The sequence below is a fragment of the Methylophaga frappieri genome, from assembly GCF_000260965.1.
GTDB lineage: Bacteria > Pseudomonadota > Gammaproteobacteria > Nitrosococcales > Methylophagaceae > Methylophaga > Methylophaga frappieri.
Genome location: NC_017856.1, coordinates 1 through 57671, shown reverse-complemented (window position 1 = coordinate 57671; position 57671 = coordinate 1). Strand labels below are relative to the sequence as shown.

Here is a 57671-nt window from a genome sequence, read left to right as displayed (position 1 = left end):
GATCGGGTAGTCTGGCTCGCCGCGCATGATGCGTTGACAGGTTTACCGAGCATTGAAAAGTTTCAGGAACAATTGAACGATAACCTGCTTTACGCCAAGCGTCATGATAAGCACCATAGCTTGTTTTATGTGCATATTGACTTCCCGGCCTATCAAAAACGCGATAGTAGCCTTAGTGCCGAAATTTGCGATGAAATACGCCAAAAAGTCGCCAATAAAATTCAGTCCATGGCCCAGCAGCCAGAACTTGTTACTCGTCTTAATGAACAGGATTTCGTTTTACTTCAGCTTGATACAACAGATGCAAGCCGTCAGCAATTTACTGACAAACTATTGGGTTCATTGACTACTTTGGCATTAAAAACCCCCGCCAAACAATTACCAATTTATGTTTATGCCGGTGTAATTGATCTGCCATACGAGCAAGCAGATAGCAGCGAATTACTGGCTTTCGCAGAATTAGCAGCTTTCAGGGCTAAGCACCAATCCAGTCAGGCTAGTCTTGCGCATGTATTTGAGGTCAGCGAGCAGACCGCTGCCGATTTAGCAGGCCGGATTTATTGGAAAAAACGGATTCAGCATGCACTCGACAATCGTCAGTTTTTAATTCATTTTCAACCGATTCTCGACTTATCCAATAAAAACATAGCAGGTTATGAAAGCTACCTAAGACTTTTGGATGAAGAGACTGGAAAAGCCTTACCTGCAGGTAAGTTTATTGAGGTTGCAGAAAAACAAGGCCAAGCTGAAAAAATTGATCACTTTGTTTTGCAGGAGGTCTGTCGCAAACTTACGGACCCTCAAAACAAACGACCCGTTAGAATCATGACGGTGAATTTATCCGAAGTGACGCTAAACCCAAACCGGCTACTACCCGTTATTAAAAAGTTAGTGAATCACTATCCGGCTGTAGCAGGGCGATTGATACTGGAAATTAATGAAGATGTTGCCTTACGAAATGTCTCTGCATTAAAGCTATTAATGACGGCCATTAAACCGTTAGGTATTCGCTTTGCTATTGATGACTTTGGCTTTGATGGCACCGTGTCACGCTATGGTTTTTCATCCTTTTCGTTGTTAGCAACGCTGCCGATTGATTTTGTCAAAATCAGTGGCCAGTTTATTCGTACGCTCAATGACAACACGCATGACCAGTTGTTTATTAAAACGTTGGTCGAAGAAACCTCAGCGCACAATGTGAAAACTATCGCTGGCTGCGTTGAAAGTGAGGAAACGATGTCGCTACTGACTGATTTTGGCGTGATGTTTGCGCAAGGCTACTTGATTGGTCATCCGAGCGCTCAATTTGATACGTCAGACTGATTGTTCCGTTTTGGACCGCTCCCAGAGCGCATCCATTTCCAGTAATGACGCGTTTTCAACGGACTTACCTTGATGAGTCAATTGCTGTTCGATAAAGGAAAACCGGCGATAAAACTTCTGGTTCGTTTGCTGTAAGGCTTGTTGCGGATCAACGTTAAGGTGGCGTGCCAAATTGGTAATAGCAAATAATAAATCCCCTAACTCCGCTTGAATTTTGTCTGGTGCTGCTGCGTTAATTTCAGAGAGAAGCTCTTCAGCCTCTTCCTGGATCTTATCCAAAACACCACGGGGATCAGACCAGTCAAAACCGACTTTTGACGCCAGTGTTTGCAGCGCAACCGCATAACTTAATGCCGGCATCGTACTATCAGCATCATCTAATAACGATTTACCGGCGCTCATCATTAACTACGAGTAAATTGAATTATCCGCCGCCGATCCCGTTTGCTTGGCCGACCTTTTTGTTCTCGAAAGCCCAAAGGTTCACTTTTCAGTTGTTCCTTGAGTAAGGCACGCTTGGCGATGCTGTCTTCTGTTTCGCGGTACAAAGATTGTGCTTCTACTGCTGGACGACGCTGCTTGTTCAAGTCGGTAACATCTAGCTCATAAGTATATGGTGGCTTGGAAATCGTCAGACTGTCGCCCACATGCACGTTTTTGCCTGGCTTTGCGCGTTGACCATTGACGTGAACCTTACCACCATTGATTGCCGTCACAGCAATCGCTCGCGTTTTGAAGAATCGGGCAGCCCAAAGCCACTTATCAAGGCGTTGGGCGCTGTTGGCATCACTCATTATGTGTTCATTTACCTTTATCGGCTAAGCTTTTCCCTGTAACTGCAACAAGATGGATTCATTCTCCAATGTCGAAGTATCCTGCGTGATCTGTTCGCCTTTGGCAATGGTGCGCAACAGGCGACGCATAATTTTGCCGGAGCGAGTTTTTGGCAGATTATCGGCATAACGAATATCGTCCGGTTTAGCGATAGGCCCAATCTGATCGGCTACCCAAGCACGTAGTTCTGCTGTCATCGCTTCATCAACGCCACCATCAGGGCGATTACCTTTTAACACGACGTAGGCAAATACCGACTCACCTTTTATATCGTGCGGTTTGCCGACAACCGCTGCCTCGGCGACCGATTGATGCGCAACCAGCGCAGACTCGATTTCCATTGTGCCTAATCGATGACCTGAGACATTAAGCACATCATCAATACGCCCCATTATCCAAAAATAACCGTCTTCATCACGGCGGGCGCTGTCACCAGCCAGATAATATTTGCCGTCAAAATAGGGCCAGTAGGTATCTTTATAACGTTGATCATCTCCCCAGATCGTTTGAATCATGGATGGCCACGGTTTACGAATAACTAAAAATCCGCCTTGATTTGCCTGGGTAATTTCTTCGCCATTTTCGTTGACAACAGCGGCATCAATCCCAGGCAGTGCTTTAGTGCATGAGCCGGGCTTGGTGACGGTGACACCGGGTACAGGTGCTATCATGTGCGCGCCCGTTTCCGTTTGCCACCAAGTATCGACGATAGGGCAACGCGATTGCCCAATGACTTCGTGATACCACATCCAGGCCTCCGGATTGATGGGTTCACCGACAGTGCCCAGCAAGCGTAACCGGGACAAATCATAACTTTTCGGAATTGCATCCCCCGCTTTCATTAAAGCCCGAATAGCGGTCGGCGCAGTATAAAAAATCGTGACACCATGACGTGCGCAAACATCCCAGAATCGACCAGCATCCGGAACCGTCGGGACACCTTCATAGATAACCATCGTTGAGCCGGTAGCCAATGGCCCATAAGCAACATAGGTATGGCCGGTTATCCAGCCGACATCGGCAGTACACCAAAATACGTCGGCTGACTGAATATCAAACACCCAGCGCATCGTTGTAATTGCATTAAGCAGGTAGCCTGCTGAGGCGTGCTGTATGCCTTTTGGCTTGCCCGTAGAACCTGATGTATATAAAAGGAACAAGGGATCAGAAGCCTGCATTGCTTGGGCAGGGCAGTGTTCTGGCTGATTCTTTTCAGCATCATGCCACCAGATGTCCCGATCCGCTTGCATCGTAATATCGTTGCCGCAACGCCGAAACACAATAACGGTCTCAACGCTGTCACAGCCTTCAGCAAGAGCCTGATCAGCGGTCTCTTTCAATGTAATGATTTTACCGCCACGATGACCGCCATCAGCAGTAATGACCATTTTTGCTGAGGTATCTTCAATACGATCTTTCAAAGCAGAAGCAGAAAATCCACCAAAAACCACTGAATGAATCGCACCAATGCGTGCACAAGCCTGCATGGCCACCACTGCCTCAGTAATCATGGGCATATAGATAATGACGCGATCACCTTTGCTGACACCTTGATTTTTTAACGCATTGGCAAAAATGCAGACCTTTTGATATAGCTCACGATAGCTGATGTGTTCAACATCGCCAGGCTCACCCTCGAAAATAATAGCGGTTTTATCGGCATTGGTTTCAAGCTGACGATCAAGACAATTGTAAGAAACATTTAATTCGCCATTTTCGAACCAGCGATAAAATGGCGCATTGTCACTGTCGAGCACTTGATCAAACGGCTTGAACCAATCAATTTCCTGTCTGGCCATATCTCCCCAGAAACCTTCATGATCGGCAGCGGCCTTATCATAAAGTTGATCCAGTGTCTGCGCTTGCATACGCGTAGAGCGGGTGAATGCATCACTTGGTGGAAAGCGACGGTTTTCAAGTAAGGTGGATTCTATATTGTCCTGAGCCATCAGTATTACCTTATCGATGATTAAGCGGGACAGTCCCTGTGGGCTGTGCTGAGCAAAAAGACACGTCTGCCATTAAACTGGCAGACGTATTCAGCTTACTGGTTTATCAGAAAAAACCAAGAGGGCTGGTGCTGTAACTGACCAGCAGATTTTTTGTTTGCTGATAATGCTCAAGTACCATTTTATGCGTTTCACGGCCAACACCAGATTTTTTGTAGCCACCAAATGCCGCATGGGCAGGATAGGCATGGTAGCAATTTGTCCAGACTCGGCCAGCCTGAATACCACGCCCCATACGATAAGCCAGATTCATATCACGCGTCCAAACACCAGCACCAAGTCCAAACTCAGTATCATTGGCAATCTCCAGTGCTTCGGCTTCGGTTTTAAACGTCGTCACAGACACAACCGGACCGAAAATTTCTTCTTGGAAAATGCGCATTTTATTATGGCCTTTCATCAGCGTTGGCTCGATATAAAAACCTTTGTCGAATTCGGCGCCAACCTGTTGAATTCCTCCTCCCATCAATAACTGTGCGCCCTCGTTTTTGCCAATATCGACATAGCTCAGGATTTTTTCAAACTGCTCCTGTGAGGCTTGTGCCCCCACTTGGGTTTCTGTATCAAGTGGATTACCCCGCTTGATTTGCTGTGCACGTTTCATCACTACCGCAATAAAGTCATCATAGATGCTCTCTTGGATAACCGCACGAGAAGGGCAGGTGCAAACCTCACCTTGATTAAAGAAAGCCAGTGTCATACCTTCGGCACACTTGCTTATGTAATCTTCTTCCTGCTGCATAATATCTTCGAAAAAGACATTTGGCGACTTACCGCCCAACTCAACCGTGGAGGGGATAATGTTGTCTGCGGCGTATTTCATGATCATCGAACCTACCGGCGTTGAACCAGTAAAGGCAATTTTGGCAATTCGCGTGCTGGTTGCCAGTGCCTGGCCGGCTTCACGGCCAAATCCATTAACGATATTCAAAACACCCGGCGGTAGTATGTCTGCGATGACTTCCATGACTTTTAAAATTGAAACCGGCGTCTGCTCTGCTGGTTTCAAGACGATGCAGTTACCAGCTGCGAGGGCCGGTGCTAACTTCCACGCAGCCATGAGTATCGGAAAGTTCCAAGGTATGATCTGACCAACAACCCCTAACGGCTCATGAAAGTGATAGGCGACGGTACTGTCATCAATTTCACCCATCGTCCCTTCCTGAGCACGAATGCAGCCAGCAAAGTAGCGAAAATGGTCCGCTGCCAAGGGAATATCAGCATTGAGTGTTTCTCGAACCGCTTTACCGTTATCCCATGTCTCGGCAACCGCCAGCATTTCAAGATTTGCTTCGATGCGATCGGCAATTTGTAATAAAATTCGGCTGCGATCAGCGACGGAAGTGCGTCCCCAGCCATCTTTGGCCTTGTGCGCAGCATCTAGCGCTAACTCAACATCTTCTGCACTGGACTGAGGTATTTCACAGATAACTTCACCGGTTACCGGTGTAATGTTTTCAAAATACTGGCCTTTGACCGGTGCAACCCAGTCACCACCAATAAAGTTTTCGTAGCGGTGTTTGAAAGTGACGACCGCGTTGTCTGTTCCAGGTTTTGCATAAATCATAATATTTCTCTCTATAGTGTTTTATGAGGGTGCTTGTTGTTATCTCTATCAGCATAAATGGCAAGATGAAATATGCGCTTGAATAATATTCTCAATTACTTGACTTAGAGTCCAGCAACAACGCAGAATCGATAACCTCTTAATGGCGATAGAAACATTCTATGTCTAGCGATAAAGTGCCATTTATCGGCCAACGACGCGATAGCCGGACCTTATTGGTTGAAAACAAGTTGACGTTTGCCGGCCCTGAAACCGAGCTAAGTATTTATGATACTTATCGGGATGCGGTCGGTGTTGGGCTTGATGCCGAGCAATTACTTTATTGCGGGATGGTTAGTGGCAAAAAACTGATGCATGATACGTACCACCGTGAAGGTGAGTGGTTTCTGCCCCATGAATCCTACGTCATGCCACCTGGTGAATATGTCGAAATAGACTTTCCCGACGCCAGTGAGTTAATGCCCACCACCTGTCTGACTATCGAAATTTCGCGTGAAAGAATCGAGTCTATCGCTGAAAAAATGCGGACTTTTGGCACATTGGCTGATCCGGAGCATGACTGGGCTTACCAGCCGCGAATTATTCATACGCACCATACACAAGCAACGCAACATTTACTGGAGCGGTTAGTGGCGTTGTTTGTGCAAGGAGAGCCAGATAAAGAAATCATGGTGGATTTGGGCATCTCTGAGCTGGTCACCCGACTCCTCCGGGAACAGGGGCGCGAAGTGTTACTCAGCTATTGCCATAAGCATCCCGATGCCAGCGGTATCACTGCCGTTATCGGTTATCTGCAACAAGATCTCAGTCAGGCGATGGATATTGATGAGTTATGTCGTAAAGCCTGCATGAGTCGTAGCCGGTTATACGTCGAATTTAAAAAACAATTAGGCTGTACTCCCGGTGAATTTCAGCAACAAATGCGCATGAAGTCAGCCGCCGCAGCCATTTCAAATGGCAAGAGTGTCACCGATGCTTGTTATAGTTCCGGCTTCAATGATTTGAGCCATTTTAGCCGTCGTTTCAGTGCATTCTATGGATGCTCACCCACTGCTTACCGTAAACAAAAAGTCATTACCGGGCAGAATTCCTGACCAATCTCAGCAACATCTACCAACGCTTCCTGTCATACTGAATGCTGAGGCAGTTATTCACTGCTGCCAGTTGATTAACTTTGGAGTGACATGCGTTTTTGGTTTTTTTCTCGTTTTTTCTCATCACTTTCAGTCTACATGCTGAGGATGCTGGTTTTCCAATATCTGTTGAAATTCAAGGTGTTAACGATACGATCAAAAAAAGCCTGCAAAATGGTTTGAGTATTTTTCAGCAGCGAGACAGTCAGCGGTTGACCGAGCGGCGATTACAACGGTTACATCAACAAGCCCAGGCAGAGATCCAACAAACCCTTCGCTACTATGGCTATTACAATCCAGAGATTGCTGCCAGTCTGGTGCAGGCACCAGCAACTGGCCAATGGCAGGCAAGTTATCAAATTACACCAGGCGATCCGGTGACAATCACACAACTTGATCTTGCTGTTATCGGCGCGGGTGAGCAGGATGTTGCCTTTCAGAAATTACTGGCGGATTTTCCATTAAAGCTAAATAAACGGTTTCGACATGGTCAATACGAATCCGCCAAGAAGTCGTTATTACGAGTTGCCGCTGAACGCGGCTTCTTTGATGGGGAATTACAGTGCAATAAAGTTGAAGTTAATACTGAAAAAAATACGGCAAGTATTTGTTTAAAATACAAATCAGGTGACCGATATCAGTTCGGCGAAATTCATTATCCTAAAACAGTTGTGTCGACGGATCTCCTGCGACGATTAACGCCATTTGCGTCTGGCGATGCTTACCGTGGCGAACAGTTACTGGCTTTACGTAACAACTTGAATAATAGCGGTTATTTTAACAGTAGCCATGCCAGAGCATTGATAGAACAGCGCCAAAATGGCCGTGTTCCGATAGAGATTACGGTCGAGCCGGACAAAAAACATCGTTACAGTGCCGGTATCGGCTATGGCACAGATACCGGCATTCGAACTGGGCTGGGTTGGCAAAATCGTTATGTTAACGACCGCGGTCATCGTTTATCTACTGATCTCAAGTTGTCTCAAATAGCGAATCGCATTACCGCTGATTATCAGATGCCTTTTTGGAGCGAAACCATTAATCAGGTAGGGATTAATACCGAATATTTACAGCAGGAAACGGATACCAGCGAGAGTCGGAGCTATACACTCGGCACGTATTATCAGCGGCAACGCTGGGGCTGGGACGAAACGGGCAGCCTCAAGCTGTTACAAGAAGACTTTGATATATCGGATGAGTCAGAGTCGGCTTTGTTGTTGATCCCCGGTATATCGCTTGCTAGGACTTGGGCTGATAATTCACTCTATACTCGTCAGGGAGGGCAGCTCAGCGTGTCTCTTAGCGGGGCTTCTGAATCGTTGCTTTCTGATATCAGTTTTATGCAGCTTGTACTCAGAGGAAAATATATAACCGGCCTGACTGAAAACAGCCGTTTGATTACCCGGGCACAAGTTGGTGCAACAACGGTCAGTGACTTTTCCCAATTACCCAGTTCCTTGCGTTTCTTTGCCGGTGGCGACAATAGTATTCGAGGGTTTGGTTATCAGGAATTAGGGCCACGGGATGACTTGGATGAAGTGATCGGAGGGCGCTATTTAGCGGTAGGCAGCGTAGAATACGAAAATATGTTCTGGAACGATTGGGGCGCTGCTGTTTTCACAGACTTTGGTAATGCATTTAATGAGTGGTCTGATCCAATCGAATACAGCGTTGGCGTTGGTGTTCGCTGGCGCTCACCGGTTGGGCTGATTCGGGTTGATATTGCACAGGGCATTTCTGATGACGACAAACCTTTTGGCTTTCATATCGTAATCGGGCCTGACTTATGAGACGACGTCATATTGCTGGCAGCCTGTCGATTTTATTGTTAATCATGATTGCCATTTCAGGATGGTTAGTCACGACGCAGTCAGGCTTGCAATTTGTGGTGCAATCAGCGGAAAAAATGATTCCGGATCTGAGTATAGGCGCTGCAAACGGGAGACTTATTTCTCGATTCACGCTTGAGGACTTCGCCTATCAGCCCGAAAACGGGACACAAATAAAAGTTAAGCGTCTAAACGCACGTTGGCAGGCTTCATTATTTTTATTGGGTCGCCTGAACATAACGCAACTGCATATTGATGAAGTAGATGTCCTGCTACAGGAGACGTCAACATCAGCGCCACCGTCAGATTCTGAGCTCTTTGAGCTGACGTTACCTTTTAGTATCTATCTGCGCTCATTAAGAATTAATAAGCTGTTTGTACAACACCAAACCGGATCGGATGCACAACTTATTTTTGATCGCTTAGATACGAGCTTAAGAATTAATCAAAACAGACTGAGTGTATCCGCATTAAACTTAACGCGACCAGAAGGTGCTTTCACCCTGGTTGGTGACGTTTTATTAACAAAGCCGTATCCCTTAAACCTCAATTACGAACTACAGGTCATCCATGAAGATTATGGTCCGTTAAGCCTTACCGCCACCATTAACGGTGACATTGAAGAAATAACTATCCGCCAACAACTCGGTGAGCCATTCGCTTCCGAACAAATCCTGACATTAAGTCATTTATTACATCAACCAGAATGGCGATTGTTTGTTGAGGGTGAAGCGTGGAATATAGGTAAATTATTGCCTGAACAGTCTGGGAAATTCGAGCACTTCAGGGTAAGAGGCGAGGGGACATCTACTCGTGCAGAATTAAAAATTGAGTCAGACGTTACAGGAATTCATGAGCAATTACCGCTCATTTTGGTTCACGCCAATATAAATAGTGATAATTTAAAGAACTGGCTCATTGATAGCCAACTTACCTTTCCATCTAAAGGTAAGATAAATCTAAGTGGCAATATCAAGACAAACGAGCAGCTTCCAACACCAGAATTTGCTCTGACTGGACGTTGGCAGTCACTTCAGTGGCCGTTAGAGACAGAAAAAGTGCCTTCAATTAGTGACTCGAATGGTCAGATTGTATTGACAGGCAATACGGAGGTTTATCACGTTAAACTTAACACGACAGCCACTTTATATGATGAGCCATTAAAAATTAATAGCGATATCACAGGCTCATTATCCGATGCCACTATTGAGCTATTGAAGGTTAACTATGGTAATGGTGAATTTCGTTCGAAAGGCCAAGTTAGCTGGCAAGATAAGCTTCAATTTGCGATCGATGCGGATTGGCAAGATTTGTTTTTGCCACAAAAATTAACTGCAGGGCAGCAAATAAAGCTTGTGCAAGGATCGCTTCAAGCTCAAGGTGATACCACACACCTATCAAGTGTGTTAAATGCGGATACTGAAATTGATAAAACGCCCGTTACGATTGCACTCCGAGCCAATAGTCCCGAGTTGCAGCAAGCAGAGATAAGTTTGAACTTAGGCATACCGGGTGGGGCGCTTTCTTACGACGGTAATATTGGTTGGGTAGACAATATTAGCGCGACCGGCGTGGTTAACTTGAAAGACTTTGATCCGAGTCTTTATGCAGCCAGCTTTCCAGGCCGAATTAGTGGTCACACTCAAATTCAGGCTGAGCAAACCGCTGACAAACAAGTTTATGTTCAAGTTAATGATTTAGCCGTAGACGGTGTGCTTCGAGAGAGGCCATTTCAGCTTAAAGGACAGGCAGAAATGCTCAACGATCGGGTTAGTGTTTCAGATCTGCTTTTAAACACGGGGCAATCGTCGTTGACGGTAGACGGTCGTCTCTTACCTGATGCCGCAGCCACCTGGAATATACAAGCAACGGATTTGCAAGACTTTTTACCGGAAGCATCCGGGCAGTTAAATGGTGAAGGGCAGGTCTCAGGCACACTTGCAACGTTGCGTCTTGAGGCGCAGTTATCAGGCGCTGAAATTCGCTATGCCGATAAACTTCGTCTTGAACAACTAAGTGCGCAAGCAAACGTTGATATTAATGGCCAACAAAACAGTCAATTAGCGTTGACCGCAAAAAACTTAACTGTCAACGGTAATCAGCTGGAAAACGTTACGTTAGACCTTGACGGCACACGGCAACAACATCAATTACAAGCCGAAATCATTGCCAATGAAGCATCGCTCGATTTCTTACTTCAAGGCGCGTTGTCAGAAAAAAATGCGTGGCAAGGTCAGCTGAATGCCTTAACGCTCAGGTCAGAGTCTTACGAAAATTGGCAATTAACCCAGCCAGCGCCATTACAGATTTCGGAGACAACACAACGCGTTGCACCAATGTGTCTGACCAGTAATAATGCAGAAATCTGTTTGCAGGGTGAAAACCAGCGTGATAATGGCTGGCAGGCTCAGCTGGCGCTTGAGTCGCTACCCGTTAATCTTTTTCAGATTTTTTATCAAGACTATCTTCAACTTGATGGTCAATTAAATGGGCAATTGTCTCTGTCTGCCACGCCCGACAATACGGTGACCGGCAATGGGCAGATTGACTTGCAAAATGGACAATTCCAGCTGGTAGGTGAGGGCCTGACCCAACCGCAGCCAATCGGCATTGAAACGTTGAATCTCAACTATGAAGCGGATAATAGTCAGACACGTGCTGGTTTAACATTGGCAGTCGATATTGGCGGGGTCTCGCCTTTAACCGCACGCCTGCAAGCGCCACCAGTTAAAGCTTTGCTGGCGAGCCCGATGAACAGTCCAATCGTTGCGCAACTCGTTACTGAAATTCCGGATTTATCCGCATTTCAGCTTGACCATCCTGCTGTCGATGATCTGCAAGGCAAGCTGAAAATTGATAGTGATATTGCCGGCACCCTCAGGCAGCCCGAAATTGATGCAGCGATTACTTTAAGAGACGGACAAGTCGCGTTGAGTGCGCTGGGCATTCAGTTACAAGCCTTAAACGCTGATATCACGGGTAACCCAGTGCAAGGTTTATCGTTGTTAGCTCAAGGGCAATCTGGTGAAGGACAATTCGAATTGGCTGGCGCGTTTGAAATGCCTGACAGTGGTTGGACATTGGAAAGCACCATTCAGGGCGAACAAATACTGTTGATGGATATGCCAGAGGCCTACATTGTTGCCTCGCCTGACTTAAGCCTGTCAATGCGTGCTGACCACGCTAAAATTGCCGGCACATTGACTTTACCTGAAGCCGAGCTGGCACCCATGGAATTCAACTCAGCGGTGACGCCGAGTAAAGACGTCGTGATTGTTAATGCGCCACCAGTAGAGTCAACACCTTTAGAAACCGATGTTGATATCAGATTGGTTCTCGGTGATGCGGTAAGTATTCGTGCGGCAGGATTTCGGGGCGATTTGTACGGCGATTTGCAGATATCAGGGCAAGCCGGCGGTTTGTTGCTGGCCGACGGCCAGATTACGCTAGATAATGGTAGTTACATTGCTTATGGCAAGGAATTAACGGTTGATAATGGTCAGATCCGGTTTTCTGGTGGGGCAATAGATAACCCGGACCTTGATGTCAAAGCCGTACGCAAGATGACTGATGTCACCGCAGGTATTCATTTGACTGGCCCGGTGAGTAATCCACAAGCAACTTTATTTTCCTCACCGTCGATGTCTCAAGATGATGTGCTGTCCTATATTTTAATTGGCAGACCACTTGAACAAGCCACATCAGGTGATGGAGCAATGTTGGCTTCTGCAGCAACCAGTTTAGGTATTCAAAATGGCAATGCCTTGAGTGATCAGATTGCCGGCACATTTGGTCTGGATACCGTTTCGTTTAGTGGTGAAAGCCCAGAAACTGCTGCCGTTCAGATTGGTAAATATCTGTCACCACGCTTATATGTGGGGTATGGCATTGGCGTGCTGGAGCCAGTGAGTACGGTTCAGATGCGTTATGAGTTAAGTAAAATATGGACGTTGCAAGCAGAGTCTGGTACCGAAAGTGGCGTTGACTTACTCTATATTTTTGAACGATAAATAAAAAAGCCCCAGCAAAGTGGGGCTTTTTTAGGTATGAGGTTATGCTTAAAAATTAAACGCGATTTTTCTCGCGAATTTCATCCAATGTCTTACAGTCAATACAAAGGGTTGCGGTTGGTCTTGCTTCAAGACGACGAATACCAATTTCAGTACCGCAAGATTCACAAAAACCATAATCGCCTTTGTCTAAATCAATTAATGATTCTTCAATTTTCTTAATTAGTTTACGTTCACGATCCCGCGTTCGAAGTTCAAGCGTGAACTCTTCTTCTTGTGTAGCCCGATCATTGGGATCCGGAAAATTAGCCGCTTCGTCCTGCATGTGATGAACGGTGCGGTCAACTTCTTCTTTAAGCTGAGTCCGCCATTTTTCAAGAATTGACCGGAAATGGCTCGACATTTCAGCGCTCATGTACGCTTCGCCATCCTTTGGCTGGTAGGGTGAGAAGTTAACGTCGCTCTGACTTGCATCCATCTCTAAAAACCTCATACTTTCTAAAAACAAGGGCGCATCTATAGCAGATGGCTCAGGGTTGTGCAAAACAATCGATCTATTTTAGCCTAAAACTGGCTAGGAAAAACAGTAAATGAACACTTTAAATGCCGTGATTTTAGATATAGACGGGGTGCTTGAGGAAGTGAAGCATGAAAGTCATCGTCTGGCCTTTAATCGCGCATTTTACGACAATGGTCTCGAATGGTTCTGGGACAAAGCACTTTATCAGAATTTGCTGTCGATAAAAGACGAACGACAACGGCTGGCTTATTATCTGAATAATTTTCACCTTCAATGTGCAGCTGAAGGCGTCCCAGACGCCATTGTCGACCGGTTGTATGCTGATAAGCTGGCGCATTATGCTTCCTTGGTTAAACAAGGCGCTTTACCCAGCCGACCGGGGCTGATACGTTTTTTGCAAGGTATGGCGCAGTCAGCGTTGCCGGTTATCTTTGTCACAGAACGAACACGGAGTGAAATAAACCTGTTGATCCAACAACTGCTGGGCCGTGAGACAACCAACAAGATGGTGCATTGCGAAGAGCTTGATAACGCAGATATTGCCACGAATGTTTACCAGCGCTGTCTTGGCCGTCTAGAATTAACGCCTCAAGACGGCTTACTGATTTCTGACTCAATAAGCCGGTTACCAAACGCTTTATCGATCAAACTGCCCGTGATTGCCTTGATAAATGAGACAACACAGGATGCCGCGTATGCTGGTGCACTGAGTGTCATTGATCACTTTGGAGAGCCAGCGTTACCCTGCCAGGCCGTATCGGGAACACCGATTTCAGCGCCCATTATTTCTTTGGATACCCTAAAGGAGCTACATGGCAAAGCCATCGCCGGTTAGTCGCCGAGCCGCCAACATCGAATCATTTCATGTGATGGATATTCTCGCCCGAAGCAAAGCCATGGAGGCGCAAGGTAAAACTGTTATGCACATGGAAATTGGCGAACCCGATTTTTCGACACCGCAGCCTATTATTGAGGCGGGAATGCGTGCCTTGCAGAATCAGCAAACATTCTACACTCCAGCGCTTGGCTTGCCTGCACTGCGAGAAGCCATCTCGGGGTGGTACCAGACGTACTACGGATTATCTATCTCTGCTAATCGAATTGTCGTCACCCCTGGCGCGTCCGGCGCTCTGTTATTAGTATTGGGCGCCTTATTAGATCAGAACAAGAAAGTGCTGATGACTGACCCCGGTTACCCTTGTAATCGGCATTTTGCGACTTTTTTGTCGAGCAAAGCCAAGCCCGTACCAGTTGATGCAAAAACCAATTTTCAATTAACCGCAAGGCATATTGCGGACTATTGGGACAGTGAAACCCAAGTGGCATTAGTTGCGTCACCGGCAAATCCAACCGGAACCGTTTTATTAGAAACGGATCTTAAAAATCTTGTGACAGCAGTCAGAGCACGTGCTGGCATGCTTGTCGTGGATGAGATTTATCATGGTTTAACTTATGATGGAATTCGGCTGCCAACCGTGTTGGCCGTTGATAATGATGCAATTGTCATTAACAGTTTTTCCAAGTTTTTTGGCATGACTGGCTGGCGACTTGGCTGGGCAGTTGTCCCTGCGGATATGGAACCAGTCATGGATAGGCTCGCACAAAACCTGTTTTTGGCCGCGCCCACCATTTCTCAGCATGCTGCACTGGCGGCATTTACTGATGAAACAATGGAGATTCTGGAACAACGCAGAGCCCAGTTTGAACAACGCCGAAACTGGTTGTTACCTGCATTACGTGAACTGGGCTTTCATTTTCCGGTAACACCAAAAGGGGCTTTTTATTTGTATGCTGACTGCCGAGAGTTACTTACCTCAACCTGTCCTGACAGCCAGTCACTGTGTCGACTGTTTCTTGACTCGGCAGGGGTTGCCGTAACGCCTGGGTACGATTTTGGTCAACATCAGCAACAAAATCATGTTCGGTTTGCTTATACCACTTCCGAACGGTATCTGACACAAGCGATTGAACGCTTATCCAAGGTGTTAGGCAAACCAGCTTGATAGAAAACGTCATCCTGCTATTGAAAAACCAGTACGTTGCTACAACATCCAACGTTTACTGATGCAATTACACACGCCTCTAAATGAAAAGGACCCCCATGGAGAATAAAATGTTAACAACCAGTGCCAAGGCACTTGAAGTCAATCTTGATGATGTGCGCTATGGTTCGTTTGCTGAAATTGGCGCGGGACAAGAGGTTGTTCGATGGTTTTTTCGTGTTGGCGGCGCCGCAGGCACCATTGCAAAAAGTATTTCTGCCTACGATATGAAAGTCAGTGATGACATCTATGGTAAAGCACCTCGCTACGTTTGTCGTGAACGGTTAGAGGCCATGCTGGCATTGGAGTACGACCTGAATCTGGAACGGTTGAGCGAACAGCGTGGCGACCGAACCGCTTTCTTTGCCTTTGCTGATACGGTCTCAGCGCGTAACTATCATGGCACCAATGAGTGTCATGGCTGGTTAGGTATTCGTTTTCAAACAACGCCACAGGCCGCGCCGAGTGAAATTATCATCCATGTCCGCATGCTCGATAATGAAAACGCGCTGCAACAGGAAGCCTTGGGTATCATTGGTGTCAATCTCATCTATGGGGCATTTCACCTCAGCCACAGCCCGGACTGTCTGGTGAAATCATTGCTCGACAACTTATCAACGGACCGTATTGAGGTGGATATGGTCGAATTGAAAGGGGATGCCTTTATTCATGTCGATAACCGGGTGATCAGTTTGCGTCTGGTTCAACTTGGTTTGAGTGATGCCGCGATGTTCTCGGCCGATGGCAAGGTACTACAACCGTCAGAACATCTCAGAAAAAAGAATGTTCTGGTGGAACGCGGCCGTTTTCGCCCCGTAACCCATGTCAATATTGATATGCTCAATGCTGCGAGAAAACGGTTTGAAGCAGAAGATCAGGAAGCCGCTGGTGAAACTATTTCCATCATGGAAATTACCATGCACAACCTGACCAGCAAAGATGATCAAATCGATCTTGAAGACTTTATTAGCCGCGCCGATGTGCTCCGAGAAACCGGGCAGACCGTGATGATTTCAGATTATCCGGAATATCATCGTCTGGCGACCTATTTATCGCGATACACTGACAGACGTATTGGGCTTATCATGGGCGCGCACAGTCTGGTTGAATTATTTAATCAAAAATATTACGCGGCACTTAATGGCGGTATTCTGGAAGGCTTTGGTCGGTTATTCAAGAACAACGTCAAACTCTATATTTATCCGTATAAAGATGCCGAAACAGACACGTTGTACAAGATTGATAACCTGAATGTCAGCATCAAACAAAAACACTTGTTTGATTATCTCAAGCAATGTGGTGTTATTGAGCAAATTGAGGCTTCCAATGAAGACTATCTGCATATTTTTTCACCCGATGTGCTGAATATGATCATGACCAATCAATCGGGCTGGGAAGCACTGGTTCCCGATATTGTTGCAGAGAAGATCAAAGCGCAAAAGTTATTCGGGTATCCCGGCTAATTACGCATTTTCTAGCTTTTATGATGAGTCAAAATAACGCAGACAGTGACGAAATCCTTTGTGATTGCAGTGGCACGACACGTGGAAAAATTCTGAGTTTGGTAGCGCAAGGAATAGTCGATACCGATACGATTTCCCGGAAAACAGGTTGTATTTCTGGTTGCGGATCTTGTGAGTGGGATATCGAAATATTGCTCGACGAGGCCATTGAAAACCTTAACCGGCAGGTTTAGCCGGTAGGGTTTTTAATTTTTCAACATAAAGCTGAGTTGCCCCTGCCGTTGCTGCAGAAATAACTAAAAAATTCACTACCGGGATCATGGTCGCCCCCAATGTGGCCATGCCAAAGCCTAAAGCCAGTCCGCGTTTACGGCGCAGTAAAGCGCGCTGTGCTGGAAAGCCCATCGCATGATTCCCGAGGGGATAGTCATGGTAATCCAGGGCCAGAGTCCAACTGGAAAAGCCCAACCATAGCAGTGGGGCGATCAGGTTCAAGCCCGGAATCCACGAAAAAATCAGTAGCGGAATCATCCACTTCAACAGGTAGCCCAGCTTGCGAATTTCATTCCAGATCATACGTGGCGCATCGGCAATCAATTGCGTCATTGTTTGCGATGGGGGTGCCTGATTAGTCAGTTTTTTTTCGACCGCCTCGGCCAATAGCCCATTGAACGGGGCCGCGATAATATTGGCTAGAATAGTAAACGTGAATACCACCAATATCAGAATTAATAGCGCGAACAGTGGCCACAAAACCCACATCATAATGTTAGCCAACCATTCTGGCAGCCAGGTTGGCAGCATCGTAGTCATCCAACCATCAAATTGACTGATAGCAAACCAGATAGCGACACTGAACAAGAGGGTATTTATCAAAATGGGAATATAGGCAAATCGCCTTACTCCAAGCTGATTAATGAGTGAAAAACCGTTTAACACATAACGGGCACCGCGAAAAAACTCAGTCATCCTGCTCCCTTTCAAATGAGCTTAACCCTTCTTTGGCTAACAGCGCACAGCCATAAGCCGCCTCAGTGTGTGCCACTGCAATAAATGGCACCGCCAATTTTTGCTGGCGGATTTTGCTCCAGATTGCGTTAGCAGCGCCGCCGCCGACGGTACGAATACGTTGCAATGGTGTTGCCGTCAGTTGTTGTAAACGTTGATAAGCAATGGCTTCAATATTGGCAATACCAGCTAAAAGGCCATGCAAAAACAGACTGTCCTGCTCAGGTCGCGGTGTCAATTGGGGTTGCTTGTCTGGATCCGCAACGGGAAAACGTTCTCCCATAGTAAGCAATGGGTAGTACCATGGCGGCTGTTGCGCCAGATTAATATGCTCGCTCAGCTGTTTGATTTGCGGATCAGTAAAAAATTGGCTGATAACGGCACTACCTGAATTTGATGCGCCGCCAACTAACCAATATCGCCCCATTTTATGGCTGTAAATGCCGGATTCAGGCTCAAAATAAGGTTGGTTACAGAGCTGCTTTACGACCAGGGTAGAGCCTAAAGAGGTGACGCCATCACCGCATTGGTTAGCACCTGTCGCGAGGAAAGCGGCCAAACTATCGGTGGTGCCTGCAACAATAGCGGGGCGAATGTCTTGTTTGAGCTGTATGTGTTGCGCCACTGTATCGGATAGGCTGCCAATCATGCTGCCGGGGGCAACAACACGAGGCAAAGCTGTCGCAGGCATCCAGCGACTTAGCCAGTCTGGCCAGCATAGCGCCACCGGGTCAAAACCAGACTTGAGCGCATTATGGTAATCCGTAATTCCAGCTTGGCCGCCAAGTTGTGTGGCAATCCAATCAGCCTGATGCATCAGTAAACCTGGCTTGTCACTGGAGTAATGTTGATTAAGGTAAAGATATTTGGCTAAGCCACTGCCTATGCCATGGGCCCCCGAGTGCTTGGGGGCGATGGCTTTTATTTCATTGACTTGATCTATTGCGACTGCATTATCGTATCGCAGCATCGGCGAGTCTGGCTGACCATCTGGCCGACCACGCATCACCGTACCTGAAGTTGCGGCAATGGCAATGGCACGAATTTGCCAGTTTTCCTTATCGGCAGACTGACTGGTTTGTCGCAGTAACGTCAGTACGATTTGCCACTGTTGGGGTGGATCCGGGTAAGGAACATGCGATGAGAATGTCTGTTGGCGTTGAAAAACCAGCTTGTTTTCATCATCAATAACGCAAATACGGCAACCACTTGTTCCCAGATCAATACCCAGCCAAACCGGTGTTGACATCAATCAGGGCAAAACAACCGGTTGCGGTGGCAGCCAGTCTTTTTGACGATGCTCCGCAACCACATTGGTATACACGCCACCACGGACATTGAAAATACCGGTGACACGCATAAACCGCGGATTTAGCGCTGCTACGAGGTCAGATAGAATTTGATTGGTTAATTTTTCATGAAAACCGCCTTCATCACGAAAAGACCAAAAATACAATTTTAATGATTTTAATTCGACGCATTTTAAATCAGGTACATAGTCGATTTTTATGGTGGCAAAATCAGGCTGACCCGTTTTTGGGCAAAGACAAGTAAACTCCGGAGTTTCAATGTGAATGGTATAATCCCGTTCTGGGGTCGCATTGTCGAAAGTTTCCAGTTGTTTGCTCGGTTGCGTGGACATCGGTAATCTCTATTTAGTTAATACAAAATCATCATTATCCCTGAGTTGACGGATTAATTTAAGTGTTTGAAATCATCCTTTTGATCCTTATTATTTTGCTAGGTGGCGCAGCAGTTGGTTTTGTGAGTTATCAGCGCAATCAGAAACTCGCTGATGCGTTTCAACGTGAACTTGATGAAGAAACGGATAACCAGACATTCCACAGTCGATTTGATGCGGTGTTATCAGAATCAGAGTCACAAATTGACACTGACAGCATCGCCAATGAGCCGCATATCAATCTTAATCTCACTGATCTAGATGAGAATAGCGCGTCAGATATCGCGTCTGAATTGGCGGAGGCAGATGATATCCCGGCCGAAACACCAGTGCCGGAACAAGACTGGGATTTAGTAATTGCCTTAACGGTAATGGCACCAGCAGATCGGTTATTTACCGGCCGCGCTGTAAAAAATGCCTTGGATAATCAGGATATGCATTTTGGTGAAATGCAGATTTACCATCGCTTTTCGCTTGGCAGCCGGAAACAGAGCTTGTTCAGTATTGCCAACATTATCGATCCAGGCACTTTTCTGCCGGCTGAACTCATCTCAATGAAAACACCAGGCATTTTGTTATTTGCACGTTTGCCTGGGCCTGCTAATGGCCTGACGGTGCTGGATGCGATGGTCGAATGTGCCACTCAAATGGCAGAGCAGCTCGATGGCATTGTCTGTGATGAACAGCGTCAGCCGCTAACAGAATCAACATTAGAACGCTTGCGTAACCAGATTTTTGAGCTGAATCTGACCTTGCAGGAAGAAAATCGAACCTATGATGACCTCTGACTCTGCACCGCACCGTATCACGCAGCTGCGTGAGCAAATTCGTGAGCTGAATTTTCGTTATTACAGGCATGATGATCCCTTGGTCAGTGATGCCGAATATGATCGTTTGTTTGCCGAACTGAAACAGCTAGAACAGCAACACCCGGAACTAATAACGCCTGACTCACCAACACAACGAGTCGGTGCCCCCCCTTTAGACAAATTTACTCAGGTCACGCATGCCTTGCCGATGTTATCTCTGGATAATGTCTTCGACACAGTGGAATTAGCCGCATTTGACCAGCGTATCAAAGACCGATTGAATACAGAGCAGTCAGTCGAGTATGTGGCCGAGCCCAAACTGGATGGCTTGGCGATTAGTATCCGCTACGAAAAAGGCTTATTGACGCAAGCCGCCACTCGTGGCGATGGCATGGTAGGTGAAGACGTGACCACTAATGTCCGCACAATTCGTAATGTCCCATTAACATTGCAAGGCTTTGACATACCTGAGGTGGTTGAAATTCGTGGTGAAATTTATCTGCCAAAACAAGGATTTGAAAAGTTAAATCAACAACAACTTGCTCAAGGAAAAAAAATCTTTGTTAATGCCCGAAATGCCGCAGCAGGATCATTAAGACAACTTGACTCATCTGTGACCGCAACGCGTCCATTGGCCTTATATTGTTATTCTCTTGGCGAAATAATCGGCATGCGCTTACCAGAGAGCCATCTTGAGGCCTTAAAACTGATCGAGAGCTGGGGCGGGGCGATTTGCCCCGATATCGAGTTACTGCCAGATCTGTCTGCATGTCAACGCTATATTGAAAAATTAGCCGACAAACGCGACGCCTTGCCTTATGAAATTGATGGCGTCGTTTTTAAGGTGAACTCGCTCAATTTGCAAAAACGCTTGGGTTTTGTATCACGCGCGCCGCGCTGGGCCATCGCTTATAAATTTCCCGCTCAAGAAGAAATGACCCTGGTTGAAGCAATTGAGGTCCAAGTTGGCAGAACCGGCGCTATCACGCCCGTCGCGCGATTAAAACCGGTTTTTGTGGGCGGGGTCACGGTCAGCAATGCCACCTTGCATAACGAAGATGAAATCCGACGTAAAGACGTACGGATTGGCGATACAGTCATTGTTCGTCGAGCAGGAGATGTTATTCCGGAAATTGTTGGCGTTGTCACCAACAAACGGCCAGCACAAACAACAGTTTTCGTTATGCCTGAAAACTGCCCAGCTTGCGATGCAAAAGTTGAACGCCTCCCGGGCGAGGCGATAGCACGATGTAGTGGCGGCTTGAGTTGTCCAGCGCAGCGTAAAGAAGCGTTAAAACATTTCGCCTCCCGCAAAGCGATGGATATTGAAGGCTTAGGTGACAAATTGGTCGAACAACTGGTTGATGCCGAATTAGTCAAAACACCAGCGGATTTATTTCATTTAACCGTCGCAGATCTAAGCCAGCTGGAAAGAATGGGAGATAAATCTGCTGAGAATTTAATCCAAGCGCTACAAGCAGCAAAACAGACGCGTTTTGCCCGGTTTTTATATGCGTTGGGTATTCGTGAAGTCGGTGAAGCCACCGCGAGATCGATGGCCTTGCACTATGTCAGTTTAGATAATTTAAAGGTGGCAACGATCGAGAGTCTGCTTGAAATCGAAGATATTGGTCCAGTTGTTGCCCAACATGTTGTGACCTTTTTTGAGCAGCCACACAATCTTGAAGTTATTGATAAGTTGTTGGAGCAAGGCATTGTTTGGGAAGAAGAAAAACCGGATTACGCTGACTCAGAGCTATACGGTAAAACCATCGTGTTAACCGGTACGCTAACGCATTTTTCTCGTAGCGAAGCAAAAGAAAAATTGTTGGCTTTGGGCGCCCGGGTTGCGGGCAGCGTTTCAGCAAAAACCGACTTTGTTGTCGCCGGACGCGACGCGGGAACTAAATTGACCAAAGCCGCCTCGCTGGGGGTAGCAGTCGTTGATGAAGCGCAATTACAGCAATGGATACAGTCATGACCGCAGTCGCTGAAGCAATCAAAAAAGTCGCTACCGGCCCACATCTGAGCAAAGATTTAACCTTGGATGAAAGCCGTGCAGCAATGCAAGCTATTCTCGCTGGAGAGGTCGATCCGGTTCAAGCAGCCGTCTTATTGATTGCCTTGCGTATGAAGCGTGAAACCGATGACGAAAACCTGGGCATGTTACAGGCCATGCAGGCGGTCACGGCACAGGAAAATCTGTCGATGGACGATGTCATGATTTTGTCTGATCCCTTTAATGGCTTTGGTCGACATTGTCCTGTTGCCGCTTTTTTGCCCGCCGTTTTAGCTGCCTGTGGTTTACCCACCGTTTCACAAGGTGTGTATGAAATGGGGCCTAAATTTGGCGTTACCCATGCGCAGGTGTTATCCGCGGCCGGACGCCATGTCTCGCTATCAGCCAGCCAAATTTCAGCGCAGCTAAAATCGCCCGAATGTGGCTGGGCTTATAGCGATCAGGCACAATTAACACCGGGGCTATTTGCGTTACAAACCCTTCGCAAACTCATCATCAAACGGCCAAGTCTGGCGACACTTGAAAAGCTGCTTATGCCCGTAAAAGCGCGTCGAACTCATTTATTAATTGGCTTTGTTCATAAGGCCTACCCACCCGTTTTGGATTTTCTTGCCCGAGCAGCGGGTTATGATAGTGCGTTTATCGTTCGTGGCCTGGAAGGCGGCGTGGTACCCACATTGCGCGAAACCTCAATGAATTACTTACTGCAGGATGGCACCTTACATGATATGCCGATTGACCCGGCTGATTTTGGTATTAATCAAGCGACTCGAGGTGTCGTCGCCAACGCGAATCAAGCTGACGCAAAACAAACAGCGGAATTGGGTTTGGCGGCTTTGGCGGGTGACTCCGGCGTCACGAGAGACGTGCTGATACTCGGTGGCGCGATGGCATTATTACAAACGGGTAAACAAGCTTCGCCACAACACGCTGCTGATCAGATTCGTGCAGTTTTAGATGACGGCAGTGCTACAGCACACTTCCAGCAGGCAACTTAATGACCTTTCAAAAAGTAATTGCTTATCAAACTCAGCCAAGAAGTACGCGTAATATTACGGCAGACATTAGTCATATTATTGCCCAATCAGCCATTCGAACGGGTATTTGTCATATCTTTGTGCAGCATACCAGTGCTTCCTTAATGATCTGTGAAAATGCGGATCCGGATGTACGCCGTGATATGGAAACCTATATGCAGCATATTGTGCCTGATGGGGATCCGATGTTTTTGCATCAGGACGAAGGCCCTGATGATATGAGCGCTCACATTCGGACTGTCTTAACTAACCCAGACTTAACCATCCCCATTAGTGACGGGCAGTGTGCATTGGGTATCTGGCAAGGCATTTATTTGTGGGAGCATCGGACCCATTCACACCAACGGCGAATAGTGGTAACCGTTCAAGGGGACAAATAATGGCACATGATGATGACTGGGCGTCATTTTCAGAAGACACTGATAAAAGCAAATCACAGCTCAAACGAGAAATGCTGGCCTGTCGTGAATTAGGACAACATCTTATTCAATTGCCAGAAAGTGATTTGAAAAAACTGGATATTGATGCCGATTTGCTGGAAGCCGTGCTTGATGCGCAAAAAATGCAAAAAGGGGCATTGAAACGACAAACGGGTTTTATTGGTGGCCTTATTGCAGATAATGACCCCGAGACAATCCGCGTGCAAATTCAACAACTCGGCCAACCACATCGGCAGGAAACAGCCGTTTTTCATCAATTAGAAAACTGGCGAGACAGATTAATTGCCAATGATGACAAAGTAATGCAGGAGATTTTTACAAAATTCCCGCTGTTTGACAGTCAGCATGCACGACAGCTCGTCCGTAATGCGAATCGTGAAGCAGAAAAAAATCAGCCACCCAAGTCGGCTCGATTATTATTTCAATATCTAAAACAACTGCGAACAGATTAGAACTTACTGATTAGGTAATTTGATCACAAAACAGGCGCCACCGAGGTAACTTTTTTCGAGCTCAATGGTTCCTTCATAGGCCTCGACAATATCGCTTGCAATTGCCAGCCCTAATCCATGGCCTTCTTGCTGACTATCAAAGCGTCTTCCTCTTTTAATGATCGCCTCACCAGAGCGAATAGGTAAGCCGGCGCCATCATCTTCAATTTTTAATAGAATGCCACTTTGCATAAGTCGCACAATAATGTTGACCTGACTACGGCAATATTTATAAGCATTTTCGAGTAAATTACCTAATAGCTCATACATATCATCTTGATCAGCATGAATAAAGGCGTCACGTTCAATTTCAAGTTGATGCCGGACACGTTTTTGCTGGTATACCTTATCTAACGAGGTGATGATTTTATGAATGATTTCACCTAAAGATACCGGTGCCAATAAATTATTTTTGCCTTCTGTCGCCGCACGTTGAAGTTGGTAATCAACTAGATGACTTAGACGATCGAGCTGTTCTTGAGCATCTGACTTAAGTTGAAGCAGATCATCACTATTCTCAACCTCACTTCTTAAAACGGCTAAGGGCGTTTTGAGACTATGGGCCAAATCAGCAAGAGAGTTTTTATACCTTAATCGCCGGTGTTGTTCATGGTCCAATAGTCTATTAATGTTGCGAGTCAATTGTTGCAGTTCAATTGGGTAGCTACCAGATAAACGAGCATGCTGCCCAGACTCAATCGCATCCAAGTCTTTGGCTGCTTTATTCAATGGCCGCAAACTCCAACGTAAAACCCACCACTGGGCTAACAGTAATATCAGGCCCGTCCCACCAAGCCAATACCAAAGTCCTCGCTGGAAATTGGCCGTTTGCGCTTCTAAATGTACCTCATCTTCAGAGACATTTATCGTGTATTCAAACTGTTCTCCTGCATCATTCTCCCATACCACCCCAAATGCCAAATTATGAATAATCATTCCATTATCTAGCTCGATAACTTCATATTGCTCTAAAGAAGGTCCAGGATGATAGGGGAGCGCTAGAAAAAGGCCTATCGCTGATGGTGATTGCCAAATGATTTTATTTTCGCTTGTAATTTGTGCATATAGACCAGACCCAGGCACAGAAAACTTTTGCTCCGGAAGTGTTTCAGGCATATATAACTCACCAGCAGAGCTTAATTCGGCAGCAGTTAAAATCGTCATTACATGTGTATGGAGTCGCTGATACTGTGCTGTCTCAGCACTACTTTTAAAAGCATTATTAAGACTAAAAGCAGATAACCCCAAAAAAGCGCCAAGAACTATCGATGCGGCTGTTAAAAGCCGTCCTGAGAGTGAAATTGGCGTCTCAATCACGAGGCAAAATCAAGCGATAGCCTCGCCCACGAAGTGTCTCAATCGGATTTAAGGATTTCTCCGGATCCAACTTGTTACGTAGACGTTTAATGAATACCTCTATAACGTTACTATCCCGATCTTGATCGAGCTCATAAATGTGATCCGTTAGCTCTGTTTTGGAGATAACTTCTCCGGCATGCAACATCAAATAATGTAAAAGTCGATATTCATAAGCAGTAAGGTCTATAGGGATATGTTCTCGCATCACTTGTTGTGTTGAGGGATTGAGCTCAATGGGTCCACAACGCATAATTGCATTCGCCCAACCAGAAGCACGGCGCGCCAACGCATTTAATCTGGCGAGCAATTCCTCAAAATGGAATGGCTTTACTAAATAATCGTCTGCACCCGCTTCAAGGCCACTAACCTTATCTTGCCAGCGGCCTCGAGCAGTCAAAATTAAGACTGGAAACTTAATTTGCTGCTGACGAAGTTGTTGAATAAGCTCAATACCGGATAGCTTAGGTAATCCTAAATCGATGATGGCTACATCATAGGGATATTCAGACGCCATATATAACCCTTCTTGACCATCTGAAATCGCATCAACAGTGAGATTCTGAGCACGCAATCGCTGCGCTGTTTTTTCTCGCAGAATCGTTTCATCTTCAACCAATAGGATGCGCATTAACCCTCACATTCGCTGTCCATTATCCCGGTGTATACGGTAGGTTTTAACCATACCATTATCGTGAAGAACTTTGACACGAAAAATGGGCTCTTCTTCAAAATACTCAAAGTGAACTGACAGAACCCGGCCACCTGTTTCAACATGTGCTAACTCAGCCGCTGTTATTTCAGTTAATGGCAGTGAGATGTTGTTAACACTCGTACCTTGCTCAATATCGTCAGGTAATTCTCTCGCGACAACCAAAGACGGCATGAATAAAATCAACAGCAGTAGTCTGCATAATATTCGCATAAAGGTTCCAATCATCTGTCTTATGAAAGATGATAATTCTGCCTGTTAAAACATGAGCACAAACTCTATTAGGGATAAATACCTGGTCATTTAACTTTGACAGGTTTGATGACACCAATCTTGCCATCAGCTCGTGCCTTTAAATAACGATATAAATTATTCATCCCTTGCATAACAGATTGATTTTCTTTCCATGCAGGCATGGATCCAATATTCCCCAGCTTACCATTAGTAACCGTCTCTACAAATTCTTCGTAAGTAATGCTTTGAAGGCTCTGAGCTAAGTTAGGACCAACCATGCCTTGACCATATGTCCCATGACATCGAGCACACCAATTACGGTAAAGTTTAAATCCACTATAAGTGTCAGCATCCAACTCATTGCCATTAGTGACTTTGTAATCATGGTCAACAGCAAACGCAGTGTTAATCAACACGCTATTGAGTATTAGCCCAAGTAATACCATGCTTATTTTGTTTAACTTGATTATTTTCATTTGTCATACTCCCGTATTTACGCAGCAAAAAAATCAAGTTTAGGGAAAAAAGCCCTAATTAAAATAGGTTATTTACACAATCTATTAAGTGATTTAACACACTCATAATGCCTTACCAACGCAAAACTTAGCATTCAGTTACTGAACTTTAACTGAACATTAACAGGCATCCGCCCAATATTTATCCAAACGCTTGGCTGAGATTGGGTATGCCGTACCCACCTCCTGAGCGAAGATAGAAATACGAAACTCTTCAATCATCCAGCGATAATGTTGATACCCATCGGTCGTGCGATGCTGATGTTGCAAATATCGACGCCAGTGACGACTGACTTCTTGTTGTCTTTGCTTGTCTTTGCTTGGATCCGTTTTTAACTTATCCAACCGTAATCCGATCGCCTGAAAGTAGGCAGGTAAACGTTTTAACGCTGTATCAGGCAAGTCATGGACAAATCCTTGATAGAGCAGGTATTGCAACTGCTCGCGAATATCTTGCACCGCATGCATTGCCGCAAGGGGTAGATTGCCGGATAAACGCTTCGCTATAGCATGATATTCCCGTAAAGCATCGGCAATAACAGCCGCGAGCGCCGTTGCTATGTTAATTAAATGTCGCCGCTCTTCCGACAGCCGTTGCTCAAATTCAGTCTGGCTACGAGGCCAGGGTTTATTGAGAAGAAAACACCGATCAAAAGCTACTTGGATTAAGTCTGTTTTTAATTGTTCACAAGGCGTTTGCTGGCGTTCTTTATCCGTATAGGGCGAGGGCGGAACATTGGCATAATGCAAACACATTGTTTTGATATCTGGCAGATGTTTGTGCAGATATTTGACGGTCTCTTTTTCCGCTAACATAAACAGCCTGCGCAAGCCTTTAAATGTCTGCGCTTCAGCTTGAGACTGAGTATCTAATAAGGTCAAATCAACAGAATTTGTCTTATCAATCAATGCGGGATAAGCAGTGATTTCAATACCATTTTGTTCCAGTACCATCTGAGCGGGCAAGTCGCCAAAACACCAGCTGGTTAATCCGCTTTTTTCATATTCACTGTCAGGTAATTGACTAAAACTATCTGCGGCTTCATCAGCCCAATTAATTTTCAGTGCGGATAAATCACGACTGCTTTCAAGTAACTTTCCCCGTTCGTCCACCAGCCGGAAATTCATCTGCAAATAGGGTGGCAATTCATCCAGTCGCCAATCATCCGGTTTAATATCGACCCCGGCCAATCGATGCAGGGCATCACTCAACGCGGGTAATAAAGCGCCTTGATCTGCAGAAATCAGTTCCAAAGCACGATCTGCATATTGTGGTACAGGAATAACGTGCCGACGCAATGACTTAGGCAAGGATTTTAATAAAAAAATCACCTTATCTCGGAGCAATCCTGGCACGAGCCATTCATAGCGTTCTGGTTGTGTCTGGTTGAGTAGCGATATGGGAATCGTTTGCGTAATGCCATCTTCTTGTTTACCCGGCTCAAAATGATAGGAGAGCGGTAACGCAATACGGTTAACCAACATTTGATCCGGAAAATCATCGACCGTGACTTGCTCAGCTTCGTGTGCCATGAGCGCTTCACGCGTCAAAAATAGTAGGTTGGGATCTTGCTGCTGCGCTTTTTTGCGCCAACGTTCAAACCCAGCCCCGTTCACAATATGTGCTGGCACATGCTGGCGATAAAACTCAAATAACACATCATCATCCACCAAAACATCACGGCGTCTGGACTTATGCTCCAGAATGGCAATATCTTCAATCAGTTGCTGATTATGTTTAAAGAAGGGTGCATTGCAATTAAAGTCACCCGCTACCAATGCCTGGCGAATAAATATTTCGTTGGCTAATGCCCGATCAATAGGGCCGAAGTGCACGCGGCGCCGTGTGACAACAGGCAAGCCATAGAGCGTGACACTTTCAAAGGCAACGACCTGCGCTGGCTTTTTTTCCCAATGCGGATCGCTGTATTGTCGATTAACCAAGTCTCCAGCGACCGGTTCAATCCAGTCTGGTTCAATTTTTGCTACAATTCGTGCGTAGAGTTGGCCCGTTTCAACCAGTTCAGCTGCCATAAGCCATTTTGGCCCTTTTTTATGCAGCGCCGAACCGGGAAAAATTTTTAATTTGAGATTACGCGCACCGGTGTAGCTATATTGATCCGTTTTCGTAGCGACATGACTCAATAATCCAGTTAGCAGGGCAAGGTGTATCGCCATATAATCTGCTGGTTGCTGATTCGCTTTAAAGCCCATCTGCTTCACTTGAACTTGCAATTGCTGGTAAATATCCAGCCATTCTCTCAGCCGCAGAAAAGAGAGAAAGTTTTCTTTGCAAAATTTACGTAACTTATTTTGTGATAAGTGTTTTTTCTTGTCGTGATATAACGCCCAAAGCTTTAAAAAGGCCAAAAAATCACTGCGTTCATCCTGATACTTTTTATGTGCTTCATCAGCGGCCTGCTGTTTATCCATCGGTCGCTCACGTGGATCCTGAATACTTAAGGCACTGGCGATAACGAGAACTTCGTTAAGACTGTTTTGTGTATGTGCCGCCAGAATCATTCTCGCAATACGCGGATCAATGGGCAGTTTCGCCAATTGCCGACCCGTATCAGTGATTTGTCGTTGCCGTGTCACCGCGCCCAACTCTTCGAGCAAACGGTAACCATCATTGACCATCTTGGGCGGGGGCGGATTAATAAATGGAAATTTGCCGGGATCACCCAGTTTTAATGCCGTCATCTGCAAGATAACGGAAGCAAGATTAGTTCTTAAAATTTCCGGGTCGGTAAAGGCCGGCCGAGCCTGAAAATCATCTTCATCATAAAGGCGAATACAGACCCCGGCAGCAATCCGTCCACACCGACCGGCACGTTGATTGGCACTCGATTGAGAGATTTTTTCAATCGGTAACCGTTGCACCTTATTACGTACACTATATCGACTAATTCGAGCCAGTCCCGGATCCACCACATAGCGAATACCCGGCACTGTCAAAGAGGTTTCGGCTACATTGGTAGCAAGAACTATCCGCCGCGGGCCACCGGTTTTAAAAACACGGTTTTGCTCAGCAGCCGATTGGCGGGCAAACAGGGGCAAAATCTCGGTATTTGGCGGATGGTGTTTACGCAATGCCTCAGACACATCGCGAATATCACGTTCACCAGACAAAAACACCAACACATCACCGGGACCTTCTTTGCAAACTTCATCAACACCGGCAACAATGCCTTCAACGAAATCATAGTCTTCGTTGTCATCATCCTGACTAATCAATGGCCGATACCGAATGTCGACCGGATAAGTCCGACCACTGACTTCAATCACCGGCGCGTTGTTGAAATGGGTAGAAAAACGCTCTGTATCGATCGTTGCTGAGGTGATGATGAGTTTCAGATCAGGACGCTTTGGTAACAGCTGCTTCAAATAACCCAATAAAAAATCAATGTTGAGACTGCGCTCATGGGCCTCATCGATAATAATCGTGTCATATTGATTTAAAAATTTGTCATTTTGAGTTTCGGCCAACAAGATGCCGTCAGTCATCAATTTGATATAGCTACGATCAGCTCGAACTTGGTCATGAAACCGAACTTTATAACCAACCGTTTCGCCAATCTCCGAATCCAGTTCTTCGGCAATACGGGTTGCAACCGTTCTCGCGGCAATACGTCGCGGCTGCGTATGTCCAATCAAGCCGCTTACCCCACGCCCCAAGTCCAGACAAATTTGCGGTAATTGCGTCGTTTTACCCGAGCCCGTTTCACCGCACAGAATAATCACCTGATGCGCCTGAATGGCATCGGCTATTTCCTGACGCCGTGCAATCACTGGCAGATCAGCATCTAGCTTTGGCTTGGGTCGATTTTGTATGCGATTTTGATATTGTTCGGCTGAGCGCGTGATTTTTTCGATCAGGTTTTGTAGCTGCTTGCTATCCGGCGTCGAATTTTTTTTCAGGTGTTGTAATTTTCGAGTCAGGTTATGCCGATCAACCAACATGGTTTTAGGCAGCATTTGTTCGAGTTGGTACAAAGTGGGGTCGGTCAAGACAATAAACCTACGATTCAAACAACCGGAGAAATTCAGGCTTAGCGGTATAAAGAAAAATTAACGCCTAACCCAAAATAAGTATTTTTAGGATTAGGCGAAAATAAGTAAACCTAAATCGCGAAATATTAACAACTACTGTTATTGATTTTTCCATTTGGCATTGTTGTGTTACAAAAAATAATGCCCCGCATTTTTGTACCATTCATTGAAGCGCCGGATAAATCGGCGCCGGTTAAATTACTGAAAATCATCTGGGCATTATCTAAATTAGTATTTTTTAAATTGGCGTGATTGAGAAGGGTATAGTCGAGCAAGGCACCTTGCAAATCAGCCCCTTCCAAATTTGCCTCATGCATTTTGGAGTGCGTAAACCATGCACCTTGTAGTTGACTGTTTTGTAGATTTATTTTTTGCAACTTGGATTCGCTAAGATCGGCACCACGCAAGTCTTTGTCGTTCAGGGGGGCTTCGGTCAAAGTACAGTGGTGGCATTGATTCTCTTCAAGCAAGCGCTTCAAGTAGATTTTTTCGTAGGCTAAAGCAGAACAACTAAATAATGCTAGGATTATCAGGGTCGAAAATTTCATAGATTACATTCCTAATCAACGGCTTTGTTGCCAGCCACCATGAAAAAACTGCTGCTCTAAAGGACGCCGCTTACGAGGACTAAGTTCCTTCTCCCGTTGCTCCGCACCTAATGCCTCAAGTGGCAGGGCGTAACCTATTGCATTCATCGACCATAAATGAACTGATTCTGGAATGGCAAAAGTCTCTCGCATAGCGTTGCTGTCAAAGCCGCCCATCTGATGCGACATAAGGCCTAATTGGGTTGCCTGCAAACACAAGCTGACACTGGCCGCACCCGTATCATAACCAGTCCATCGATTGGGTTTGTCATTGTGACTAAAGTGTTCAACCGACGCCGCCAAAATCAATACTGGCGCATTTTTTGCCCATGCCTGATTGCCTTCAACCAAGCAATCAAATGCTTTCTGCCAACTTTCCGCATCATGAAAGCGGTCCCAAATGATAAAACGCCACGGCTCGTCGCCAAAACAGGAGGGTGCCCATCGTGCTGCTTCGCACAATGCCGTAATCTGGGCCTCGCTAACGGCTCTCGATGCATCATAGGCTCGACCACTCCAACGCGCTGCAATAATTTCTGCAATGGGTTCGGCGGTATTCGCTGGCTTGGCAATCATAAAACCTCCTCAAAAACGTGTGTTATAGATCTAACGCGGCAAACTGATTCTGGGTTGCTCGGCAGGGCGATAAAAGCCACCAATATTACCAATTATTAGTACTAAGTCAGCTTTTGATTGCACTGCAATTTTTTCCAGCATTGAATGTCTTTCATCCCGCTCTTGTCCGCTCACCCGCACTTTAATCAATTCATGGTGCGCCAGCGCTTGATCGATTTCATTCATTACGGCGTCTGTTAAACCGCTGTTACCTACCATGACAACGGGCTTTAGCGAATGTGCCAGCCCCTTAAGATATCGTCGTTGTTTATCTGTCACTGCCATCACAAAGTCACCTGTATTAAAATGCGTGAATTATATCAGGATAGCCCATGACCCAACATAAGTTCACTGTCACAGCTGCTCGCGGCATGCTGGATTTACTCAGCGACGAACTCCGTCAATTTGGCATTACCAACACCAAGCAAGAAACGGGTAGCGTTCGTTTTACCGGAACGCTTAAACAAGCCTACCAAGTCTGTTTATGGTCGCGTGTTGCCGTGCGGGTTTTGATGCCGGTTGCCCGGTTTATGGCTGAGACGCCTGAGCAGCTCTATCAGGGCATTCAAACCATTGATTGGTCGACGCATATAGCGACAGATGAATCGGCGACACTGGCGATTGATTTCAATAGTTTTCGCTCAAAGCTGCAACACAATCAGTTTGGTGCGCAAAAGGTGAAGGATGCCATTGTTGACCAGATTCGTGAGCAATTCGGTAAACGGCCATCCGTCGATTTAGGGCAGCCCGATTTACGTGTCAATGTTTATGTTAAACACAATCAAGCCATTGTCAGTATTGATTTGTCTGGAGACAGTCTGCATAAACGTGGCTATCGTGTTCAACAGACTATTGCACCACTCAAAGAAACCCTTGCCGCCGCAATATTGCTTGCCGCTGACTGGCCGAAACTGGCGCGCCAAGGATGGGGACTCATCGATCCTATGTGCGGTAGTGGTACGTTTTTGATTGAAGCGGCCATGATGGCGGCGGATATTGCCCCCGCATTTAACCGTCACTACTTTGGCTTTCTGAACTGGCCACAACATGATGCATCGGCTTGGCAACAGCTCCGGGCTGATGCAGAACGACGGCGACTAAGCGGCTTATCACGGCTCCCGCATCTAACAGGTGGTGATCAAGACGATACGGCCGTTATCGCCGCAACTGAAAATATAAACGCTGCTGGGCTGGCCGAGCATATCCAAGTCGAACATCGCCGTTTACTGGATTGGACTGCGGTTAGTCGACAACTGCCTGCCCAAGGCTTATTTGTCTGTAATCCACCTTATGGAACCCGAATGGGCGATACTGACAAGTTACATTATCTCTTTGATAGCATCGGTAATATTGTGTCGGAAAAATTGCCAAGTTGGCGCACAGCAATTATTACCGACAATGCGGCATTAGGAAAATTTACTGGACTGACCCTATTTGAACAGCGTCCGTTTGATAATGGGCCGATTGCCTGTGAGGTGTTGTACTACCGTGCCCCGAAACCGGCTAAGCAAGCCACCGCGCCGACCAGTCAACCCATAAAGCCAGCGCCATGGCCTGGCGTTACAGACGTCCCACCAGAAACGCATTCCACGCTTACTTCACCTTCAATCACACTGTCAGAGCAAGCCACCATGTTTGCCAATCGGCTGCGAAAGAATGCCAAACACCTTGCCAAATGGGCACGCAAACAAGATGTTGAGTGTTATCGCGTATATGATGCTGATTTACCGGACTATGCTGCTGCGATTGATATTTATGGCGACAAAGTTCATGTTCAGGAATATGCCCCGCCAGCAGAAATTGACCCACAAAAAGCGAGCCGCCGACTCCAGGAAATAATGAAAATCGTTCCTGATGTTTTAGGCGTCTCTGCCACCGATATCACATTAAAATATCGTCAGCGACAGCGGGGTAGTGATCAATACGAAACCCAGGCGGCGCTCAATCAACGTTTTGCTGTTCGGGAAAATGGTCTTAAATTCTGGGTTAATCTGACCGACTATCTGGATACGGGTTTGTTTCTTGATCATCGCCTTACGCGACAAATGATTGGTCAACAGGCCCGCGGTAAATCGTTGTTAAATTTATTTGCTTATACCGGCAGTGTGACCGTCTATGCAGCAGCAGCGGGCGCCAAATCCAGCTTAACTGTAGACATGTCAAATACCTACCTGCAGTGGGCAAAAGATAACCTAGCGTTGAATCAGTTAACCAATGACAAGCATCAATTCTTGCGGGCCGATGTTACCGCTTGGCTGGATCAGGCGGTTGCAGAAAAACAGCAATTCGATGTCATTTTTATCGATCCGCCTACCTTCTCTAATTCCAGCAAAATGACGGGCATCTTTGATATTCAGCGCGATCATGCAGATATGCTCAACAAATTGGCAAAATTATTGAGTGCAGAAGGGGTAATCTGGTTCTCTACCAATCGTCAGGATTTTCGCTTAGACGACTCGTCATTAACACAATTTGAAATTACAGACCTCAGTAAAGCAACACTACCTGAGGATTTTGCACGTCGCCCTAAAATTCACTATTGCTGGCAACTGCGAAAGTTTAGCTAGGGGAAATCTGCTTTTATTTCTTGCCACAAATTAGCGTAAGCCTGCGCAACGGGCGTGTTTTCTGCAAAGCTACCTAATGGTGCCTGGAAATCGCCCATTCGTTCCACTACTGCCGCGTAGGGGATTGTCGACTGTAATCCGTTCTTGAGCATTTTGGGAGGATGCGAAATCATGACCCGATGGAGCGATCGCCGACGATCAACCATATTAAAAAAAGGCCGAAGCCGTTTGGGTTTGAGCTTGTGCTGTTTGAAAAAGTCGCGTGTTTGCTCAAAAGTACGCAGTGACAAGTGGGTTGGTATTAGCGGCATGTACAACACATCCGCCGTATCAAATATTTGTTCACTTAATGTCGAAAAGCTCGGCGGACAATCCAGAATTATCAGAGCATAACGCTCACTGAATGGCGCCAGTAATTTGTCTACCGCATTTTGCTTATCTGTGATGTCTGACAATAAGACATCAAATTCACGAAAAGAAAAATCGGCAGGGATAATATCCAGATTAGGATAATCGGTAGCCTTGACCAGTTCACCTATTGCCGTTTTACCTGCCAGGACTTTCTTGGGTTCACTTTTAGATTTTGCTTTACGGTGCAGCAACCAGCTTGCGGCACCTTGCGGATCAAGATCCCAGAGCAATGTTGGAATGCCATCCTGCGCCGCATGCCATGCGATATTCACGGCAGAGGTCGTTTTACCTACACCGCCCTTGAGATTAAAAAAAGCCAGCTTATTCATTAAAATTGGGCGGCCATTTGCTCCAGCAAGCGTGACTGCGCTGCAATTTTTTCACCATCCTCTGGAGTATCTGCACGTTTATAACGACCATCTTGCGATAAGATCCATGCTTGACTGTTATCGGCCAGATAGAGCAGCAGATCCTCAATGATGCGTTGCCGTAATTTGTTTGACTCAACGGGAAAAGCCGTTTCCACACGGCGCAGCAAATTTCGTTTCATCAAATCTGCACTGGCACACCAGACTTCAGGCTGGCCATCATTTTCAAAATAATAAACACGCGTATGCTCAAGAAAACGACCAATAATACTGCGCACGTGAATATTATCAGAAATACCTTCAACCCCAGGTTTGAGAGTACAAATACCACGCACAATCAGATCAACCCTCACACCAGCCATCGATGCCCGGTAAAACGCTTGTACCATTTCAGGTTCTACCACCGAGTTTACCTTGATGATAATTCGGGCTGGTTTGCCTTGAATCGCATGGTCAATTTCTCGATCAATTTTATTCAACAGTCTTTCATGCAGTGTGAAAGGGGCATGCAGTAACTTGTGCATGCCCGGCACCTTACCCAAGCTGGTCAGTTGAATAAATAAATTATTCACATCTTCACCGATCTGCTTATCCGACGTTAACAGGCCGTAATCGGTATATACTCGCGAAGTGCTACGATGATAATTACCGGTACCAAGGTGCACATAACGGCGTAACTTATTGTTTTCTCTGCGTAATATCAACAACATTTTGGCATGTGTTTTGTAGCCAACAATGCCGTAAACCACATGGGCGCCGGCTTCCTGCAATTTGGCAGCCAATGCCACATTGGCTTCTTCATCAAAGCGGGCGCGTAGCTCTACCACTACCGTCACTTCCTTGCCAGCATGTGCCGCAGCCACTAATGCATCAACAATTGGTGAACTGGCGCCGGTTCGATAAAGCGTTTGTTTAATTGCCAGAACGCTACTATCTGCCGCCGCCTGTTTGATTAAATCCACAATCGGGCCGAAAGATTCAAAGGGGTGATGCAGCAAATGATCATGTTTTTTGATGCTGGCAAACAAGTCCGCATCTGATGTCATGCCTCTGGCACGACCTTGTGTGAACGGTTTGAACTTCATATCCGGGCGTTCAACCAGCGAGTGCAATGCCTGAATACGACTCAAGTTAACCGGCCCATTGACCAGGTAGACGTTATCCTGATGCATCCCACATTGTTCACGCAGGAAATTTACCATGTCTTCCGGGCAGTTATGCGCAATTTCCAGACGAACCTCATCACCATAATTGCGATGGGTTAATTCATCCGCAATGGTGGCCAGCAAGTCACTGGTTTCTTCAGTATCAATGGCTAAATCACTATTGCGGGTAACCCGAAACTGATAGCAGCCCTTGACCTTCATGCCAAAGAATAAATCCTCAGCAAACGCGTGAATAATGGATGACAAAAAGACAAAGTGATACTGGCCGGAATCACTTAACTCTGCCGGTAGTTGGATCACGCGTGGCAGCGCGCGCGGTGCCTGCAAAATCGCATACCCTCGATCCCGTCCAAAGGCGTCTTTGCCGACCAATGACACAATGAAATTCAAGCTTTTATTAAGTAAGCGTGGGAAAGGGTGGGCAGAATCGAGTCCGATTGGACTCAAGATTGGCAAAATTTCTTCCTGAAAATATTTTTCCAGCCACGCATTATGTTGTTCCGTCCACATTGCCCGGGGCAGTACGCGAATGCCTTGAACTTCCAGTTCCGGAAGTAGCACTTCATTCAATACCGTGTACTGCTCTTCAACAAGCTCATGGGCACGTGCACTGATTAGCCTCAATACTTCCTGCGCACTGATTTGATCCGCCTCAAGGTAAGGATCGCCAATTTCCAGTTGCTGAATCAGGCCGGCAACTCGAACTTCAAAAAATTCATCCAGATTGGTACTGGAAATACACAAATAGTTGAGCCGCTCCAGCAAAGGCACATTCGGATCAAGTGCTTGCTGCAAAACCCGCCAGTTAAATTCCAGCAAACTGATTTCGCGGTTCAAGAATAGTTCGGGGCTACTTAAATCAATTGAATTTTCCATGTGGAGAAGTCTAAGATCCTTTAATGACAGATTTGTGACGACCTACCATTTGGTGTTGTCGAATAGGAATATCTGCTATCTTGTGCAAGCTGGTTTCGGGGTGCAGCCAAATCATCCGGACATCATAACGCGGCGTATTGAATGAACACCACGAATCCAAGCAATGCCAAATGTGAAAGAGTCTTTGCCATGTCCGCCCAGCATAAAACATCCACCGAATTCTGGAAACATAAACGTCTGAGCCAAATGAGCCACGATGAGTGGGAATCCTTGTGTGATGGCTGCGGTCGCTGTTGCTTACAAAAGCTGGAAGATGAGCAAGATGGTCGAATGTATTACACGCGTGCGGCGTGTAATTTGCTCGATATTGATACCTGCCGCTGCAGTGATTATCCAAATCGTCAACAACGGGTGCCAGAATGCATTGAACTTGGTATCGCCAATGCCCATTATTTCGATTGGTTGCCGGATACCTGCGCTTATCGTTTGCTAGCAGAAGGCGAGCCTTTACCAAATTGGCACCCGTTAGTCAGTGGCGATCCACAATCCGTGGTCAGAGCGGGGATTTCGATTCGAGATGTAGCGATTCCTGAACATCAAGTTGACGATATTACCGAAGAGGTCATTGCCCTTCGTAAACCCCATTACCCGCATGACACCTGAACAAAGCCGTGACTTTACGGCACGCCTAGAAGCGGCCGCGATCTTTCTGCTCGAACGAGAAATTTTCAGAAAACCGGATGATCTAGCCCGCCGCTTTGGGCTGCCGGTACCCGTAGTTCGCTATTGGTGGCGGCAAACAGATCAGACCACGCAACCTGTCATTCAAGACCAGCTTTCAGCCCGTGATGTCAAAGCAATTCGCAAAGCACATCAAACGTTGGAAGGCTGGGAAAAAGTAAAACGCTATCGTCCCGCTTGCGGAGCACGTTTACCCGGTGGCAAACTCTGTAAACGCAGCGTGGCAATTCGACCACCTGAAGCTTGGGGAATGGGGGCGCTCGCCGATAGATGCCGATTACATGGTGGATTGGCAAAGCGTCTGCGTAAAAAAGAGTGCAATGAAGCCGATGAGGAATCCTGAATCGCCATTTTTTGGTAAAGGGGCTTTATGCTGGAAACAACCGAATTATTCTGCATTATTCTCCGTCACTGTGCTGAAGGGGATTCGGGCACATTATTTTTAACTACAACTGATAATAAGGCATGTCATGTCGTCTTTGATAAGGGCCGAATTGTGGCTATGTCCTGCGGTACCACCAGAGGTGCGGACGTCGCCGATATGCTGCCAAAGCTGACTATTCAGGCCTGTCAATTTAATAGTGCATTACAAATGCCTCTCAGCAGCCGGGCTAACATCGCAGCGGAGCAAGATATTTTTAGTCGTCTCGGTATTCGACGTCAGCCCATTGATGCTCCCCAGCCTGAAATGCAACAACGTGTTTATCGGGGTCAGAAGTTTGCCGTCGCTATCGATACCAAGCCACAACCAGATTCCAGTCTTAAGCCAGCAACAAAAAGCAAACGGATTTATCGTGGTCAAGTTATTCAAGATGATTGAATGCACTGTGATTTCTCTGAAAAATCGTTACACTGTGCGCCCTGACAAACGGGTTTCATTGAGCATATGATGGTAGACAACAGCACGACTTTTAACCAAAATTTATTTTCTTTTCTGGACGCGTCCCCAACGCCTTTTCACGCCGTCCAGTCACTGGTCGCTGAATTAGGCAAGCAAGGCTTTAAACCTTTATCGGAACAAGCCGCTTGGGGAACGCTGGCTGCCGGGCGTTACTACATCATCCGCAATGGCTCTTCACTCATCGCGTTCACGTTGCCTGAAGCGTGTAATCTGGCAGAGCAGGGGGTGCGGTTATTGGGCGCACATACCGACAGTCCTTGCCTGAAAGTCAAACCCCGTCCAGAAAATGTTAGCCAACAACTTTGGCAGCTTGGCGTAGAAGTCTATGGCGGTGCTTTATTGAATCCTTGGTTTGATCGTGATTTATCAATGGCTGGGCGGGTCAGTTATCTCGATCAAAAGGGCCAGTTACAACACGTTCTGATCAATTTCCAGAAACCACTGGCGGTCATACCGAGCCTGGCAATTCATTTGGACAGGGAGGCGAATCAAAACCGGAGTATTAATCCACAGCAACACTTGCCGCCAATTATTATGCATACGGAGCCGGGCGAGCAGCCTGATTTTCGTGCGTTGCTGGAACAACAAATCCGTACGGAACATGCGGATCATCCCATCGGCACAGTCATGGATTACGAAATTGCGTTGTACGATACCCAGCCAGCTGGCTTTACCGGTCTCAACAACGACTTTATCAGTGCCGCCCGGCTGGATAACCTGTTAAGTTGCTACACCGGTCTGCAAGCATTATTAACAGCATCAAATCGTCCTGCCATGCTGGTATGCAATGACCATGAAGAGGTTGGCAGTATGTCAGCATCTGGCGCACAGGGGAATTTCCTGCAATCGGTGTTACAGCGTTTAACTCAAACACCGGAGCAATACGCCCGGATGATCGCGAATTCCTGGCTGATCTCGGCGGATAATGCCCACGCAATTCATCCGAATTATGCTGATAGACATGATGCAGCACACGGTCCACTCCTGAACAGGGGGCCGGTCATCAAAACCAATGCTAATCAGCGTTATGCCACAAATAGTGAAACTGCGGCCATGTTTCGTCACCTTTGCCAGCAGGCTGACGTACCCGTTCAGGATTTTGTTGTTCGCACAGATATGGCCTGTGGCAGCACAATCGGCCCATTAACCGCCGGCCAAATCGGCATACGTACGATTGATATCGGTGTTCCCACTTTTGCCATGCATTCAATTCGAGAGTTAGCAGGCAGTCAAGATCCCTATTATCTCTATTCTGCACTTAACTACTTTTTTAATTAAATCATAAGGATAATTTAACTATGTCAGAATCAGTTGAAGAACTGACCGTCAGCTATCATGAGGGTGAGCTCATGACTGTTAAGGAGTTGGACAAGGTGGTACTTAGCAAAGGCGCTTGGACAACCATCCTGTTTCGCTATCAGGATCTGGATCGTAAAACGGGTGAATTCGGCCCCGATAAATACACCATTCGCCGCTATCAGAAACGTAACGGTGAATACGGCCAACGCTCAAAATTTAATATTTCCAGTCGCGATCAGGCACAACAAATCGTGACGGCTTTATCCGGTTGGCTAAACAACTAATTGGTATGTTAAGCAAAAGCCTGATCACCAATCTTCTTGCGCTATTGTTAATCGCTTTAGGCTGGTTCTTGCCGGCAGCCTGGCAGTTACCCGTGATGATGACAGGCTTATTTGCACTCGCTGGGGCAGTCACCAACTGGCTGGCTGTCCATATGTTATTCGAACGCGTCCCTGGATTATATGGTTCCGGGGTTATCATGCTGAAATTTGCGGCTTTTAGACAGGCGATTGCAGATCTGTTGATGCAGCAGTTCTTTTCTGAGGCTCATTTGTCCCGATTTAGCCGCACATTGCAGCTGGATCCGCAAACCATTGATTTCAAAAAGATCATTGAACATGCCGATTTAACACCTGCCTGGGACTCTCTAACCGAGACTATCAAGGCGTCGTCGTTTGGTGGCATGTTAACCATGTTCGGCGGGGAGCAGGCGTTGGCGCCGTTGAAACAGCCTTTTATTGATAAAATGCAATTGGCATTTATTGATATTGCGCAAAGTGATGCCGTTCAACAAGCGGTTCATGATCAATTGGCATACGCCACACAAGCACCAGCCCTAAAGCAACAAGTGGCACACATTGTTGATGCCAGACTTGCTGAACTGACCCCCGACATGGTTAAGGACATCATCAAGAAAATGATTCATGCGCACCTTGGCTGGTTAGTCGTCTGGGGTGGTTTTTTTGGCGGCATAATAGGCTTAATCAGTAGCTTCATGATCTGATGTCGGTTTCTTTTTGTCGGCTTTGCCACAGTCCGGTTAGTGATTTTTTTACAGTACAAAAACGCCACTATGAAGCCTGCTTGCACTGTCATGCCGTTCAGCTTGATGTCGCAAGCCTGCCTACACCAGCCGCGGAATTGGCACTTTATCAAACCCATCAAAACGAAGTCGATGATCCGCGTTATCAGGCATTTACCGCCCCAGTCACCACAGCCATTCTCGAACGACAAAAATCCACGGACATCGGGCTGGATTTCGGTGCAGGCCCGGGGCCCGTTGTCGCCCATCAACTGACTCGTCAGGGCTACCAGATAATCGGCTATGATCCCTTTTTTCAGCCAGATAAAATCGCTTTGTCACGACAATATGACTTTATAATTTGTTGTGAGGTCATGGAACATTTTCATCATCCGGCAGAAAGCTTTGCCCTGTTACGAAAATTACTCAAACCTGGCGGGGTTTTATACTGCATGACATCGCTATTTCACGAGCAGCTTGATTTCAAGCAATGGCATTACAAAAATGATGCCACGCATGCTTTTTTTTACCATCAGCAAAGTCTGCACTGGATTCGAGACCAGATTGGCTTTCGCCATTTAGAGAATGACCAGAAACTGATCCTGTTTAGCCGTTAGCCAAACTGCGCTTGAAAATCGGCAGATTCACTAGCAGGCAGCTCAACCGTTACCGTGACTAAATCGGTAAATTGTTGATCCAGCATTTGCCCCTGGCATTGTTTGAGTTGGTATTCGAGTCGTTGTAGCTGGCTGTATTCAATCGTCAGTTGCAGTTGCTGCATGGGTACCCATCGCTGGATATCAGCCGCAGCCAGCGCATCCTTGGCAGCTTGACCATAGGCCCGCGTCAAACCGCCTGTGCCTAACTTGACGCCGCCAAAATAGCGAACAACCGCAACAACGGCATTAATTAAATTAATACCCTGCATTGGGGCGAGAATCGGCCGGCCAGCGGTGCCAGATGGCTCGCCAGCATCGTAAAAGCGTTCATTCAAGCCACTTTGTGTCTGACGAATTCGCCACGCAAATGCCAAATGATTGGCATGACTGTGTTCACCAGCTAATCGTCGTAATTGCTGCATCGCATGCTGCTCGCTGTCACAGGACAGGGCAATACCAATAAACCGGGATTTTTTTATTTCAAAGTCCGCAACCGCAGGCCGGGCCAAAATGACAGCTTCATTTTCCATGCACATTTGTTGTAGGCAAAAACAGACAGACAATTTAACATATCTGCCCCGCGGTACTACGCCATTCACCTATTCTCGATAAACAGGAAGCCATTTTGCCGGAAGAAAATTTTGCTGTTGGTCAACGTTGGGTCAGTCATACCGAGTCTGAACTGGGTTTAGGTTGTATTAGTGAAGTGCAGGGACGTTCTATCGAAGTCAGCTTTCCGGCTGCTGATGCTATTCGCCGCTACGCCGTCAATAACGCCCCTTTAGCTCGTGTTCGTTTTGAGCCCAATGACATTGTATTTGATCAGTCTGGTAACCAACTGATTGTGCAAGATTATCAGGAGCATAATAACTGCCTGATTTATGCCTGTCAGAACGACCAAGGCACGTTACAGGTTTTGCCAGAACAAGATTTGCAAAATAGCATTCAATTTCGTGATCCCGGTAAACGTTTATTTATTGGTCAAATCGATAAAAACAAACAATTTGTATTGCGTCGCAAAGCACTGGAATATGACCATCTCAGCCAAAAAAGTCCGTTATATGGGCTGATGGGTGCCAGAGTTCAATTATTACCACATCAGATATACATTGCTGCACAGGCTGCCCAGCGTTTATCTCCACGATTGCTGTTAGCCGATGAAGTTGGTTTGGGAAAAACCATCGAAGCCGGTCTCATCATGCACCAACAATGGCTGGCTGGCAGAGCCCGCCGGGTATTGGTAATTGTGCCTGAGCCGTTATTACATCAATGGCTGGTTGAGATGTTGCGTCGATTTAATCTGCATTTCACCTTAATTGATGCCGAGCGATTTACCGCAATTCATGATAGTGGCGAAAACCCTTTTGAAAGTAATCAGTTGATTCTGACCAGCATGAAAACACTGCTGTCTGACACTGTTATTAGTTCGGCAGTAACCGACGCTCAATGGGATATGCTGGTTGTTGATGAAGCCCATCATCTGCAATGGCAGGCCGAAAAGGCGAGTGCAGATTATCAATTAGTGGCGAAACTGAGTGAGCTTGTACCAGCAGTACTGCTGTTGACCGCCACCCCGCAGCAGACCGGACTGGCCAGCCATTTTGCTCGATTGCGGCTGCTGGATCCGGCTAGATTTTCCAGCTTGGCCCAATTTGAGCAGGAAGAACAGGCTTATCAACAGATTACGATGTTGATTGAGTGCTTGTTGACTGCAACTGATGTTCAAAGTTTGATGCAGTCAACGCATTTCAATGCGCTGACTGAAAAGCTGGATCAACACACCTTACAAAAATTGCTCGAACCGGAAACCTTTGCAATCGCCAGACAACAAGCGTTTCGACAACTCCTCGATTACTTTGGTACTGGCCGCTTGCTGTACCGCAATACCCGCCAAAATGTAGGGGACTTTCCCAAACGCATTTTACAACGGTATCCGCTACCAGAAGACACAACAGAACAACCGTGGCCTGAGTCAGATCCACGGATTGATTGGCTGCTCAGCTGGTTACAGTCGTTTAAACCAGCAAAAGCGTTGCTGATTTGTCAGCAGGCAGAAATGGCTAGCGAACTGGAAGCCTTTTTACGCGTTCGTCATGGTCTGCGGACAGCCGTTTTTCATGAAAATATGAGTTTGCTACAGCGCGACAGGGCAGCCGCTTATTTTGCCGAGCAAGAATCCGGTGCTCAATTACTGATTTGCTCTGAAATCGGTAGTGAAGGTCGTAATTTTCAATTCTGTCATGACCTCGTTTGTTTAGATCTGCCTCAGCATCCGGATATTCTGGAGCAACGCATTGGTCGCCTAGATCGCATTGGTCAGCGTCACCCAGTTACCATTCATGTTCCTTATATCGAACATAGTGCACAACATCACCTGCTTGATTGGTATGACAAGGGGATGGATGCATTCAGCGAGGTACAGACCATCGGCGAAAATCTCTACCAACAATTTTCGGCACAATTACAGTCTGTCATGGTTTCGCCCCAAGATGATGTTGCTATCAAGGCGTTGATCCGTGAAACACGCCAGCAATATCAAATCTTAAAAACGCAGGAACAGACAGGCCGCGAGAAACTACTGGCATGGCATTCTTTTGATCCAGCCGAGGCAGAAAACCTGCTAGCCGAATTGGAATCTGCCAGCAGACCAATTGAACTGGCTGACTTTATTTCGGATTTCTGTGATGCCTTTGGTATAGATCATCAGTCACACAGTGCTGATACCGTTATTCTGATGCCAAGCGAGCAAATGCAGCAACAAGATTTACCCGCGTTACCTGAAGAGGGCATTACCGGCACATTTCAACGGCACAAAGCCTTGTCACGTGAAGATATCGCTTTTTTTAGTTGGGAACACCCCTTAATTCGTAGTGCGATTGATACCGTTTTAAGTCACGAGCTGGGTAATACCGCTTTTTGCACATTAACAGACGAACGATTTCCTGCTGGTACGTTACTCATCGAATCACTTTGTTATTTTGATATTCCAGCACCACCCGGATTACATAGCCAACGCTATTTACCTTGCCAATATCGCCGTTTAGTCCTAGATGAAAAGGGCCGTCAATTGACTGAAAGTTTGCCTAGCGAAATATTAGATCCGCTCGCTGGACGCATTGATAAACCCACGGCAAGACAACTGGTGAGTCATGCCCGCAACCAAATTGAACTGTTAATTCGTCAAACTTGGCAGACCTTACAGCACGATACTCAAAAATGGATAAACTCGGCAAATCACGCTGTCGAGCAGGAAATAAACGCAGAAGTCAGCCGATTGGAAACACTGCAATCTATTCAAGGAAACTCGCTAAAGGCTGAGATAAGCTTATGGCAGCACAGACAATCACAGCTGTTATCGGCAATTTCAACGGGCCAATGGCGTCTGGATGCGATCCGAGTCATTATTGTGACCAATAATTAACAGCTATACGCCACAAAAAAGTGTACAGATGAAGATATTATGCTGAGGAGATAACCATGCTGAGGAACGTTTTAGGTGTACTTATATTGTTTGGTAGCGCAGGTATCAGTCAGGCAGAGCCTAACCCTGTCACCTTAACGTCACTCACAAATTATGTCTTTCGTCAGGCACCCGAAAGACTTGCTGAACAAAGCATAATAGATACCGCTGATGCGTATGCTGAACGCGCAAAAACTTGGTTTGCAGAACCGGCCAGTCTCAATTTATTTCACTATAACGATGCCATTGGCAGTAGCAATGGTTTGCAAGAATGGGAAACGAGTATTTCTGCACCAATTTGGTTATCTGGTGAACAGCGTAGACAACAAAACTGGGCTCAGGAGTTGAGCAATCAGTTACCTTATTATCAACAAAAACATCGTTTACAAGCTGCTGGACAGGTTCGACAACATATTTGGACAGTGGTGCATGCTGCGGCTCGCGTCAGACAAACGGAAATCCGCCGAGATAATGCAGCAGGATTATTCGAAACGGTTAAAGCACAGGCCGAAAAAGGCTATTTAGCGACGACGGACAAACTCATTGCCGAACAACATCGCATGGCAGCTCAAAATGATCATCTTCAAGCCCAAGCGGAATTGACACAAGCTATCAACCAATATTATTACCTTACTGCTCAACGACAACTACCCGACAATGTTGTTGAAAGCCTGCCATCATCGTTAAAAATTACGGTCGATCATCCCTTGCTAGCTGAACTCAGCCAACAAATCACTATCCTGCATAGTGAAATGGCTAGTACCTCTTTGACCGCCAAGCAAAATCCAAATCTCTCACTTGGGATTAAACGAGAACGAGGTAGCGGATCTGAGCCATTTAACAACAGTCTAGGCCTCGGTATTTCTCTGCCTATTGGGCAAACAAATTATGCCAAAGCTTCTGTCGCAGAAGTTGGCAGAAAGCTCGCAAATATTGAAGTGGCGCGTCAGTCGCTCAAGCGTCGATTAGAAAGTAGTTTATTACATCAACGTGATACGCTCTCTGCACTGAGAGACAAGCAGCAACGCCTCCAAGCGCAATTTTCTCTCAGTGAAACGTATCAGCACAAACAGCAAAAAAGTTTCGATCTTGGTCAGATTGACTTACGGACTTTATTGCTTGTTGAAGCAGAACATAACGCCACCCGAAATCAACTCCAAATGACGCAGATTGAAATCAATCAAACCATAGCCCAAATTAATCAGACGCTGGGCATCATGCCTTAAAAGTCTTCTGCCTGCATTCGGTTAACGAGATCTTCCCAGAGTGACAAGCGAGATGCATCACCAACCCGTTGCCCGGTACCGCGAGACTTGGACAGCCATAAACCACGTCCATTAAAACTATAAACAGGAATCAGATCTGGCCGGCGATTTGCGGGTTCAATATCAATCACCAGATTATCCAAAACTAATGGCATTGAACGTGGCGTTTCGTAATAGGTAAGCACCATATGCGCCTGATCCAGTTCAATCGCCTTTACGTAAGTAATCCGTAGTTTTTCTTCATCAATGCCAATCGCTTTCAAGGTGAAATATTTGGCAATGGAATAGTCTTCACAATCACCTGCACCAATAGCCAGCATTTCGGCAGGTGTTGCCCAATAATCTTTTTTTCCCCATAACGCCAGATCATCAATAAACTGCACATTACGATTAAAAAACGCATTAACGGCGTTGAGTTTTTCCTGCTCAGACAGATCCGTGGCGTCATCCATCAGGCTTTGCCACTCTTCAAAACGCAAACGAGAAAAGCGATTATGTTTTTCTTCAATTTTCTTTAAAAAAGGTTCGGAAAAACGAATATCTGCAACCAACGGCCATGACAACATGGCAAGGCAAAGCAAAAACCCGCCAATCAGGTTACGGAATGTCCTGCTGCGATTCATTGACTGTTAACGGCTAATACCGTACAGCCCAATCCGACGCACATAGTGGAAATCTTCATCTTGGCTGACACTTTCCACCAGAATTTTGATTTCAAGCAAACTGGAAACCTCCTGCATAATATCGAGGAAATCCGGCTTGCTACTATGCTGATGGATATCGGTAGTCAAATCGCGCGCCAAACGCACATAATCCACTTGCAGCTCTTTGATTTTTTCTACCGGAATCACATCACTGCTATAACGTTTGAGCAGGGTAGTTGCGCCTAAACGTCGAACAAATACGCCAAACTCTGCAAAAACAGGCAGCTGTTTCGCCGCAGCATAGGCCGTCACACTAAAGACCAGCAAGTGCGCTGGTAACGAAAAGGTGACAAGTCGTTCGCGTAACCACTGACGGAACGCTGGAGAGGCAACGGAATGCATGGACAAGTTAATGGTGACCGGACTGTTAACCTGCTGATGTTCCATTGTCGTCAGAATCTTATTCACAATCGTGCGGTCCAGCTGTTCAACCAAGGCAAACTCTTCGGCCATCGAGAAGAAAGTCCCTGTTGGCAGCGTCTGGCCGCTGACATCTGTGACCAGCGTAAAGGCTTCCATCATTACCAGACGTGGATCTTCTGTCTCATAATTATGGGCCTGATTGGTAAAGGTGATTTCTGGTGTATTGTGTTCAATCGCACGTTTAACAGCGGTTTTCCAGCCTTGCTCGTTAATAGAGCTGAGTGAATCCTGGCGCACAAAATACGCATTACTGCCGATCAATCGTGCTTGCTCATAGGCCTCGACAGCGGCAGGTAATAACCGAGCGTATTCACTGCTACGCTCGAATTGGACAATACCGATATGCAATAAATCACTCTCTTGATATTGCTGCCCGAGATTATGAATTGCTTGTTGTAACTTTTTGGCAAACAGATGAATGCTGCCACTGTCGGTACCCGGTGATAAGACGACGAATTCAGAACCATACAGACGATAAGACTGAGCAGGGGCGAGCGCATGCTGCTTAAGCATATCGGCAAAGTCGATGAGTAACTGATCCACCCCTTGCTTGCCTCGATCCCGGACTATGCCTGCCAAATCATCAAATTTTAAATACAGCACATGACCTTGCTGACCATCCGCCAAGGCACTTTTCATGTTTTCGGTAAAGGTTTGCTGATTGAATAGCCCGGTCAGTGGATCGCGTTTTAAACTGTCTGTCAGATTCTCTAGTTTGGCATTTAATCGCGCAATCATGCCGCCAATTTTGCCTGACATACTATTCATTGATTGCGCGACTTCACGGACTTCCGTGGTCCACGGCATTTTTTCGATGCGCACAAAATTACCCGCAGAGATTTCATTGGCTTGGCTGCGAATTGCATTCAAGGGTTTTAGGGTCAACCGTAAAACAACGTACAACAATGCCATTGCCCCGAGGAAAAACAGCAGGCTATAAAATAATGTTGATCTGAACTGTTGCCATAACTTCAGATACCCATACCCAGGGTTGCTGCTCACATGTAAGGTACCGCTAATCGTCCAGCCTGAGCTGATTTCAGATACCGCTGTTGCTGTTTCAATCGGTAGCAACGTAATTAACCAGTCTGGCACTCCCTCGATCTCAACCGGATTAGTCAGCGTCACCAACGCTTCACCGTCAATGTTTTCCAAGCGCATTTCACGATAGTAACCCGTATCAAAAATCGCATTCATCATCGTACGCAGTATGGGATCCTGTTCATCGGTCATGTGAGGACTAAGCGATAAACCTAAGGAGGTAGCGGTATCCTGAACATGAATTTCTGATTCCACCTGAAGATAACTGCGAATATTATTCATGCTCAGGGTAAAGTTGACCGCAAACACAATCACAAAAATCAGCGTAACAAGAAGAAATAACTGCTTTGAAAGTGACATATCACCACCCCGTCCCAGGCGATTGAAAGAACATGAAAAAAAGCCACATCTGCGGCCACTGATTAGGCTTAACAATACGCTGCCAATTCAGGCAGAGCAAGCGTTTTTGGCTGGTAAAACCAGTTTGTTTGCTTTCGTTTTATCAGGCAGATTGCTAGGATCGTGGTTTTAAATCAGACAGTCCGAAATCCATGTTCAGTGTTTTGACACAAATGGCCGTGTTAATCGCCTGTGGCGCGTTGTGGCACAGATTTGCACCACAACATATTTCCTCGATTGCACATCGCCGTGCTTTAACTGATCTGGTGTTTTATATTCTCCTGCCTGCCTTGATTATTGATGTGATCTGGCAAACTGATCTCAATGCCGGATCAGTGCAAATTTCTCTGATTGCGTTGTCTGCATTAGCTTCGGCAATGTTTGCCATGTGGCTCGTGTTGCGCTGGCTGAACGTCAGCCAGACCCAGACTGGCGCACTGCTATTGGCAGCGAGCTTCCCCAATGTCACATATTTGGGGCTGCCAGTTCTCGACCAAGCTTTAGGAAGTTGGTCTAATTCATTGATTTTGCAGTATGATCTGTTTGCGTGCACGCCCGTTTTAATGACGGCAGGCATCCTGTTGGCACGCCATTTTGGCGACCAAGAAGTGTCACTCCATCCATTGAAAGCATTGCTGAGAATTCCGCCTTTATGGGCGGTCACACTCGCCGTGATGTTGAATTTGTTGCAAGTACCCAGACCTGAGATATTGCATCATGCCCTGGCCACACTATCAGGTGGTGTTGTGCCGCTGATGCTGATTGCACTTGGTATGAGCATTCGCTGGCAAAGCTTTCACTTTCGCTTATTACCGCTGCTTTTGCCGGTTGCGTTAATTTCACTCGTCTTGGCACCAGCGGTCGTGTGGGGTATCGTCCAGTTCATGCCCGTCACACCCGAAGTTGGCATGACCGTCGTCTTGGCAGCGGCAATGCCGACCATGGTGTTTGGTTTTGTCATTTGTGAACAATATGGTTTGGACTCAAGTCTTTACGCGGCGGCTGTTGCGTTGACCACGATACTCTGTCTGGCAACGCTGCCGGTTTGGTTTTACTGGGTAAGCTGATCCTGCCAGGTAAATCCAGTTTCGGTTATCGCTTGTTTAAGCAGTGTCATGGCTTTTTCAACCTGTTCTGCCGCACCACGCAAACTCATTTCAATATGTGGCGGTTCGCCAAGGCAGGGGAGACTGGATAGTTTGAGTGACGGAAAATCCGAATCTATTTTTTGCATAATGAACAACAGATCTGACTCACGTCCCCCAATGACATAGATGATTTGTTCGCAAGCAGGGCGCGTATCACGTAAGTCAGCATAGTGATGTGACATGACCCATTCGCACATCGGCCATGCCATTTCGGGAAATCCTGGCATGAAGTGGCCAGAAGCAAAACTGAACCCGGCGACATTATTTACGGCGTTGGGAATGAGCGTTGCGCCCACAGGCAGATGCCCCATCAACACCCGATTAGGGTAGGCACGCTCAGCATAGGTTTGCTCAATCAATCGAATTGCTTCTGGGTGCGGCTCAATGGCAACCCCGACCACTTTGGCGACGGTTTGCCGCGTCCGATCATCCGGTGTGGCACCAATGCCACCAAAGCTAAAAAAGATATCCTCGCTTTGCATGGCAAATCGCATGCTGCGTTCAAGCTGTTGGGGATCATCGCCGGTTAAATGAACCCAATCCAATTCAAGTCCACGTTTAGCCAGGAGCGACTTAAGAAACTCAAAATGCTTGTCTTGTCGCTTGCCTGAAAGTATTTCGTCACCAATAATCAATGCACCAATAGCCATCTCTACTCCGGTCGATTACGCATAAAGTCAGCTGTTTGAACAAATGAAGACATCAATTGTTCGGCAAACAGCGGCTCCAAGTTCATTTTCTTTAACGCTTGAGCCATGCAATACAACCATTGATCACGTTCCTCAATACCAATTGAAAAGGGCAGATGCCGGGCACGTAATCTGGGATGGCCAAATTTTTCAACATACAATTGAGGGCCGCCCATCCAGCCACTCAGAAACCAGAATAATTTATCTTCGCTGGATTGGATTTGCGTCGGATGCATCTGACGAACCAAACTGGTCTGCGGCGTATCCGACATAATTTGATAAAAGTAACGCACCAATTGGCGAACACCTTCTTCACCGCCAATTCGCTCATAGGGTGTGGCAATTTCTGACATAATTAAACCTTGTTAAAGCCAGTATTTTAGCTGTCTACAGCAATATCTCAAAGTGGCGCCGACTTGCGGCTATGTTTCGTGGCCGGGATAATGGCCGATTTCTTTCACAATCAAAGGAGCAAAATCCGATGAGTGACAAAATCATCATGCGTACCGGTGAATCTCTGGTTGCCGGCGGGCCCCCATTTACCGCTGCAGAACCAGAAGTCGTTATTGGTGAACTGGATGGTCCGTTTGGCACCGCGTTTGCCAACTTAATGGGTGACCAGGTACAGGGACACTCACGGGTTCTGGCTTTAATGAACACAGACATGCAGGTTCGTCCTGCCACATTGATGGTCAGTAAAGTCACGGTGAAAAAAACCGCTTACACCAATATCCTGATGGGTACGGTTCAAGGCGCAATAGCCAACGGCGTACTGGATGCCGTCCGTAACGGTACGATCCCTAAAGAAAAAGCCAATGACTTAGGCATTATCGTCTCAGTTTGGTTGAACCCAAGCATCACGACTGTCGAAGATCTGGATCACGTTGCCTTGTTTAACATTCACCGTGAAGCTACCCGTCGTGCTATCGAAAAAGCAATGAACAATGAACCTAGCATTGATTATCTTCTGGAAAATCAAGACAAACTGGTTCACAAGTACTACCAAAAAGAATTGGACGCACAAAAGTAATTTCGTTAATTCGGAATTAATTGTCTTGGTGTGAGGTCTTAACTATTGTCGTTAATCCTCGTAACCTTATCAGGCCTGTATGCAGATGCATACAGGCCTTTTTTTTGCTGTGTATAATGCCGCTATGAGCCAGTCAACCGTCGCAGGCAAAGACTTATATTCCATGGACAAACTGATGCGGGAAACCCGTCAGTTAGCTGCGCGCTATCGACAAACCACCGGCACCAGCTTGCCGGTTACCGGCGAAATTGCACGATTTGACGCAGCCAAAGCGCTTGGGCTCAAACTAATTGATGATACCGCAGCCGGATTTGATGCGATTGGTCATCAACACTGGCCCGATCAACGGCTTGTCATTAAAGGCCGAACCTTGTTTGAAGAGAGTCGGAATACCACGCCAAAAATTGGCCAAATCAATTTACAACAGGAATGGGAAGCGGTGATCCTGGTGCTGTTTGATGATCAGTATCAGCCAACCGAAATGTATTATGCCAGCCGACATGATATTCAAACGGCATTAGAACGACACACGGGCAAAAAAAAACGCGGCGGTATGTCCGTCGCGCAGTTTAAAATTATTGGTGATCGGGTCTGGACCACCGAAAATGGGTCCGAATTATCCGTTTGGGATAATCAGGCAGGTTAACTAAATCAAGCAGGTCACGGAGACGAATATGGAAATCAGTGAATTTATTTTTTGGGGTTTACTGGTGGTGGTTATTGTTTATGCCATCATCATGTTTAACCATTTGGTCAGCCTCAAACACAACGTCAAAAAAGCCTGGTCCAATATCGATGTGCTATTAAAACAGCGTCACGATGAACTGCCCAAACTGGTGGAAACCTGTCGCCAATACATGCAGTTTGAACAACAAACTCTGGAAAAAGTCATGCAGGCAAGAGCAGCCGTGTCTGCCGCGCAGGCAAATGGCGATGTTCCGGCACTGGGCGCTGCCGAAACTGAAATGCGTCTTGGTCTGGGTAATCTGTTCGCTGTTGCTGAAGCGTATCCTGATTTGAAAGCAAATGAGACCTTTCAACACCTGCAACAACGTATTAGTGGCCTGGAAAATGCGATTGCCGATCGCCGCGAGTTTTATAACGAAAGCGTCAATATTAACAATATCCAGATCGAACAATTTCCAGACTTGGTGATTGCGCGTCTGTTTCGGTTCCGTGCTTTTGACTTGCTAGAGTTCAGTGAAAGCGAAACCGCTGATGTGGATCTGGGCGCATTGTTTAATCGTTAATGGAAAATGTACGCAATATCCTGGCTGGTATCATTCGTTCATTAGAATCAGGTGAATTTACATTAGCCAGCCTGCTGATTATCGGCATCGGTGCAGGCTGTTTTTATTATTTGATTCAATCATTGCAGCGTATTCGACTGCTCAGTGGTAAACCAACCTCAAAAATTCGGTCCGCTCATCAAGGTTGCATAGAACTGGCTGGTAGCGCTGAGCTCATGCCTGGCTCTCCTGTTGTATCACCGGTATCCGGGCGTCATTGTGTCTGGTATGAATACGTTATCGAGCAACGCCAAACTGTGCTGAATGGCAGCCGAGAACGAACCAGATGGTCGACCATACAACGTCAACGCAGTGATGCATTATTTTATTTAAATGACGGCAGCGGCCAATGTGTCGTCGACCCCGATGACGCAGAAATAATGCATGTCAAACAGCGACGCTGGCGCGATCCCGTTAATCGAAATCGACGTTATAGTGAGCGCACTATTGTGCCAGGGCAGCAGCTTTATGCGATTGGCTGGTTTCAAACTATTCAGGCTGCTACACAGATGATGCTGAAAGAGCAGGTCAGTTTATTGTTAAGAGAGTGGAAACAAAACCTGAATCAATTATTGGCCAGATTTGATACCAATAAAGATGGTCGCTTCAGTGATAAAGAATGGCAACGCGTTGTTGCTGCTGCCAATGCCCAAGTAAGACGCGAACATTTAACAATGCAACCGGATGCCATTCATCTGCTTGGCAAGGGCCCCGGCAGAAGCAGTTATCTGATTTCAGTCATTCCTGAAGCCAAATTACGTCGCCGCTATCAAGTACAATTTTGGGCTGCCCTGATTGGTTTCCTGTGCTGCGGCAGTCTCTGGGTATGGGCGTTACAAATCCGACAGGTTGGCTGATGCGGGATGAGCTGACGGCACTTTTCAATGAAGATGGTGTGCTTTCTCAACAAATAACAGGCTTCCAACCTCGCCCTGCGCAGCAGGAAATGGCCGAACGCGTTGCCAATACACTTAGCAACGGCAACCTGCTTATTGCTGAAGCAGGCACAGGCACAGGCAAAACCTTTGCTTATTTAGCTCCAGCCATGCTGTCGGGACAAAAAGTCTTTATTTCAACGGGCACAAAGAATCTCCAAGACCAACTCTATCAGCGTGATTTGCCGGTTCTACGACAAACATTAAATGTGCCACTGATGACTGCCATTCTTAAAGGTCGCAGCAACTATCTCTGCCATCACCGTTTGGGACTGGCAGAAACAGACGATTCATTGCTCAATGACCAAGCTACACTCAGCAAACTGAGAAAATGGGCAGAACAAAGTGATCACGGGGATCTGTCTGACACGCAATTATTAGACGCTGATAGCCATTTGCTACCACGGGTCACTTCGACAGTTGATAATTGTCTCGGCACGCAATGCCCAGAATATCAGCACTGCTTTGTTGCTGAAGCACGGCGTCGGGCGCAGGAGGCCGATATTGTCGTTGTAAATCACCATTTGCTGATGTCAGATCTGGCCTTAAAAACAGCGGGGCAGGGTGAGGTTTTACCCACTGCCGATGCCTATATTATTGATGAAGCACATCAGCTACCCGGCATTGCCAGCCAGTTTTTGGGGCTAAGGTTAAGCAGTCATCAAATTACTGAGCTATGTCGGGATGCAACGCAAGAAATGCACGCCGAGGCTTCCGATATGCCAAGTATTGCAACGGCATCAGATAAACTGCAGACGGTTTTACAACGTCTCAGGGTCTATTTGGGAAGCGAGGTACTTCGTCGTCCCTGGTTTGCTGGAGAAGGCGATGAAACCCAACAAAACCTGCTGGATGCCGTCGCCCAAGCGTTAACAAATCTGGCTGAAGAACTTGAGCAAGCCTCGCCGCGCAGTCAAGGGTTAAGCCAATGTCATCAACGTGCTGAAAGCCTGCTTGATTTACTGGAATACTTTCAGGCAAACGCTGAACCTAGCGATCACGTCTTATGGCTGGATAATCGACTCAGTGGCTTTATTTTAAACGCTACCCCATTTGATATCAGTGGGCCGTTTCAGCAATGGCTTGATGACAAACCGGCAGCCTGGATATTTACCTCAGCCACATTAACCGTAGCGGGTCAATTTAATCATTTTAAACAACAGCTTGGCATTGACGATGCAGAAACGGTTAGCTGGGAGAGTCCCTTCGATTACCAGCAGCAAAGCTTACTCTTTTTACCCGAAACAAAATTGATGCCCGCATCCGTTAATTACAATCAACATATTGCCGATGTCGCCAGACAGGTCATCACATTGAGCGGCGGTCGAACCTTTTTATTATTTACCAGCTATCGGGCGCTCTACGAAGTGGCTGAAGCCTTAAAAGACTGCGGCCATCCCTTATTGGTGCAGGGGAGTGGGGGTAAAGCACAACTGATTGAGCGATTTCGGGAACAGGGAGACGCCGTTTTGCTCGGCACCAGCAGTTTTTGGGAGGGGGTTGATGTGCGGGGGGACGCCTTACGCTGCGTGTTAATTGATAAAATTCCATTCGCGTCACCAGGTGACCCGGTTTTAGAGGCCCGTATCAATCTGCTGAAAATGCATGGTGGCAACCCATTTCGTAGCATACAAATTCCATCCGCTGTTATTCAGTTAAAGCAGGGCATAGGGAGGTTAATTCGTGATGTCCGTGATTATGGTGTGTTGGTTTTGTGTGACCCAAGATTACTGAATAAACCTTACGGTAAAGTGTTTTTACGCAGTTTACCAGCCATGCCGATCACACAAAATATTCAAGACGTGGCCGATTTTCTGACAGAAAAATCTGTCGACCAAGCCACTCATTAAATGCCCTCAATTTAAGTCAAGAGCATATTCTTTTAATAAAGTGAGGGGAATGATGTCGGTTGCCCGTTGATGTGTGCTGGCGAGGTAAACCTGAGGCGCCCGTTGATTTTGATGTGCCTCCAGCCATCTTGCAGCACATAAACACCAACGATCGCCCGGCTTTAAACCCGGAAAGTTATATTCTGGAATCGGCGTCACCAAGTCATTACCCCGAAACCGGGAAAACTCCAAAAAGGCTTGTGAAACTGACACACAAACTGTGTGAGAGCCAAGATCGTCTTCACTGGTATTACAGCACCCGTCTCTAAAAAAACCGGTCAACGGCGTATGACTACAATCCTGCAATGGCTCGCCAAGCACATTTAACGCTTTGGTTTGAACAGAGCGCAGCATGGTTACTCCAAATGAAGCTGACTATTCACATGATGATGCATATCTAACTCAGGAATCGTTAAATGCATCTTGATGGAGAGGGTGGCATTATCGGTAATCTGCCCAGACTCAAGCGCCGCCTGAATAGACTGCTCAATCTCACGATGAGACGTAATACCCACCTTTTTAAGAAACTGACGTATTTCCAGCGATAGGGTTTCTGAGTTCATGATTAGGCAGCCTCTATTTATCGTACTTAATGTATTTGAAGCGGGCATCATCCGGGGTACCAACAAGTGCACCGTCATCCAGGCCAGGTTGCCACATCACAACTTCTTCGATTTTCTGAGCTAATTCAAAATCTTTATCCGTAATACCTTTGGCTGCATGATTAGTGAGCTTAACAATCACAAAGGCATAAGATGCCGTCAAATCTGGATGATGAAAGGCCGCCTCAGCCAAATGCCCAACCGTATTAATGACCATCAACGTACTTTTCCAGCCACTAGTCTTATATTTACGGCGAATCCAGCCATTTTCCAAATACCAATGTGGCAGAATCTCAGCGAGGCGTGCCGTCACCTCGTCATCATTATAAGTTCGCTCTTTTTCCTGTTCACGCCATTCAGACATTTTATTTCCTCCAATTTAGTTTCTTGAGTGTATCAATCTCATCCAAGACAGCAAAACGGAACTGACCGCCCGATCCTGTTTTAAATACAACATCATCAAAAATCTGCAGGATTTGTTATCAACCAAAATTGAT

55 protein-coding genes (1 of these 55 running past the window's edge) are annotated in these 57671 nt (G+C 46.5%); 29 read left to right on the top strand and 26 right to left on the bottom strand.

Features of this window, described 5'->3' with window-relative positions:
* Positions 1 to 1323, top strand: partial view of a GGDEF domain-containing phosphodiesterase gene (locus Q7C_RS00270; RefSeq protein WP_014702696.1) — the 3' portion only. It extends 792 nt beyond the left edge of the window; the window shows 1323 of its 2115 coding nt (coding positions 793-2115); its start codon lies beyond the left edge, outside the window; it ends in the stop codon at positions 1321 to 1323.
* On the opposite strand, the gene Q7C_RS00265 is transcribed toward Q7C_RS00270, so the two are convergent.
* The 4 genes from Q7C_RS00265 to exaC form a co-directional block, all read right to left on the bottom strand.
* Positions 1315 to 1728: a MazG nucleotide pyrophosphohydrolase domain-containing protein gene (locus Q7C_RS00265; RefSeq protein ID WP_014702695.1), complete on the bottom strand. Its 414-nt coding sequence runs from the start codon at positions 1726 to 1728 to the stop codon at positions 1315 to 1317. The genes Q7C_RS00270 and Q7C_RS00265 overlap by 9 nt on opposite strands.
* Complete coding sequence (locus Q7C_RS00260) at positions 1728 to 2117, bottom strand: RNA-binding S4 domain-containing protein (RefSeq protein WP_014702694.1); 390 nt, start codon at positions 2115 to 2117, stop codon at positions 1728 to 1730. The genes Q7C_RS00265 and Q7C_RS00260 overlap by 1 nt, the downstream gene beginning before the upstream one ends.
* 24 nt (positions 2118 to 2141) lie before the next feature.
* Complete coding sequence (acs, locus tag Q7C_RS00255) at positions 2142 to 4106, bottom strand: acetate--CoA ligase (protein ID WP_014702693.1); 1965 nt, start codon at positions 4104 to 4106, stop codon at positions 2142 to 2144.
* A 106-nt stretch (positions 4107 to 4212) separates the two neighbouring features.
* On the bottom strand, positions 4213 to 5733 hold the full coding sequence (exaC, locus tag Q7C_RS00250) for an acetaldehyde dehydrogenase ExaC (protein WP_014702692.1): 1521 nt from the start codon (positions 5731 to 5733) through the stop codon (positions 4213 to 4215).
* Positions 5734 to 5894: 161 nt separating this feature from the next.
* Here exaC and Q7C_RS00245 point away from each other — a divergent pair, with 161 nt between their 5' ends.
* From Q7C_RS00245 to Q7C_RS00235, 3 genes are all read left to right on the top strand, one after another.
* Positions 5895 to 6827 (top strand): helix-turn-helix domain-containing protein, encoded by a 933-nt coding sequence (locus Q7C_RS00245; protein WP_014702691.1) that lies wholly within the window; start codon positions 5895 to 5897, stop codon positions 6825 to 6827.
* A gap of 98 nt (positions 6828 to 6925) precedes the next feature.
* On the top strand, positions 6926 to 8656 hold the full coding sequence (locus Q7C_RS00240; RefSeq protein ID WP_014702690.1) for an autotransporter assembly complex protein TamA: 1731 nt from the start codon (positions 6926 to 6928) through the stop codon (positions 8654 to 8656).
* Positions 8653 to 12705 carry a translocation/assembly module TamB domain-containing protein gene (locus Q7C_RS00235; RefSeq protein ID WP_014702689.1) on the top strand — a complete coding sequence of 1351 codons (4053 nt, stop codon included), beginning with the start codon at positions 8653 to 8655 and terminating at the stop codon, positions 12703 to 12705. Before Q7C_RS00240 ends, Q7C_RS00235 begins: the two co-directional genes overlap by 4 nt.
* 55 nt (positions 12706 to 12760) lie before the next feature.
* Here Q7C_RS00235 and dksA read toward each other — a convergent pair whose 3' ends face one another.
* The gene (gene dksA, locus Q7C_RS00230) at positions 12761 to 13183 is read right to left on the bottom strand and encodes an RNA polymerase-binding protein DksA (protein ID WP_083839431.1); all 423 of its coding nucleotides are present in this window, start codon (positions 13181 to 13183) and stop codon (positions 12761 to 12763) included.
* A gap of 112 nt (positions 13184 to 13295) precedes the next feature.
* Here dksA and Q7C_RS00225 point away from each other — a divergent pair, with 112 nt between their 5' ends.
* The 4 genes from Q7C_RS00225 (at position 13296) to Q7C_RS13420 (ending at position 16963) form a co-directional block, all read left to right on the top strand.
* Complete coding sequence (locus tag Q7C_RS00225; protein WP_014702687.1) at positions 13296 to 14060, top strand: HAD family hydrolase; 765 nt, start codon at positions 13296 to 13298, stop codon at positions 14058 to 14060.
* On the top strand, positions 14038 to 15228 hold the full coding sequence (locus Q7C_RS00220; protein ID WP_041366288.1) for a pyridoxal phosphate-dependent aminotransferase: 1191 nt from the start codon (positions 14038 to 14040) through the stop codon (positions 15226 to 15228). The genes Q7C_RS00225 and Q7C_RS00220 overlap by 23 nt, the downstream gene beginning before the upstream one ends.
* A 110-nt stretch (positions 15229 to 15338) precedes the next feature.
* On the top strand, positions 15339 to 16730 hold the full coding sequence (locus Q7C_RS00215; protein WP_014702685.1) for a hypothetical protein: 1392 nt from the start codon (positions 15339 to 15341) through the stop codon (positions 16728 to 16730).
* Positions 16731 to 16750: 20 nt separating this feature from the next.
* Positions 16751 to 16963: a (2Fe-2S)-binding protein gene (locus tag Q7C_RS13420; protein WP_014702684.1), complete on the top strand. Its 213-nt coding sequence runs from the start codon at positions 16751 to 16753 to the stop codon at positions 16961 to 16963.
* Here the strand turns inward: Q7C_RS13420 and cysZ are convergent.
* Genes cysZ through queF form a run of 3 tightly spaced genes read right to left on the bottom strand, consistent with a single transcriptional unit; the run spans position 16947 to position 19380 of the window.
* On the bottom strand, positions 16947 to 17699 hold the full coding sequence (gene cysZ, locus Q7C_RS00210; protein ID WP_014702683.1) for a sulfate transporter CysZ: 753 nt from the start codon (positions 17697 to 17699) through the stop codon (positions 16947 to 16949). The genes Q7C_RS13420 and cysZ overlap by 17 nt on opposite strands.
* Positions 17692 to 18987, bottom strand: a complete 1296-nt coding sequence (locus Q7C_RS00205) for an FGGY-family carbohydrate kinase (protein ID WP_014702682.1) — start codon at positions 18985 to 18987, stop codon at positions 17692 to 17694. Before Q7C_RS00205 ends, cysZ begins: the two co-directional genes overlap by 8 nt.
* 3 nt (positions 18988 to 18990) lie before the next feature.
* A complete protein-coding gene (gene queF / locus Q7C_RS00200; RefSeq protein WP_014702681.1) occupies positions 18991 to 19380 on the bottom strand; it encodes a preQ(1) synthase in 390 nt (129 codons plus the stop codon).
* Between the two features lie 62 nt (positions 19381 to 19442).
* On the opposite strand from queF, the gene zipA reads away from it, so the two are divergent.
* The 5 genes from zipA to yjgA are packed head-to-tail and all read left to right on the top strand — an operon-like array spanning position 19443 to position 24177.
* Positions 19443 to 20207, top strand: coding sequence for a cell division protein ZipA (zipA, locus tag Q7C_RS00195; protein ID WP_014702680.1), 765 nt, complete (start codon positions 19443 to 19445; stop codon positions 20205 to 20207).
* On the top strand, positions 20194 to 22209 hold the full coding sequence (gene ligA / locus Q7C_RS00190) for an NAD-dependent DNA ligase LigA (protein WP_014702679.1): 2016 nt from the start codon (positions 20194 to 20196) through the stop codon (positions 22207 to 22209). The genes zipA and ligA overlap by 14 nt, the downstream gene beginning before the upstream one ends.
* Positions 22206 to 23246 (top strand): anthranilate phosphoribosyltransferase, encoded by a 1041-nt coding sequence (locus Q7C_RS00185; RefSeq protein WP_014702678.1) that lies wholly within the window; start codon positions 22206 to 22208, stop codon positions 23244 to 23246. Before ligA ends, Q7C_RS00185 begins: the two co-directional genes overlap by 4 nt.
* Positions 23246 to 23665 (top strand): secondary thiamine-phosphate synthase enzyme YjbQ, encoded by a 420-nt coding sequence (locus Q7C_RS00180; protein WP_014702677.1) that lies wholly within the window; start codon positions 23246 to 23248, stop codon positions 23663 to 23665. The genes Q7C_RS00185 and Q7C_RS00180 overlap by 1 nt, the downstream gene beginning before the upstream one ends.
* A complete protein-coding gene (gene yjgA, locus Q7C_RS00175) occupies positions 23665 to 24177 on the top strand; it encodes a ribosome biogenesis factor YjgA (RefSeq protein WP_014702676.1) in 513 nt (170 codons plus the stop codon). The genes Q7C_RS00180 and yjgA overlap by 1 nt, the downstream gene beginning before the upstream one ends.
* A gap of 3 nt (positions 24178 to 24180) precedes the next feature.
* Here the strand turns inward: yjgA and Q7C_RS00170 are convergent, their stop codons facing one another.
* The 8 genes from Q7C_RS00170 to yhbY form a co-directional block, all read right to left on the bottom strand.
* Positions 24181 to 25533, bottom strand: a complete 1353-nt coding sequence (locus Q7C_RS00170) for an ATP-binding protein (RefSeq protein ID WP_050954365.1) — start codon at positions 25531 to 25533, stop codon at positions 24181 to 24183.
* Positions 25526 to 26203 carry a response regulator transcription factor gene (locus Q7C_RS00165; RefSeq protein WP_014702674.1) on the bottom strand — a complete coding sequence of 226 codons (678 nt, stop codon included), beginning with the start codon at positions 26201 to 26203 and terminating at the stop codon, positions 25526 to 25528. The genes Q7C_RS00170 and Q7C_RS00165 overlap by 8 nt, the downstream gene beginning before the upstream one ends.
* A gap of 6 nt (positions 26204 to 26209) precedes the next feature.
* The gene (locus tag Q7C_RS00160; protein WP_041366283.1) at positions 26210 to 26497 is read right to left on the bottom strand and encodes a PepSY domain-containing protein; all 288 of its coding nucleotides are present in this window, start codon (positions 26495 to 26497) and stop codon (positions 26210 to 26212) included.
* Positions 26498 to 26583: 86 nt separating this feature from the next.
* Positions 26584 to 26994, bottom strand: a complete 411-nt coding sequence (locus tag Q7C_RS00155) for a c-type cytochrome (RefSeq protein ID WP_041366281.1) — start codon at positions 26992 to 26994, stop codon at positions 26584 to 26586.
* Positions 26995 to 27153: 159 nt separating this feature from the next.
* Positions 27154 to 31044, bottom strand: coding sequence for an ATP-dependent RNA helicase HrpA (gene hrpA, locus Q7C_RS00150; protein ID WP_014702670.1), 3891 nt, complete (start codon positions 31042 to 31044; stop codon positions 27154 to 27156).
* A 128-nt stretch (positions 31045 to 31172) separates the two neighbouring features.
* Complete coding sequence (locus Q7C_RS00145) at positions 31173 to 31634, bottom strand: pentapeptide repeat-containing protein (protein WP_014702669.1); 462 nt, start codon at positions 31632 to 31634, stop codon at positions 31173 to 31175.
* A gap of 15 nt (positions 31635 to 31649) precedes the next feature.
* Positions 31650 to 32249 (bottom strand): nitroreductase family protein, encoded by a 600-nt coding sequence (locus Q7C_RS00140; protein ID WP_014702668.1) that lies wholly within the window; start codon positions 32247 to 32249, stop codon positions 31650 to 31652.
* A 30-nt stretch (positions 32250 to 32279) separates the two neighbouring features.
* Positions 32280 to 32573 (bottom strand): ribosome assembly RNA-binding protein YhbY, encoded by a 294-nt coding sequence (gene yhbY, locus Q7C_RS00135; RefSeq protein ID WP_014702667.1) that lies wholly within the window; start codon positions 32571 to 32573, stop codon positions 32280 to 32282.
* Positions 32574 to 32620: 47 nt separating this feature from the next.
* On the opposite strand from yhbY, the gene rlmKL reads away from it, so the two are divergent.
* Positions 32621 to 34855 (top strand): bifunctional 23S rRNA (guanine(2069)-N(7))-methyltransferase RlmK/23S rRNA (guanine(2445)-N(2))-methyltransferase RlmL, encoded by a 2235-nt coding sequence (gene rlmKL, locus Q7C_RS00130; RefSeq protein WP_014702666.1) that lies wholly within the window; start codon positions 32621 to 32623, stop codon positions 34853 to 34855.
* Here the strand turns inward: rlmKL and Q7C_RS00125 are convergent.
* The gene (locus Q7C_RS00125) at positions 34852 to 35595 is read right to left on the bottom strand and encodes a ParA family protein (RefSeq protein WP_014702665.1); all 744 of its coding nucleotides are present in this window, start codon (positions 35593 to 35595) and stop codon (positions 34852 to 34854) included. The genes rlmKL and Q7C_RS00125 overlap by 4 nt on opposite strands.
* Positions 35595 to 37676 (bottom strand): polyphosphate kinase 1, encoded by a 2082-nt coding sequence (gene ppk1 / locus Q7C_RS00120; protein ID WP_014702664.1) that lies wholly within the window; start codon positions 37674 to 37676, stop codon positions 35595 to 35597. The genes Q7C_RS00125 and ppk1 overlap by 1 nt, the downstream gene beginning before the upstream one ends.
* Before the next feature lie 189 nt (positions 37677 to 37865).
* On the opposite strand from ppk1, the gene Q7C_RS00115 reads away from it, so the two are divergent.
* From Q7C_RS00115 to Q7C_RS00085, 7 genes are all read left to right on the top strand, one after another.
* On the top strand, positions 37866 to 38339 hold the full coding sequence (locus tag Q7C_RS00115) for a YcgN family cysteine cluster protein (RefSeq protein WP_014702662.1): 474 nt from the start codon (positions 37866 to 37868) through the stop codon (positions 38337 to 38339).
* A complete protein-coding gene (locus Q7C_RS00110; RefSeq protein WP_014702661.1) occupies positions 38329 to 38760 on the top strand; it encodes a hypothetical protein in 432 nt (143 codons plus the stop codon). The genes Q7C_RS00115 and Q7C_RS00110 overlap by 11 nt, the downstream gene beginning before the upstream one ends.
* Before the next feature lie 27 nt (positions 38761 to 38787).
* Positions 38788 to 39237, top strand: coding sequence for a hypothetical protein (locus Q7C_RS00105; protein ID WP_014702660.1), 450 nt, complete (start codon positions 38788 to 38790; stop codon positions 39235 to 39237).
* A 66-nt stretch (positions 39238 to 39303) separates the two neighbouring features.
* Positions 39304 to 40596, top strand: a complete 1293-nt coding sequence (locus Q7C_RS00100) for a M18 family aminopeptidase (protein ID WP_014702659.1) — start codon at positions 39304 to 39306, stop codon at positions 40594 to 40596.
* Between the two features lie 20 nt (positions 40597 to 40616).
* Positions 40617 to 40901 carry a hypothetical protein gene (locus tag Q7C_RS00095; protein ID WP_014702658.1) on the top strand — a complete coding sequence of 95 codons (285 nt, stop codon included), beginning with the start codon at positions 40617 to 40619 and terminating at the stop codon, positions 40899 to 40901.
* Entirely contained in the window at positions 40886 to 41623 is a 738-nt protein-coding gene (locus tag Q7C_RS00090; RefSeq protein ID WP_238532328.1) for a DUF445 domain-containing protein, read from the top strand. Before Q7C_RS00095 ends, Q7C_RS00090 begins: the two co-directional genes overlap by 16 nt.
* Positions 41623 to 42258, top strand: coding sequence for a class I SAM-dependent methyltransferase (locus Q7C_RS00085; RefSeq protein WP_014702656.1), 636 nt, complete (start codon positions 41623 to 41625; stop codon positions 42256 to 42258). Before Q7C_RS00090 ends, Q7C_RS00085 begins: the two co-directional genes overlap by 1 nt.
* Here Q7C_RS00085 and Q7C_RS00080 read toward each other — a convergent pair.
* Positions 42255 to 42830, bottom strand: a complete 576-nt coding sequence (locus tag Q7C_RS00080) for an IMPACT family protein (protein ID WP_014702655.1) — start codon at positions 42828 to 42830, stop codon at positions 42255 to 42257. The two genes, Q7C_RS00085 and Q7C_RS00080, sit on opposite strands and share 4 nt — an antisense overlap.
* A gap of 95 nt (positions 42831 to 42925) precedes the next feature.
* Between Q7C_RS00080 and Q7C_RS00075 the strand changes: the two genes are divergently transcribed.
* Both Q7C_RS00075 and Q7C_RS00070 read left to right on the top strand, forming a co-directional pair.
* A complete protein-coding gene (locus tag Q7C_RS00075) occupies positions 42926 to 45721 on the top strand; it encodes an SNF2-related protein (RefSeq protein ID WP_014702654.1) in 2796 nt (931 codons plus the stop codon).
* 56 nt (positions 45722 to 45777) lie between these two features.
* Positions 45778 to 46986, top strand: a complete 1209-nt coding sequence (locus Q7C_RS00070) for a TolC family protein (RefSeq protein WP_041366278.1) — start codon at positions 45778 to 45780, stop codon at positions 46984 to 46986.
* On the opposite strand, the gene Q7C_RS00065 is transcribed toward Q7C_RS00070, so the two are convergent.
* The gene (locus Q7C_RS00065; protein ID WP_014702652.1) at positions 46983 to 47648 is read right to left on the bottom strand and encodes a transglutaminase-like cysteine peptidase; all 666 of its coding nucleotides are present in this window, start codon (positions 47646 to 47648) and stop codon (positions 46983 to 46985) included. The two genes, Q7C_RS00070 and Q7C_RS00065, sit on opposite strands and share 4 nt — an antisense overlap.
* A gap of 6 nt (positions 47649 to 47654) precedes the next feature.
* Positions 47655 to 49553 carry a bifunctional diguanylate cyclase/phosphodiesterase gene (locus Q7C_RS00060; RefSeq protein WP_014702651.1) on the bottom strand — a complete coding sequence of 633 codons (1899 nt, stop codon included), beginning with the start codon at positions 49551 to 49553 and terminating at the stop codon, positions 47655 to 47657.
* 191 nt (positions 49554 to 49744) lie between these two features.
* Here Q7C_RS00060 and Q7C_RS00055 point away from each other — a divergent pair, with 191 nt between their 5' ends.
* Positions 49745 to 50659, top strand: a complete 915-nt coding sequence (locus Q7C_RS00055) for an AEC family transporter (protein ID WP_014702649.1) — start codon at positions 49745 to 49747, stop codon at positions 50657 to 50659.
* On the opposite strand, the gene Q7C_RS00050 is transcribed toward Q7C_RS00055, so the two are convergent.
* Together Q7C_RS00050 and Q7C_RS00045 are read right to left on the bottom strand one after the other, a co-directional pair.
* Complete coding sequence (locus tag Q7C_RS00050; protein WP_014702648.1) at positions 50644 to 51390, bottom strand: competence/damage-inducible protein A; 747 nt, start codon at positions 51388 to 51390, stop codon at positions 50644 to 50646. The genes Q7C_RS00055 and Q7C_RS00050 overlap by 16 nt on opposite strands.
* 2 nt (positions 51391 to 51392) lie before the next feature.
* The gene (locus Q7C_RS00045; protein WP_014702647.1) at positions 51393 to 51782 is read right to left on the bottom strand and encodes a group II truncated hemoglobin; all 390 of its coding nucleotides are present in this window, start codon (positions 51780 to 51782) and stop codon (positions 51393 to 51395) included.
* A gap of 128 nt (positions 51783 to 51910) precedes the next feature.
* Between Q7C_RS00045 and fae the strand changes: the two genes are divergently transcribed.
* The 5 genes from fae (at position 51911) to Q7C_RS00020 (ending at position 56533) form a co-directional block, all read left to right on the top strand.
* Positions 51911 to 52459, top strand: coding sequence for a formaldehyde-activating enzyme (gene fae / locus Q7C_RS00040; protein WP_041366765.1), 549 nt, complete (start codon positions 51911 to 51913; stop codon positions 52457 to 52459).
* Between the two features lie 124 nt (positions 52460 to 52583).
* Positions 52584 to 53105 carry a hypothetical protein gene (locus tag Q7C_RS00035; protein ID WP_041366763.1) on the top strand — a complete coding sequence of 174 codons (522 nt, stop codon included), beginning with the start codon at positions 52584 to 52586 and terminating at the stop codon, positions 53103 to 53105.
* Positions 53106 to 53133: 28 nt separating this feature from the next.
* Complete coding sequence (locus Q7C_RS00030; RefSeq protein WP_014702644.1) at positions 53134 to 53709, top strand: LemA family protein; 576 nt, start codon at positions 53134 to 53136, stop codon at positions 53707 to 53709.
* Positions 53709 to 54605, top strand: a complete 897-nt coding sequence (locus tag Q7C_RS00025; RefSeq protein ID WP_014702643.1) for an E3 Ubiquitin ligase — start codon at positions 53709 to 53711, stop codon at positions 54603 to 54605. Before Q7C_RS00030 ends, Q7C_RS00025 begins: the two co-directional genes overlap by 1 nt.
* The gene (locus Q7C_RS00020) at positions 54575 to 56533 is read left to right on the top strand and encodes a DNA repair helicase YoaA (RefSeq protein WP_238532327.1); all 1959 of its coding nucleotides are present in this window, start codon (positions 54575 to 54577) and stop codon (positions 56531 to 56533) included. The genes Q7C_RS00025 and Q7C_RS00020 overlap by 31 nt, the downstream gene beginning before the upstream one ends.
* Positions 56534 to 56539: 6 nt before the next feature.
* Here the strand turns inward: Q7C_RS00020 and Q7C_RS00015 are convergent, their stop codons facing one another.
* From Q7C_RS00015 to Q7C_RS00005, 3 genes are read right to left on the bottom strand one after another with little or no spacing between them, the layout of a single operon-like run.
* The gene (locus Q7C_RS00015; RefSeq protein ID WP_014702641.1) at positions 56540 to 56926 is read right to left on the bottom strand and encodes a DUF2237 family protein; all 387 of its coding nucleotides are present in this window, start codon (positions 56924 to 56926) and stop codon (positions 56540 to 56542) included.
* Between the two features lie 2 nt (positions 56927 to 56928).
* Positions 56929 to 57135: a DUF6494 family protein gene (locus Q7C_RS00010; RefSeq protein WP_014702640.1), complete on the bottom strand. Its 207-nt coding sequence runs from the start codon at positions 57133 to 57135 to the stop codon at positions 56929 to 56931.
* A 13-nt stretch (positions 57136 to 57148) separates the two neighbouring features.
* Positions 57149 to 57538 (bottom strand): 4a-hydroxytetrahydrobiopterin dehydratase, encoded by a 390-nt coding sequence (locus tag Q7C_RS00005; RefSeq protein ID WP_014702639.1) that lies wholly within the window; start codon positions 57536 to 57538, stop codon positions 57149 to 57151.
* Between the last annotated feature and the right edge of the window lie 133 nt (positions 57539 to 57671).

Coding starts and splice junctions, on each gene's coding strand:
- Q7C_RS00265 (WP_014702695.1), bottom strand. CDS start 1,728: ATGATGAGCGCCGGTAAATCGTTATTAGATGATGCTGATAGTACGATG.
- Q7C_RS00260 (WP_014702694.1), bottom strand. CDS start 2,117: ATGAGTGATGCCAACAGCGCCCAACGCCTTGATAAGTGGCTTTGGGCT.
- acs (WP_014702693.1), bottom strand. CDS start 4,106: ATGGCTCAGGACAATATAGAATCCACCTTACTTGAAAACCGTCGCTTT.
- exaC (WP_014702692.1), bottom strand. CDS start 5,733: ATGATTTATGCAAAACCTGGAACAGACAACGCGGTCGTCACTTTCAAA.
- Q7C_RS00245 (WP_014702691.1), top strand. CDS start 5,895: ATGTCTAGCGATAAAGTGCCATTTATCGGCCAACGACGCGATAGCCGG.
- Q7C_RS00235 (WP_014702689.1), top strand. CDS start 8,653: ATGAGACGACGTCATATTGCTGGCAGCCTGTCGATTTTATTGTTAATC.
- dksA (WP_083839431.1), bottom strand. CDS start 13,183: ATGGATGCAAGTCAGAGCGACGTTAACTTCTCACCCTACCAGCCAAAG.
- Q7C_RS00225 (WP_014702687.1), top strand. CDS start 13,296: ATGAACACTTTAAATGCCGTGATTTTAGATATAGACGGGGTGCTTGAG.
- Q7C_RS00220 (WP_041366288.1), top strand. CDS start 14,038: ATGGCAAAGCCATCGCCGGTTAGTCGCCGAGCCGCCAACATCGAATCA.
- Q7C_RS00215 (WP_014702685.1), top strand. CDS start 15,339: ATGTTAACAACCAGTGCCAAGGCACTTGAAGTCAATCTTGATGATGTG.
- Q7C_RS13420 (WP_014702684.1), top strand. CDS start 16,751: ATGATGAGTCAAAATAACGCAGACAGTGACGAAATCCTTTGTGATTGC.
- cysZ (WP_014702683.1), bottom strand. CDS start 17,699: ATGACTGAGTTTTTTCGCGGTGCCCGTTATGTGTTAAACGGTTTTTCA.
- Q7C_RS00205 (WP_014702682.1), bottom strand. CDS start 18,987: ATGTCAACACCGGTTTGGCTGGGTATTGATCTGGGAACAAGTGGTTGC.
- queF (WP_014702681.1), bottom strand. CDS start 19,380: ATGTCCACGCAACCGAGCAAACAACTGGAAACTTTCGACAATGCGACC.
- ligA (WP_014702679.1), top strand. CDS start 20,194: ATGATGACCTCTGACTCTGCACCGCACCGTATCACGCAGCTGCGTGAG.
- Q7C_RS00185 (WP_014702678.1), top strand. CDS start 22,206: ATGACCGCAGTCGCTGAAGCAATCAAAAAAGTCGCTACCGGCCCACAT.
- Q7C_RS00180 (WP_014702677.1), top strand. CDS start 23,246: ATGACCTTTCAAAAAGTAATTGCTTATCAAACTCAGCCAAGAAGTACG.
- yjgA (WP_014702676.1), top strand. CDS start 23,665: ATGGCACATGATGATGACTGGGCGTCATTTTCAGAAGACACTGATAAA.
- Q7C_RS00165 (WP_014702674.1), bottom strand. CDS start 26,203: ATGCGCATCCTATTGGTTGAAGATGAAACGATTCTGCGAGAAAAAACA.
- Q7C_RS00160 (WP_041366283.1), bottom strand. CDS start 26,497: ATGCGAATATTATGCAGACTACTGCTGTTGATTTTATTCATGCCGTCT.
- Q7C_RS00155 (WP_041366281.1), bottom strand. CDS start 26,994: ATGAAAATAATCAAGTTAAACAAAATAAGCATGGTATTACTTGGGCTA.
- Q7C_RS00145 (WP_014702669.1), bottom strand. CDS start 31,634: ATGAAATTTTCGACCCTGATAATCCTAGCATTATTTAGTTGTTCTGCT.
- Q7C_RS00140 (WP_014702668.1), bottom strand. CDS start 32,249: ATGATTGCCAAGCCAGCGAATACCGCCGAACCCATTGCAGAAATTATT.
- yhbY (WP_014702667.1), bottom strand. CDS start 32,573: ATGGCAGTGACAGATAAACAACGACGATATCTTAAGGGGCTGGCACAT.
- rlmKL (WP_014702666.1), top strand. CDS start 32,621: ATGACCCAACATAAGTTCACTGTCACAGCTGCTCGCGGCATGCTGGAT.
- Q7C_RS00125 (WP_014702665.1), bottom strand. CDS start 35,595: ATGAATAAGCTGGCTTTTTTTAATCTCAAGGGCGGTGTAGGTAAAACG.
- ppk1 (WP_014702664.1), bottom strand. CDS start 37,676: ATGGAAAATTCAATTGATTTAAGTAGCCCCGAACTATTCTTGAACCGC.
- Q7C_RS00115 (WP_014702662.1), top strand. CDS start 37,866: ATGTCCGCCCAGCATAAAACATCCACCGAATTCTGGAAACATAAACGT.
- Q7C_RS00110 (WP_014702661.1), top strand. CDS start 38,329: ATGACACCTGAACAAAGCCGTGACTTTACGGCACGCCTAGAAGCGGCC.
- Q7C_RS00105 (WP_014702660.1), top strand. CDS start 38,788: ATGCTGGAAACAACCGAATTATTCTGCATTATTCTCCGTCACTGTGCT.
- Q7C_RS00100 (WP_014702659.1), top strand. CDS start 39,304: ATGATGGTAGACAACAGCACGACTTTTAACCAAAATTTATTTTCTTTT.
- Q7C_RS00095 (WP_014702658.1), top strand. CDS start 40,617: ATGTCAGAATCAGTTGAAGAACTGACCGTCAGCTATCATGAGGGTGAG.
- Q7C_RS00085 (WP_014702656.1), top strand. CDS start 41,623: ATGTCGGTTTCTTTTTGTCGGCTTTGCCACAGTCCGGTTAGTGATTTT.
- Q7C_RS00080 (WP_014702655.1), bottom strand. CDS start 42,830: ATGGAAAATGAAGCTGTCATTTTGGCCCGGCCTGCGGTTGCGGACTTT.
- Q7C_RS00070 (WP_041366278.1), top strand. CDS start 45,778: ATGCTGAGGAACGTTTTAGGTGTACTTATATTGTTTGGTAGCGCAGGT.
- Q7C_RS00065 (WP_014702652.1), bottom strand. CDS start 47,648: ATGAATCGCAGCAGGACATTCCGTAACCTGATTGGCGGGTTTTTGCTT.
- Q7C_RS00060 (WP_014702651.1), bottom strand. CDS start 49,553: ATGTCACTTTCAAAGCAGTTATTTCTTCTTGTTACGCTGATTTTTGTG.
- Q7C_RS00055 (WP_014702649.1), top strand. CDS start 49,745: ATGTTCAGTGTTTTGACACAAATGGCCGTGTTAATCGCCTGTGGCGCG.
- Q7C_RS00050 (WP_014702648.1), bottom strand. CDS start 51,390: ATGGCTATTGGTGCATTGATTATTGGTGACGAAATACTTTCAGGCAAG.
- Q7C_RS00045 (WP_014702647.1), bottom strand. CDS start 51,782: ATGTCAGAAATTGCCACACCCTATGAGCGAATTGGCGGTGAAGAAGGT.
- fae (WP_041366765.1), top strand. CDS start 51,911: ATGAGTGACAAAATCATCATGCGTACCGGTGAATCTCTGGTTGCCGGC.
- Q7C_RS00035 (WP_041366763.1), top strand. CDS start 52,584: ATGAGCCAGTCAACCGTCGCAGGCAAAGACTTATATTCCATGGACAAA.
- Q7C_RS00030 (WP_014702644.1), top strand. CDS start 53,134: ATGGAAATCAGTGAATTTATTTTTTGGGGTTTACTGGTGGTGGTTATT.
- Q7C_RS00025 (WP_014702643.1), top strand. CDS start 53,709: ATGGAAAATGTACGCAATATCCTGGCTGGTATCATTCGTTCATTAGAA.
- Q7C_RS00020 (WP_238532327.1), top strand. CDS start 54,575: ATGGGCGTTACAAATCCGACAGGTTGGCTGATGCGGGATGAGCTGACG.
- Q7C_RS00015 (WP_014702641.1), bottom strand. CDS start 56,926: ATGCTGCGCTCTGTTCAAACCAAAGCGTTAAATGTGCTTGGCGAGCCA.
- Q7C_RS00010 (WP_014702640.1), bottom strand. CDS start 57,135: ATGAACTCAGAAACCCTATCGCTGGAAATACGTCAGTTTCTTAAAAAG.
- Q7C_RS00005 (WP_014702639.1), bottom strand. CDS start 57,538: ATGTCTGAATGGCGTGAACAGGAAAAAGAGCGAACTTATAATGATGAC.